Source organism: Streptomyces sp. NPDC051020 (assembly GCF_040683105.1).
Taxonomy (GTDB): Bacteria; Actinomycetota; Actinomycetes; order Streptomycetales; family Streptomycetaceae; genus Streptomyces.
In genome coordinates, this window is sequence record NZ_JBFBCG010000054.1 from 1 (window position 1) to 55,501 (window position 55,501).

Here is a 55,501-nt window from a genome sequence, read left to right on the forward strand (position 1 = left end):
ACTCACCCTCTCGGGCTTTCCTCCGGGCTTTCCCTTCGGTCTTGCGTTTCCGACTCTATCAGACTCTTTCGTGTCCGATTCCCGGTCGAAGCGGGCCCTCTGCGAAGCAGAAGATTTGTTACTGCGCTTTCCAGTTCTTCGCTTTCGCGTTTCCCTTTCCGGCGGTTCCAACCTTACCAGACTCTTTTTCGTTTCCGTTTCCGGTCCGAATTTGATTCCGGTGACCTTTGGAGTGGCCTTTGCCTTTCGGCGGATCCGACTTTATCAGAAGTTCTGAGTCGGAATTTCCGACCTGCTCGGGGCTGCCGCTGCGCACGAGTGCGCCGACTGCTTCCCGGTCAGGCGGAGCCGTAAACGTACTGGAGCGGGGCGCCCGATGCAAATCGGGGGCCCCGCTCCGGAGTTCGCGCCTGTCGGAGGGTCAGACCTCGACGACGACGGGGAGGATCATCGGGCGCCGACGGTAGGTGTCGGAGACCCACTTGCCCATCGTGCGGCGGACGAGCTGCTGCAGCTGGTGCGGCTCCATCACGCCGTCCTGGGCGGACTTGTTGATCGCTTCCTCGATCTTCGGTACGACGGCGCTGAATGCCGAGTCGTCGATACCGGAACCCCTGGCATGGATGTCGGGGCCGCCCGTGATCTTGCCGGATGTGCTGTCGACCACGATGAAGACCGAGATGATGCCTTCGTCGCCGAGGATGCGGCGGTCCTTGAGGGAGGTCTCGGTGACGTCTCCGACCGAGAGGCCGTCGACGTAGACGTAACCCGCCTGGACCTTGCCGACGATCTTGGCCTTGCCGTCGATGAGGTCGACCACGACGCCGTCCTCGGCGATGACGATGTGGTCCTTGGGAACACCGGTAAGGGCGCCCAGTTCGGCGTTGGCCCGCAGGTGGCGCCATTCACCGTGCACCGGCATCAGGTTCTTCGGCTTGCAGATGTTGTAGAAGTACAGCAGTTCGCCGGCCGAAGCGTGGCCCGAGACATGGACCTTGGCGTTGCCCTTGTGGACCACGTTGGCGCCCCAGCGGGTCAGGCCGTTGATCACGCGGTAGACCGCGTTCTCATTGCCCGGGATCAGCGACGACGCCAGGATCACCGTGTCGCCCTGGACGATCCGGATCTGGTGGTCGCGGTTGGCCATCCGGGACAGCGCGGCCATCGGCTCGCCCTGCGAGCCTGTGCAGACCAGCACGACCTCGTCGTCCGGCAGGTCGTCGAGGGTCTTGACGTCGACGACCAGGCCCGCGGGGACCTTCAGATAGCCGAGGTCGCGGGCGATGCCCATGTTGCGGACCATCGAGCGGCCGACGAAGGCGACCCTGCGGCCGTACTCGTGTGCCGCGTCCAGGATCTGCTGAATGCGGTGCACGTGGCTGGCGAAGCTCGCCACGATGATGCGCTTCTGGGCGTTCGCGAAGACCGTGCGCAGGACGTTGGAGATGTCCCGCTCGGGCGGTACGAAGCCGGGCACCTCCGCATTCGTCGAGTCGGAGAGGAGGAGGTCGATGCCTTCCTCGCTCAGCCGGGCGAAGGCGTGCAGGTCGGTGAGACGGCCGTCCAGCGGGAGCTGGTCCATCTTGAAGTCGCCGGTCGCGACGGCCATGCCCGCGGGGGTGCGGATGGCGACCGCGAGGGCATCCGGGATGGAGTGGTTGACCGCGATGAACTCGCAGTCGAAGACGCCGATGCGCTCGCGCTGGCCTTCCGCCACCTCGAGGGTGTACGGACGGATCCGGTGCTCCTGAAGCTTCGCCTCGATCAGTGCGAGGGTGAGCTTGGATCCGATGAGCGGGATGTCCGGCTTCAGGCGCAGCAGATACGGGACGCCGCCGATGTGGTCCTCGTGGCCGTGCGTGAGGACGATGCCCTCGACGTCGTCGAGGCGGTCCCGGATCGTGGAGAAGTCGGGCAGGATCAGGTCGATTCCGGGCTGCTCCTCCTCGGGGAAGAGCACTCCGCAATCGACGATGAGCAGGCGACCGCCATACTCGAAGACCGTCATGTTGCGGCCGATTTCGCCGAGGCCGCCGAGCGGGGTGACGCGGAGGCCGCCCTTGGGGAGCTTCGGCGGGGTGCCGAGTTCGGGATGCGGATGACTCAAAAGACTCTCCTTACCACGCACGCCACGTACCGCTGAGGCACGTGGCGTGCATGTCATTCGTGCACTTGCTGTTCTCTGACGTCGCTCTTGTGAGTGTTCTTCGCTTATTCAGTTGTGAAGTCTGTGGTTACAGCTGTACCCCGCCGGCGGCGAGGTCGATCTTGAGCTGGGCCGCTTCCTGTGCGGTGAGTTCCACCAGAGGGAGGCGCAGCGGGCCTGCGGGCAGACCTTGGAGCGCCAATGCGGCCTTGGTGGTGATCACACCCTGGGTGCGGAACATGCCGGTGAAGACCGGCAGGAGCTTCTGGTGGATCTCGGTGGCCTTCTGGACGTCGCCGCCGAGATACGCCTCGATGAGGGCACACAGGTCGGGGGTGACGACGTGGCCGACGACGGAGACGAAGCCGACTGCGCCGACCGAGAGCAGCGGGAGGTTCAACATGTCGTCGCCCGAGTACCAGGCGAGGCCGGACCGAGCGATGGCCCAGCTTGCGCGGCCGAGGTCGCCCTTGGCGTCCTTGTTGGCGACGATACGCGGGTGCTCGGCGAGCCGGACCAGCGTCTCTGTGTCGATCGGCACACCGCTGCGGCCGGGAATGTCGTAGAGCATCACCGGGAGACCGGTGGCGTCCGCGATCGCCGTGAAGTGGCGGAAGATGCCTTCCTGCGGCGGCTTGTTGTAGTACGGCGTGACCGCGAGAAGGCCGTGGGCGCCGGAGCGCTCGGCCGTGCGGGCGAGCTCGATGCTGTGGCGGGTGTCGTTGGTGCCGATGCCGGCAACGACATGGGCCCGGTCCCCTACAGCTTCCAAGACCGCCCGTACGAGCTGGTCTTTCTCCGCGTCACTGGTGGTCGGGGACTCGCCGGTGGTGCCGTTGATGACCAGGCCGTCATTGCCTGCGTCCACCAGGTGGGCGGCGAGCCGCTGGGCGCCGTCGAGGTCGAGTGCGCCGTCCGCCGTGAAGGGCGTGACCATGGCGGTGAGGACCCGCCCGAAGGGAGTCTGCGGAGTGGAGATCGGAGCCATGGGTAACACGCTACTCGCTGCTCAGCGCCCGGTCGTCCCTCGGGGGGACAAGGGAGAGGAGCCCGGCACTGCCTGCTCGGGGGTTCAAGCAGTGCCGGGTCCGTTTGATCAGCCTAGATGAACTTCACGAAACGTCGCAATACGGACACCGCTTACGGGGCTACGCGTCCATTCTTGTTGAAGGCTGCATGGGTGAGCGGCATGAGCCGCGCCCAGTGCTCCTCCATCTGTTCGCCGACCATTTCGATCTCACGCTGCGGGAAGGACGGGACCTTCGCCAGCTCGTGCTGGGTGCGCAGACCGAGGAAGTGCATCAGTGAGCGCGCGTTGCACGTGGCGTACATCGACGAGAACAGGCCGACCGGGAGCACGGCCCGGGCGACTTCGCGGGCGACGCCGGCGGCGAGCATCTCCTGGTACGCCTCGTACGCCTGGCGGTACGAGTCCTCCATCACGCGGCCGGTGAGCTCCTGCTGGGCCGCGGTGCCCTCGACGAACTCGTACTTGCCGGGGCGGCCCTGCTGGACGAGCTTGCGGGCCTCGCTGGGAACGTAGAAGACCGGCTCCAGCTCCCTGTAGCGGCCGGATTCCTCGTTGTACGACCAGCCGACGCGGTGGCGCATGAACTCGCGGAACACGAAGATCGGTGCGCTGATGAAGAACGTCATCGAGTTGTGCTCGAACGGGGATCCGTGACGGTCCCGCATCAGGAAGTTGATGAGTCCTTTCGAGCGCTCCGGGTCCTTGGTGACCTCTTCGAGGGACTGCTCTCCGGCCGTGGAGACACGGGCGGCGAACAGGACGTCGGAGTCGGCCGCGGAGTGCTTCACCAGCTCGACGGTCACATCGCTGCGGAAGCTGGGCTTTGCGGGCTCGGGGGTCTCGGTCACCGGCGGGGTCCTTCCAATTGCGTCGCTCGGGCGGCGCCCACTCTACGGGCCGCCGCTGACAACGTGCCTCAGAAGCTCCGTCCGAGGATTTCTTCGGCGAATTCGGCGATTCGGGGCACCGAACGGGCCCGCCGTGCGTCTGACTCAATAGCACCACCTCTATCAGAGTTCAAGGAGAGCTTCCTCATGTTCCGCCGGCGTGAAGCCGTCCCGTTCGCTTTCGTGGCCGAGGCCGACCGATTCCGCAGCAATGTCGCCCCGCCACCCCGGGAGCGCGCCACCGTCTCGCAGCTGGCGGCCCGCTCCCTCGTGGGGCTGACCGTGATCGCCGGTCTCGCCGGATCGCTGCTCCTCGGCCTTCCCGCCCTTGCCCCGGAGCAGGCTCCGTCGCACAGCCAGCAGACCGAGGCCGCCCACCGCTGACTCGTACGGACCCCTGGGGTGGTAGGGGCGGGGGCCTGCTCGGTAGCCTCACCGGGCACAGCAATCGAGCATGCTTGTGAGTGAGGATCAGTCGTGCCCCTGCCCTTTCTGACGGCCGACCGCGCATTTGACGCGAGCGCTGAGGACATTGCGCTGCCGTTCGACGACCACGACAGCTGGCGGCGCCCCTACCGCCCCGGGCCGTGGCGGGTCGCGGCGGCGGCCATCCTGTTGTTGCTCGCCTCGTTCGTGCTCATCGCGGGCATGGTCACCGCGTTTGCCGGGGCGATGCCCGGGGCGGCCCTGTGTGTCGGGCTCGCCCTTGTGGTGATCTTCTGCGCCCTGCGACTGCTGCGGGTGGGTGCCTGGGTGAGCCGGCACGGGGTGCGGCGTGTGGGCTTCCTGGTGACGACGACCGTGCCGTGGGACCGTGCCGCCACGGTCCGTACGGTGCAGCAGCCGGTGAGGTGGCTCGGATTCCCACGCACCGTGCAGGGTCAGGCTCTGATCGTCGTACGGAAGGGTGGCGAGGCCGTGCCGCCGCTGCTCACCAACTGCAATGCGGACTTCCTCGGGCGGGGCGAGGCGTTCGACCGGGCCGCCGACACGATCGAGGCGTGGGGGGACGAGTACCGCCGCGGTTGAGGGTTGTCCCGTCGTTCCCTCCGCGGGCCTCCGGTATCTGATCGCCCTCAGGCGCGGAAAGCGGCGTCGAGATCGCGAATGAACTCTCCCACGCGCCCGCCTCCGGGAGGTGCGGCGGGCAGCCGGCCAAGCACTGCGGTGACCGCTGTTGGCGCGTGTTTACGCGCCCATACAAGAGTGCTCACGGTCGCACGCCGGCCATCTGCGGATGCCAACTCTTCTGCTCATGCCGCATGCGCTGCCGCACCGAGAATGTGTTTCACCTGATGAGCGCTTGCCTTGGGATGAAGGCACGCGGCGGCGTACGTACCCGCGGGTGAGGCGCCGTGTGCGAGACACCCGTCTCGGCTGCGGCATGGACGTGGCGCACGGCGGCCGGTTCTGTTCTCGGCCTCCGTACGCGCTCGAACGATGTCCTCAGTTGTCGGACGGGACCGAGGTGGCGGCCGAGCCCGGTGCGCCCGTCGGCGTCGGGTTCATGTGCAGGGCGATGGCACGCTGCATGGCCTTGCGGGCGCGCGGGGTGTCCCGGGCGTCCTGGTAGGCGACGGCGAGGCGGAACCAGCAGCGCCAGTCGTCCGGGGAGTCCTCGGTCTCCTCGCGGCGCCGTGCGAACACCGCGTCGGCCGAGTCGCGGTCGATACGGCCTCCCGCGGTACGGACCAGTTCGTCGACCGGCAGGCCGCCCTCGGCGTCCAGCTCCGCAGCGAGGGCGTTGGCCCTGCGGACGAACTGGGTGTTCTTCCAGAGGAACCAGATACCGATCACCGGCAGGATCAGCACCGCGACCCCGAAGGTGACCGTGAGCAGCGTGCCGTTCTCGATGAGGAGCACGCCGCGGCTGCCGACCAGGACGAAGTAGAAGACCAGGACGGCAGCGGTGACGAGATAAGTGATCTTTGCGCGCATGGCGGTGGGCTCAGTCAGTTGAGGTCGAGGAAGTGTTCCAGGCCGAAGGTGAGGCCCGGGGTGGTCGCCACGCGGCGTGCGCCGAGCAGGATGCCCGGCATGAAGCTGCTGTGGTGCAGGGAGTCGTGGCGGATGGTGAGGGTCTCTCCCTCGCTCCCGAGCAGCACTTCCTGGTGGGCCAGGAGGCCGCGGAGCCGGATCGCGTGGACCGGGACCCCGTCCACGTCCGCGCCGCGGGCGCCGTCGAGCGCCGTGGCCGTGGCGTCCGGCTGCGGTGCGCAGCCGGCCTTCCGCCGGGCCTCGGCGATCAGCTGAGCGGTGCGGGTGGCGGTGCCGGACGGGGCGTCGACCTTGTTGGGGTGGTGCAGTTCGATGACCTCGACGGATTCGAAGTAGCGGGCTGCCTGCTCGGCGAACTTCATGGTGAGGACTGCGCCGATGGAGAAGTTCGGCGCGATGAGCACACCGGTCTCCGGGGAGCCGGAGAGCCAGATGTTCAGCTGCGCGAGCCGTTCGTCGGTCCAGCCGGTTGTGCCGACGACCGCGTGGATGCCATGCCGGATGCAGAAGTCGAGGTTCCCCATCACCGACCCGGGCGTGGTGAGTTCGACCACGACCTGGGCGTCGTTCTCGGCGAGGGTCTCCAGCCTGTCGCCTCGGCCGAGAGCGGCCACCAGTTCCATGTCGTCGGCGGCCTCGACGGCTCGTACGGCTTCCGATCCGATGCGGCCGTTGGCGCCGAGAACGGCCACGCGCAGCTTGCTCATTGCTCTGCTTCCTTACGGGTGGAGTTAGGAGACCGCTTCGTCGAGGCGGCCGGCCTGCTTGTCCTTGAGCGGACCGATGACGGAGAGCGACGGTCGCTGTCCGAGGATTTCGCCCGCCACCGCCCGGACGTCATCGGGCGTGACCTGCGCCATCCGGGACAGCAGGTCGTCGACCGACATCTGCTCGCCCCAGCACAGCTCGCTCTTGCCGATACGGTTCATCAGCGCACCGGTGTCCTCCAGGCCGAGGACGGTGGAGCCGGAGAGCTGGCCGATGGCGCGGCCGATCTCCTCGTCGCTCAGTCCGTCGGACGCTACCCGGTCGAGCTCGTCACGGCAGATCTTCAGGACGTCGTGGACCTGGCTGGGCCGGCAGCCCGCGTACACGCCGAAGAGTCCGCAGTCAGCGAAGCCCGAGGTGTACGAGTACACGCTGTAGGCGAGGCCGCGCTTCTCCCGTACCTCCTGGAAGAGGCGGGAGCTCATGCCGCCGCCGAGGGCGGTGTTGAGTACCCCGAGTGCCCAGCGGCGCTCGTCGGTGCGGGCCAGACCGGGCATGCCGAGGACGACGTGGGCCTGCTCGGTCTTGCGGTTCAGTACCTCGACCCGGCCTGCGGTGCGCAGGGTGCGGGATCCCTGGCGCGGTGCGACCGGGACGGCGTCGGTGCGGGTCAGCGCGCCGGCACGCTCGAAGGCCCGGCGGACCTGGCGGACGACGGTGGCGTGGTCGACATTGCCCGCCGCGGCGACGACCAGGTGGGTCGGGTCGTAGTGCTTCTTGTAGAAGCGGGCGATCTGGCCGCGGCTGAGCGCGTTGATCGTGTCGACGGTGCCGAGGACCGGGCGTCCGAGGGGGGTGTCGCCGAGCATCGTGTGCGCGAACAGGTCGTGCACGCAGTCGCCCGGGTCGTCCTCGGTCATCGCGATCTCTTCGAGGATGACGCCGCGCTCGGCGTCGACATCCTCGGGGGCGATCAGCGAGCCGGTCAGCATGTCGCAGACGACATCGATGGCCAGCGGCAGGTCGGTGTCGAGGACCCGCGCGTAATAGCAGGTGTACTCCTTCGCCGTGAAGGCGTTCATCTCGCCGCCGACCGCGTCGATCGCGGACGATATGTCGAGGGCACTGCGCCGGTCCGTGCCCTTGAAGAGAAGGTGCTCGAGGTAGTGGGTCGCGCCGTTCAGCGTGGGTGTCTCGTCGCGTGATCCGACGTTGGCCCAGATCCCGAAGGTGGCGGAACGTACGGAGGGCAGGGTTTCGGTGACGATCCGCAGACCGCCGGGGAGGATCGTCCGGCGGACGGTGCCGACGCCGTTGCTGCCCTTGAGAAGCGTTTGGGTACGGGCGACGGCCCGCGCCTCCTTCGAGGCGCGGGCCGTCGTCACGGAACTACGGGACGTCACTTGGCGGCGTCGTCCTTCTTCTCGTCCTCTTCGCCCTCGATCACGGGGATGAGGGAGAGCTTGCCGCGGGAGTCGATCTCGGCGATCTCGACCTGGACCTTGGCTCCGACCGCGACCACGTCCTCGACGTTCTCCACACGCTTGCCACCGGCGAGCTTGCGGATCTGCGAGATGTGCAGCAGGCCGTCCTTGCCCGGCATGAGGGAGACGAACGCACCGAAGGTGGTGGTCTTGACGACCGTGCCCAGGTAGCGCTCGCCGACCTCCGGCATGGTCGGGTTGGCGATCGCGTTGATCGTGGCGCGGGCGGCCTCGGCCTGCGAGCCCTGCTGGGCACCGATGTAGATGGTGCCGTCGTCCTCGATCGTGATGTCGGCGCCGGTGTCCTCCTGGATCTGGTTGATCATCTTGCCCTTGGGGCCGATGACCTCACCGATCTTGTCCACCGGGATCTTGACCGTGATGATCCGCGGGGCGTTCGGGGACATCTCGTCCGGGACGTCGATGGCCTCGTTCATCACATCGAGGATGTGGAGGCGGGCGTCACGGGCCTGCTTCAGCGCGGCGGCCAGGACCGACGCGGGGATGCCGTCGAGCTTGGTGTCGAGCTGCAGCGCGGTGACGAACTGCTTCGTGCCGGCGACCTTGAAGTCCATGTCACCGAACGCGTCCTCGGCACCGAGGATGTCGGTCAGGGCGACGTAGTGGGTCTTGCCGTCGATCTCCTGGGAGATCAGACCCATGGCGATACCGGCGACGGCGGCCTTGAGCGGCACACCGGCGTTCAGCAGCGACATGGTGGAGGCGCAGACCGAGCCCATGGACGTCGAGCCGTTGGAGCCCAGCGCCTCGGAGACCTGGCGGATCGCGTAGGGGAACTCCTCGCGCGACGGCAGCACCGGCACGATGGCGCGCTCGGCGAGTGCACCGTGGCCGATCTCGCGACGCTTGGGCGAGCCCACGCGGCCGGTCTCACCGACGGAGTACGGCGGGAAGTTGTAGTTGTGCATGTAGCGCTTGCGGGTCACCGGGGAGAGGGTGTCCAGCTGCTGCTCCATGCGGAGCATGTTGAGGGTGGTGACGCCCAGGATCTGGGTCTCCCCACGCTCGAACAGCGCCGAGCCGTGCACGCGCGGGATGGCCTCGACCTCGGCGGCGAGCGTACGGATGTCCGTGACGCCACGACCGTCGATGCGGACCTTGTCCTTGATGACGCGCTCGCGGACCAGCTTCTTGGTCAGCGCGCGGTAGGCACCGGAGATCTCCTTCTCGCGGCCCTCGAACTGCGGGAGCAGCTTCTCGCCGGCGATCTCCTTGATGCGGTCCAGCTCCGCCTCGCGCTCCTGCTTGCCGGCGATGGTGAGCGCCTTGGCGAGCTCGGTGCTGACGGCGGCGGTGAGCGCCTCCAGGACGTCGTCCTGGTAGTCGAGGAAGACCGGGAAGTCGCCGGTGGGCTTGGCGGCCTTGGCGGCGAGGTCCGACTGGGCCTTGCAGAGGACCTTGATGAACGGCTTCGCGGCCTCGAGACCGGCGGCGACGACCTCTTCGGTCGGGGCCTCGGCGCCGTCCTTGACGAGCTGGATGGTCTTCTCGGTGGCTTCGGCCTCGACCATCATGATCGCGACATCGCCGTCCTCGAGGACGCGACCGGCGACGACCATGTCGAAGACGGCGTCCTCGAGCTCGGTGTGCGTCGGGAACGCGACCCACTGGCCCTTGATCAGGGCGACACGGGTGCCACCGATCGGGCCGGAGAAGGGCAGGCCCGCCAGCTGCGTGGAGCAGGAGGCGGCGTTGATCGCGACCACGTCGTACAGGTGGTCGGGGTTGAGCGCCATGATCGTCTCGACGATCTGGATCTCGTTGCGCAGGCCCTTCTTGAAGGAGGGGCGCAGCGGCCGGTCGATCAGACGGCAGGTGAGGACGGCGTCCTCGGAGGGGCGGCCCTCGCGGCGGAAGAAGGAGCCGGGGATCTTGCCGGCGGCGTACTGCCGCTCCTCGACGTCGACCGTGAGGGGGAAGAAGTCCAGCTGGTCCTTGGGCTTCTTGGACGCGGTGGTGGCCGACAGCACCATGGTGTCGTCGTCCAGGTACGCAACGGCGGAGCCGGCGGCCTGCTTGGCCAGGCGGCCCGTCTCGAAGCGGATGGTGCGGGTGCCGAAGGTTCCGTTGTCGATAACGGCCTCGGCGTAGTGGGTCTCGTTCTCCACTAGCGTTTTCTCCGATACATATCGTCTTCTCGCCCCCACGCCCGTGTGGCGGGGGACGGTAGCGGAGAAGCCCTCCATCGGCGGGCCGGTCTTCGATCGAAGCACCCGGGTTGCTGTGTCCGGGGGCCACTACCGAGGACCGGCGGCGGGGAGGCTGCTTCTCGCTCGTCTGTAGGACGTTCTGGGACCAGGTTACTGAGAATCGGCTCAGCTTGGCATTCCGGTCGTCCGGGCGAGCCGGACACGTCCCGTGCATACAGCAAAGGGAGCGGCTCCCTCAGTCGTGGGAACCGCTCCCTTCACGGCGTCTTACTTGGCGCCGCCGGCCGCACCGCGGCGGATGCCGAGGCGGTCGACCAGGGCACGGAAGCGCTGGATGTCCTTCTTGGCCAGGTACTGCAGGAGGCGGCGGCGCTGACCGACCAGGATCAGCAGACCACGACGGGAGTGGTGGTCGTGCTTGTGGGTCTTGAGGTGCTCCGTCAGGTCCGAGATCCGGCGGGAGAGCATGGCCACCTGGACCTCGGGGGAACCGGTGTCACCCTCCTTGGTGGCGAACTCGGCCATGATCTGCTTCTTCGTAGCGGCGTCGAGCGACACGCGGTACTCCTCTTTGATGTTCGATGCGCCCACGAGTGCCCCTGGTCTTGATCTCAGGGGGTCTTCCGTTACTCGGGGGCGAAGGTCCGATGAGCGCAGCCCTCAGGATGATCCGGGGGCGCGTACACAAACGGCCGTCACACAGCGTACCAGGCCGGCGGAGCCGGTTTGCCTGGGGGCGGTGCCCCCAGGACTCCCCGGCGCCACGGTGTCCTCGATCGCCGGACGGGCTTGTTTCTGTCCGGCTGAGCCGGGTTTGGCCGAGCCGGCCCGCAGGGTCAGCTGGTGAGGGCGCGGATCGAGTGGTAAAGGTCGAAAACGGCGAGGCACAGGGGGATCAGCGTCAGGAGCACGCACGCTTCGGCGATCTCCAGGAAGCGCCCCCAGAAGGGGGTGACTCCCTTGCGGGGCACGATCAGCCCTATGGCAGTGATCAGGGCGGCGGCGCCCGCGACGGCTGCGGTGAGCCAGATCGTACGGATGTCGAGCGCGGTGCTGTCCCCCGCGACGGCCTCGCGCAGCATGTCGGTCGGCGGATTGAGTGACAGGCCGAGGCCCAGGAGTACGAGTGCGCCGAGACCCGCCGCCAGGGCGCAGCCGACCTGGGCCGTGTAGCGGAACAGGTGGGAGCGCATCAGCATGGCGACTCCGGTGGCGAGCGCCAACAGCTGGCCCCAGACGCTGTCCGAGAACCCCAGGACGGCTGCGGCGCCCACGGCCACCAGCGCGCATCCGCCGACCAGGCCGACGAGCAGTTCGTGGCCGCGCCGCGCCTGGGCGGCAATACGGTCGGCGTCGACCGGGCCCTGCGGCGCCGGTTCGGACGTCCCGTAGTCACCGACGGTGGTACGGGGCGGCTCGAAGCCGATGGGGAGGCGGGCGAAGCGGGTGGAGAGACCGGGCAGGAAGGCGAGGACACCCACGGAGAGCGGGGCACACACCGCCGCGGTCTCGACAGGCTCCATGCCGGTCATGATCGCGATGAACGTCACCAGCAAGCCGATGGCGGCGGCGAACACGAACGCGACGAAGAGACCGTCCCCGCCGGGAGCGGCGATCATGAGGATTACCGCCGTCACCAGCACGGCGGCACAGGCGAGCAGGAACTGCAGCCTGCCGATGCCTTGACCCTCGCTGAGCGGCAGCAGCCCTGCACCGGAGACCGCGGCGTTCGTGAGCGCGCCGATCCCCAGAGCCGTGGACGATCCCCGGTCGTCGTACACACGCGCGCGTACGCAGGCGAGCGCGAGAGCGAGTACGGCGATGACGGCGGCAAGGACGCCCGGCAGGCCGTGCATGTCGTGCCGGGGGGCGGAGGTCCACAGCACGAAACCGAGCAGGACCAGCAGGAGCGACCCGCCGAAGAGCCCGGCTCCGCGCATGAGGCTGTCGCCCCAGAGGGTGCGGTCCCGGGCGACGGCGGTGGCGACGGCGTCGGAGACGTCGTCGAAGACCGCGGGGGGCAGCGACTCGGAGAAGGGACGCAGGGACAGCAGTTCACCGTCGAGGATGCGTTGACCGGCCAGGGTGCGCCCGCTGTCGAGGACGGTGCCGTCGCGACGTACCAGGTGATAGCCGACCGGAGCGCCCTGGGCGGGGCTCTGTCCCGACAGCCGGAGGATCTCCGGGTACAGGTCTGCGACGGGGATGTCCTCGGGCAGCGCCACGTCGACGCGGCTGTCGGGCGCGACGACCGTGACCCGGCAGAAACCGGTTCCGTTGCCGGCCGGAACTCCGGGACCCGGCCGACCGGATCCGGTGGCTGCCGCTTGGGCCGTCATGGTCACCTGCTGCTCCCCCTCATTGTTCTCCTGAAACGAACCTCGGGATCGCGGGCCTCGCTCGCGCTCCGAATGACCGTTTCCTTACGGTAGTTAGCGGATGCTTACACGCGTCGCGACACCCTACCGCTCTCGGGTCATCCCGTACGTCAGTAGGATCCTCCCGCGGATGGAGCCCGTCGCCACGGGGGCGCCGATACGAACAGTTCTGTCCGGCAAGGGAATTGGTGAGCTGTGAGCCAGATTGTCGTCAAGCGCGCACCGCGGGCTCTGCCCTCCGAAGTTCCGGACGAGCAGGTGCAGTTGCAACCTCCGCCCGAGCTGCCTCGTGGTCAGCAGGAGGGAATGATGATGCAGCTGCTGCCGATGCTCGGCATGGGTGGTTCCGTCGTCTTCTTCTTCATGACCCCGAACCCGGTCATGCGCATCATGGGCATGATCATGATCGCGTCAACGATCGCCATGGCCATTGCGATGGTCGTCCGCCTCCGGCAGGGCACCCAGGGGCAGCTCGCGGACATGCGGCGCGACTATCTGAAGTACCTGACGCAGACAAGACGCGCGGTGCTGAAGACGGCCCGCAAGCAGCGCGACGCGCAGTTCTATCTCCACCCGTCCCCGGAGCAGTTGTGGGCGCTTGTCGCCGAGGGCAGCCGGGTGTGGGAGCGCCGCGTCGGTGACGCCGACTTCGCGCAGGTACGCATCGGCCTGGGCAGTCAGGAACTCGCCACGCCGCTCATCGCGCCCCAGACCGCGCCGGTCGATGAGCTGGAGCCGCTGACCGCGGGGGCGATGCAGCAGTTCTTGACGACCCACAGCACGCTGGACGGCCTGCCCATGGCGGTCTCGCTGCGCGCCTTCTACCACCTGACCATCAGCGGCGAAGCGGAGTCCGTCCGCTCCACGGCCCGTGCGATGGTCGGTGCGCTGGCCTCGCTGCACTCCCCCGAGGATCTGATCATCGCCGTCGCGACGGGCCAGGACGCGGTCCCGCGCTGGGAATGGGCGAAGTGGCTTCCGCACGTCCAGGCCCCGGAATTCGTCGACGGCGCCGGCAGCCGCCGCCTGATCACCACCAGCATCGCGGAGCTGGAGGAGATGCTCGCAGGCCGGCTCGACGGCCGGCCGCGCTTCCAGCCCGACGGCCAGCCGCTCATGGACCAGCCTCATGTCGTCGTCGTGCTCGACGGCCAGTCCGTATCGCCGGTGTCGACGCTCGCTGCGGCTGAGGGCCTCCAGGGCGTGACGGTCGTCGAGGTCGTACCGGGTGAGGTCCACGGGGCACGCGGCGGCCTGTCCGTCGTGGTGCACCCCCATTCGCTGCAGCTGGAGTCCGAGCACGGGCTGGTCTACGACGGCGTTCCCGACCTGCTCAGTTACGAGGCCGCCGAAGCACTGGCCCGGCAACTGGCGCCGCTCCAGGCGACCTCGGGCGGGGACGACGACGAACCGCTGCTCGCCAACCTCGAATTCACCGATCTGCTGAACCTCGGTGACGCGGCCTCGATCGACGTCAGCAGGACCTGGCGGGCCCGCTCCCAGGCGGAGCGGCTACGCGTCCCGATCGGCGTCGGCGAGGACGGCACCCCCGTGATGCTGGATCTCAAGGAAGCGGCGCAGGAGGGCATGGGGCCCCACGGCCTGTGCGTCGGCGCCACCGGTTCCGGCAAGTCCGAACTGCTGCGCACGCTCGTACTCGGCCTTGCCGTCACCCACACCTCGGAGACACTCAACTTCGTCCTCGCGGACTTCAAGGGCGGTGCCACCTTCGCCGGTATGGCACAGATGCCCCACGTCGCAGCGGTGATCACCAACCTCGCGGACGACCTGACGCTGGTGGACCGCATGGGTGACTCCATCAGCGGTGAGCTCAACCGCCGCCAGGAAATGCTGCGCGACGCGGGCAACTACGCCAACATCCACGACTACGAGAAGGCACGCGCCGCGGGCGCCCCGCTGCAGCCCATCCCCTCCCTCGTCCTGGTCATCGACGAGTTCAGCGAACTGCTGACCGCCAAGCCCGACTTCATCGAGATGTTCGTGCAGATCGGGCGCATCGGCCGTTCGCTGGGCGTCCATCTGCTGCTGGCCTCGCAGCGCCTCGAAGAGGGGCGGCTGCGCGGTCTGGAGACCTATCTGTCCTACCGGATCGGCCTGCGCACGTTCTCGGCGGGCGAGTCCCGGGCGGCGCTGGGTGTGCCCGATGCCTACCACCTGCCCAACGTCCCCGGTTCCGGCTACCTGAAGTACGGCACGGACGAGATGGTGCGCTTCAAGGCCGCGTACGTCTCCGGGGTGTACCGCTCGGGCGCCCAGTCGGCCGTATCCTCCGGCCCCCTGCCGGTGGACCGCAGGCCGGTGGTGTTCACGGCGGCTCCGGTGCCGGTGCAGTACGTACAGCCGAGCCCGCAGACCGGGGCCTCCGTACCCGACGCGCGTACACCGGAGGACGACGCCCTGGCGGACACGGTGCTCGATGTGATCGTGCGCCGGCTGGAGGGCCGGGGGGCCTCCGCGCACCAGGTGTGGCTCCCTCCGCTGGACAACCCGCCGTCGCTGGACGAGCTCCTGCCGGGGCTCTCCGCGGTCGAGGGCCGTGGGCTGACCCAGCCCGGATTCGAGGGTTCGGGCCGCCTCGTCGTCCCCCTGGGCGTGGTCGACAAGCCGTACGAGCAGCGGCGCGACACGCTCTACCGGGACTTCTCCGGGGCGGCAGGCCACATGCAGATCACCGGTGGTCCGCAGTCCGGCAAGTCCACGCTGCTGCGCACACTCATCGCGGGCTTCGCACTCACCCACACGCCCCAGGAGGTCCAGTTCTACGGACTCGACTTCGGTGGCGGGGGCATGGCCTCGGTCTCCGGCCTTCCGCACGTCGGCGGGATCGCCTCCCGGCTCGACCCGGAGCGGGTGCGGCGTACGGTCTCCGAGGTGTACGGGATCATGGCGCGGCGTGAGGAGTACTTCCGCAGCGCGGGCATCGACTCCATCGCCACCTTCCGTAGGCTGCGGGCGCGCGGCGACATCTCGGCCACGGACCAGCCGTGGGGCGACGTCTTCCTGATCATCGACGGGTGGGGCAACTTCCGTACGGACTACGAGGGCCTGGAAGCGGCAGCCGTGGACATCGCGGCGCGCGGCCTCGGCTACGGCATCCACCTGATCGTCACGGCGTCGCGTTCCATGGAGGTCCGGGCCAACCTCAAGGACCACCTGATGAACCGGCTCGAACTGCGGCTCGGCGACGTCATGGACTCCGAACTGGACCGCAAGGCCGCGGTCAACGTTCCGGCCGGCGTGCCCGGTCGCGGTCTCACACCGGAGAAGCTGCACTTCATGGCCGCGGTACCACGGATCGACGGCATCAACTCCGACAGCGACCTCTCCGAGGCAACGGCGGCCATGAACCAGGAGGTCGCCCGGCACTGGACCGCGGCGCCCGCCCCGGCAGTCCGGCTGCTGCCCCGCGAACTCCCGGTGCACGAGCTGCCGGCGGGCTACGCGCATCCGGAGCGGGGCGTCGCGTTCGGTATCGACGAGAACAACCTCGAGCCGGTCTTCCTCGACTTCGAGCGCGACCCGTTCTTCCTGGTGTTCGGCGAGAGCGAGTCCGGCAAGTCCAATCTGCTGCGGCTGCTCATCAAGCAGCTGACCGAGAGGTACGACGGGAACACCTGCAAGTTCTTCGTCATCGACAACCGGCGAACGCTCCTGGACGTCACCCCGGCGACGCACCTCGCGGAGTACGTGCCCATGTCCAACAACATGGAGCACCACATGGACGCGCTGTACGACCTGATGAAGCGCCGTACGCCGTCGCCCGACGTCACGGCGCAGGAGCTGCGCGAACGCAGCTGGTGGAGCGGCCCGACGGTGTACGTGGTCGTCGACGACTACGACCTGGTCTCCACGTCCAGCGGGAACCCGCTGGCCAAGCTCACGGAGATGCTGCCGTTCTCACGTGACGTCGGCGTCCGGTTCATCATCGCCCGTAGCACGGCGGGGGTCGGACGTGCCCTGTACGAGCCGTTCATGCAGCGCATCATGGAGCTGGGCGCGCAGGGCCTGATGCTCTCCGGCGACCCCATCGAGGGGGACGTCCTCGGCAACGTACGACCGCGCCCGATGCCCCCGGGGCGCGGGGTCTTCGTCACGCGGCGGCGGGGGAATCCGCTGGTGCAGTCCGGGCTCATGGACGGGCAGCGGTAGCTCCGCACGCGCGGCGGGCGGGGCAGCGGGGCCGGCCGGTTGTGGCTCGTCCCGCCCGCTTCGTACTCCGCGCAATTTCCACGCCGGGAATGGGGCGGCGGCTCGCCCGTCTGCCGCCCCTGGGCTGAGGTGATTCCAGCAGTGCGGCATTTCCGTCACACAGGGGGCGCAGTCCTACGACCGCATCGTCGGCCATCGGGACCACCACAGGACTGACACGGTATGAAGATCGGACGACCGCCGGGCGGGCGCTAAACTTCCGTCAAGTTCGATTATCAGATCGATTTTTCAAGTGAAAATCGAATCTTCCCATCCAGCTCGGCGGAACAGGCTGCACGGGGGAAAGGGGTCTGATGACCTGGGACGAGTGGGAGCAGCTCAAGACGGCGGCTGTCGAGAATCGCTCTGCGGCGATGCAGCTGAACCGTGTACCGGACGAGGGCGGCGCGCCCGCTCCCGGAGGTGACCTGAGGGTCAATCAGCAGGACCTCGCGGCCGTCGGTGACGCCGCGTTCAAGCTCTTCGACAATCTGGGCAAATACGGCCGTGATGCCTGGTCCATCAGCCAGACGGCCGCAAAGGATCTGAGCACCCAGGGCTTCGCGCTGGGAGGCGCGCTCGACCATGTGCAGGAGTGCTGGGAGAAGCAGCTCAAGACTTTGCTGGACGCCTGCGCGCACATTTCCAATCACATGGATTTCACCAAGGGTGCACACGCCGGTGACGAGTACTACATCTACGACGTCGTGAGCAGCATTTCGACGCTGGACGACGGATTCACGGAGAGGACGCAGCGCTGATGGACTTCGAAACGCTGCGCCAGGGCAACTTCAGCCAGCTCGGCCAGGCCATCACTGCCTGGAACGGGGTGGTGGGCAAACTCGAAACGCTGGAATCGGACGCACGGGACGACCTCAAGGCGAAGGCGGACAAGGCCGACTGGTCCGGTATGAATGCCAAGGTCTCTCGTGAGTTCATCACCAAGACGGCGGGGGAATTCTCCGACGCCCGCACCCAGGCGAAGACCATCCACGACATCCTCAAGGACACCCACGACGAGCTGGTGAGCTACAAGGAGCAGTTGGATCAGGCCTTGGAGCGGGGCCGCAAGAAGAACCTCACAGTGGCCCAGACCGGCGGTGGCGGCTTCACCGTGACGATGCTCATCCACCCGGACCGCGCCGCCAAGGGCCACGAGGTCCCGGACCACTCTCCGCAGGACGCGGAGCACCTGCGGGACGATGTGCAGCGCATCTTGAACCGGGCGACGGAGAGCGACACGACGGCGGCAACCGTCCTGCGCACCATCGTCGACCAGGCCGAGGTCGGCTTCTCAGGCGCCTCCTACGGCGACCGTGACACCGCGATCGACGCCCTGCGCAAGGCGGAGGAAGCGGCCAAACTGATCAAGGACAAGGGCGACGAGATGTCGCCCGAGGAGTTCCAGAAGCTGAACAGTCTGCTCAGCTCGTACAAGAACGACCCGTTGTTCCAGGAGAAGTTCGCCACGCAGCTGGGTCCGAAAGCGACGCTGGAGTTCTGGGCGGACCTTTCGAGCCCGGACAGCCCGAATGACCTGACCCGCACGCAGCTCAACCAACTCGGTGAGTTCCAGAAGAACCTGGGCCACGTCCTGGGCGGCGCCACCCAGTCGGACAGCCCTGCCATGCGGCAGTGGGAGAACGACATGCTGAAGCTCTCGGGCGAGCGGTACAACACCCGCCAGGGTGACATCTGGGGCTTCCAGATCATGAGCAACCTCATGCGCACGGGCGACTACGACGACCAGTTCCTCAACAAGTACGGCAACGAACTGGTCGCCAAGGAGAAGGAGATGAGGCTGCCGGACCACTACTGGAACCAGCCGCCGAAGCCGAAGCTGAACTTCATCGGTGACGAGGAGTTCGGCCGCGACCCGATGACGGGCTTCCTCGCGGCGCTCTCCAACAGCCCGGACGCCTCGACGGACTTCTTCAACGCGAAGGAGCCGCAGGACAACGCGCAGTGGGTGCTGAAGGACCGCCCGTACTTCGACGACTCGCCACTGGACGACGGTCCGAACGAGGCCAAGGACGCGGCCGGCAAGGCCATGTTCGCGGCGGTGTCGGGCGTGTCCGACCCGAAGGACCCCGACGCGGAGTTCCTGACGCACTCGCCGGAGCAGCGGGAGGCCATGAAACGCTCCCTCGGAATCCTCTCCAGCATGGGCAACGACTTCCCGTCCGAGCTGCGCGACGACATGGCGCTGGCCATGGGCAACCACGGCGACTGGGTGCACAGGGCGATGAGTGATCCGGTGTCACGGCACGAGCTCGACTCGGGGCAGCTGATGGAGGTCAGCAAGCAGATCTCGCGGAACAGAGACGCTTACGGCGAGCTCGCCAGGCAGATGCACGGATCGGTCGTGGCCGACATCTACACGGACAAGGCGCACCCGGAAGACAGCCTGGACCGCGCCGGCCGCACCATCGGCTTCCTGGAGGAGGCCCGCTACCAGGCCACCAACGACGAGAAGGGCCAGAAGCTCGCCGACGCCTCGTGGGAGAAGGCCGGGAAGTACCACGTCATCGGCGGCCTCGTCACACCGTGGCATCCGGCCGGTGACGCTGCCCAGCGTGTCGTGGATGTGGTCACATCGAAGATGCTGGAGGACGAACAGAACAAGATCAGCAGCCAGGCGACCGCGGACCACCAGGAGACGTACAGGCGGCGTACCCGGGAGCTCCAGAAGATCGCGGACATCTGGTACCAGGAGAACACGGAGTGGGCCGAAGATCCGACCCACGAGGGCTACTCAAAGGACCACGGCATCTACAAGCAGATCGGGGAAGCCGCCAACGACGGCAACAAGAAGGCCGAAGGAGTGGCGGGCGTCCAATGACCGGGAAGACATCACGGCGCATCATCGCCTCGGCCCTGGCCTGTTGCCTCGCGCTGTCCCTCGCCGCGTGCGGTGGCGGACGCGAGTACACCGTTCCGAAGGAAGCGTGCGGCATCCCGATCAGCGAGAAAGTGCTCGACCCGTTTCTGGTGGACGGGAAGGAGCTCAAGGTCCTGGGCAAGCCCCTGGCCACGGGCGAAGGCAACTGCGCCATCTGGGTCGACGATTGGCTCGTGGTCAACCTCCTGCTCGAGAAGGTCGACAAGCTCTACGACCCGATGGACGAGTCGGAGGAGTTCCGCTTCAAGAACCGGGCGAAGACGGCGGACCTGCCGTTCGACGGGCTGGGCGCGGTGGGTGACTTCAACGCCATGGTCAGCGCGCAGTGCGCGGCGCCCGACGCCAAGTACGTCATCGTGTACGTCGAGGTCAGTCTCAAGTCCACCGGCGACGTCACCCGGCGGCGCGAGAACATCGAGTCCTTCGCCCTCGACGTCGTACCGAAGGTAAAGAAAGCAATCGGCTGCACGACCTGACACCCACGCCCATAGCCGTCTCCCGGGAAACGGCTATGGGCGTGGGTCATCGTGGCAAACCCCTCCAGCCGACGGGCAGATGGGTCAACTGTCCGACGCCGGGCTCAGGATGAGGGCCGCCCAAAAGGGTCGCTACGGCCACACCCGCGCCGATGGCCCCGATGAGTTCGGCCTGGAGAAGCGCACCGAAGTACCGACCGAGGAGAGAGGAGATCGGAAGCATCCCATGACGAACGCACTTCACCGCACCACCGTCTGCGTCCTCACCGCAGGCCTCGCGCTGTGCCTCACGGCGTGCGGCGGTGGCCGCGAATACACCGTTCCGAAGGAAGCATGCGGGGTACCTCTGAACGAGAAGGTACTCGAACCGTTCCTCGTGGACGGCGAGAAGCTCGAGACCAAAGGTGGTTCCGTGGTCGAGACCGGCACGAGCACCCAGGGGGCATGCGCGATCCGGGTGGACGGCAAACTGGTGCTCCACCTTCGGGTCCACAAGGTGGACAAGATCTACGACCCGATGGACCCGTCGGAGGAGTTCCGTTTCACCAACCGGGCGAAGATGAAGGACCTGCCGTTCGCCGGACTGGGGGCACTGGGCGACGCCATCTCCATGGTCAGCACCAACTGCACCGGCCCCGAGGCCGACTACCTCATTGCGTACGTCAGTGTCGACAGTCAGGCCGGCGGTGACATCGCCGAACGCCGCAAGCACATCAAGGCCTTCACCTTCGACTTCGTACCAAAGGTGAAGAAGGCTCTTCGCTGCACGGCTTAACACCCCCTGCCCATGGCCCACTCTCCTGAGAGACGGCCATGGGCAGGGGCCTCCCACCCGCACACCCACACTGAGGTCGCCCGGTGCCCACACTCCGCGACCTCGCCCAATCCCGCGGGCAGCAGCTCACAGTGCTCGTCCCAGCGACCGCACTCTCGGCTTGGTGTTCGGGATACAGGTCAGGGTGGGCACCTCCCGTGCGTGCCCACCCTGACTGTGTTCTGTCGAGAATTACTCGAAGTTGGCCCTCGCCCGCTTGTCGCCGGCGTGGTAAGCAGTACCGGCCTCGCGCACCTTGCGAGAGATCTCGCTCAGGGCGGTGTGAATCGCCGTGGCGTCGTTGTCCCAGCCGCGCTGAGCAGTGTCATAGGCACTCTTGGCTTCGCCCACCCAGAGCTCGGACACATTGGCGATCATCCGCTTGATGGACGCAAGGTCCTCCTGGAGCTGCTTGCTCTGCCGGTCGATGGCCCCGGCGGCCAGGTCCAGGCTCGCGTAAGTGACAACCATCGTGCCGTCGTTGTTGTTCGGCATGCGGTCCTCCCGTGTTATCTAGGTTTGGTGTGACTGCCTCGTACGTGGTGCGGGCGCGGCAGGATCAGAAGTTGTTGAGGTTCGAGGTCCTGGCCTCCGCCGTCGCGTCACCCGAGTAGCCGCTGACGACGTCGACGCCCTGGAGAGCCGCCTTGATTTCGTCCTCGGTGTTGCCCGAAATGGTGCGCGCTGCCTTGATGGCCTCCTGGAAGTTGAGAAGCCGATGGGCAATGCTGACCATCCTCCGGTTGACCTCTTCCTGCTTCGTGTTGTAGGCGCCGGCGCCGATGCCCTTCCAGTGGCCTTCCAAGCTGTCGATCGTCGCCTGCAGCGTCTTCAGCTGGCCTTTCACGGAGTCGAACCGCGTGGAGAGCTCGCCCTCCAGCTTGAGGAGAGCGGCATCTGAGAGCTTTTGATCGGCCATGGTTTCGGCTTCCTTCCTGGTGCTCTTGTTCGGTCCGGCACAACTGGCCGGTGGGTACGGGTGAAGAACGTATGGCCAGTCAGGCAGTGCGGCGCTTACGGACGAGCGCGAAGGCTCCGCCGCCGAGCACGATGACCGCTGCCGCTCCGCCGATGATCAGGGCGAGTGGGGTGCCGTCGTCCTTCTCCTTGCTGGAGCCTGCCACGACGGCGCCGTCAGCCTTTTCCTTCTTCTCGGGCTGTGACGAAGCTGGTGCAGACGGGGTCGAGGAGGCCGAGGAGCCGGACGTCTTTTCCTTGGTGAGGGGGCTGATGTCCGGGGCGCCGGGGTTGCCCTTGCCCTTGAGGATGTTGACGGCCGGACGGATGATGCCGTGGCCGAGGTAGTTGCTGAGAGTGCCCTTCTCCCAGTCGCCTCGTCCAGCCGTATCAAAGAGGACGTTGAGAACCTGGTTGGCCGTCCAGTCGGGGTGGGCGGACCAGATCAGAGCGGCGGAGGCTGACGTGATGGCAGTGGCCTGGCTCGTCCCGCCCTCGGTGTCGCAGTAGCGCTGAAACTTCGCATCGCACCACGCTGGAATACCGTCTCCTGGGGCGGCGATATCTACGCTGCTCCCGTGCTGAGAGTACGTGGAAGCCTTGCCAGTACTGTCAGTTGCAGCGACGCCGACCACCTGCGAATACGAGGCGGGAAACTGTTCCTTGTTGCCCTTCTTGGCGTTGTTTCCAGCTGCGGCGAAGAAGAGCTTCCCCTTGCTTTCCGCATACTTGACTGCTTCTCGTTCTCCCCGGCCTGGGAAATCGCTCCCCATCGACATGCTGATAATACGCGCGTCGCTGTCCGCTGCCGCCCGGATAGCATCTTCGGTGTCATGAGCGTTCACCGAGTGCTTGTTCTGAAACTCCGTATCGGTGACTCGAAACGGGATGATCTTTGCGCCCGGAGCGAGGCCTTGAAGTCCCCCGCCCTTCCCTGTTCCGGCAATCAACTCCGCCATGGTTGTGCCGTGCCCGTCATAGTCATCGAACTCATCGTTGCCGGCTCCTGTGGCGTCAAATCCTTTCAGGACCTGCCCTTTCAGGGACGGTGTCGACGGATTGACACCTGAGTCGATGACTGCAACCTTGATGCCTTCACCCGTGGTGACCTTCCACATCTCCTCCGCATGCATCGGGCCGAGATACCACTGCTTGGACTGCACATCCGCCGCAACCGCAGGGGTTCCCACTCCTGCGAATCCCACGCTCCAAGCAGCAGTCACAGCCATCACGCCGAGCAGACGCCCACGCAACCCGAAGGGCATGCGGCGTTTCCAGGTCTGGCTCATTCCTGCTGTCATCCTGACTTCCGAACCTTCCCTGTATCTACTCGATCACCGGAGGTGCGACTCCACGCCGTCCGGCCTCCCACGTCTCTCTGTCCTCAGTCAGGTAGTCCGGACGCGCCGTTCCGTCGTCCTGGCCCTCACGGTCGGAATCACGTCGGCGTGCGGGCCCACGCACGAGGCCTGCTCCCCCAGCCGTGAAGCCCTTTGCGCCTGAGCCGGCCCCGGCAGCACCACGAGGCGTACCCACGACTCCGTTCGAGCTGGGAGTGCCGCGCCCACCGGAACGGGGCACGCCGCTCGCCCCGCCGGCTCCGATGACTCCCCGTTGCCCTGTGCTGCCGGCCAAGCCGCCCGCAGGTGCCGTTCCTCCGGCTCCGATGACCGTGCCACGCGGAACACCGCGAGTTCTTCCGGGCGTACTTGCGCCCGGCATACCGCGCTGAGGGGTCCCGCCTACGATGCCGTTCGTCCGTCCGGCACGCGGGCCAGAGGTTCCGGACCTAGCTGCATGGCCTCCTGCCGTGGGCCTGCCGCCCGTCACGCCGGACCGACCGGCAGCAGGAGACTGGCCCCCGCCGCCTCCACGCCCGGACGTGCCCGTGCCCGAACCCTCGCCCACGGGAGCCGGACGCCCAACCGGAGCTCCGGTGCGCCCATTCACCCCAGGATCACTGTGCGTGGAGCCGCCAGGTCTGACCACGCCGTTTCCGGGCTGGCCGATCGCTCTGGGCATGCCAGTCGACGTCGTGGGTCGTCGCGAGTTCCCTGTCACAGGGTTCAGCAAGGGACTCGCCGTGGGCTGGGTCGGACCGCCGCCCGGACCTGCAGGACTTGTGATCGAAGGGGTGGGGGACTGTCCGGAATCGGTCACTGGGACTGGCGGAGCAGCAACACTATTGATCTCAGTCGATGTGCCCTTGTCCGGGACAGGCAAGGCCGACCCGAGTTCCTCAGCGGAGGTCCTGCGCCTGGCATTGCCTGAACTGCTGACTTCATGCTTCGCGGAGGGCTCCGACACACCCCGCGTCGTGCTGTTGCCCACCGTCTCGGAGGCTGCGGAAGAGACGCCGTGTTCGCCCGTCAACCAGAGACCCTGCGGCTTCGGCATCGCAACATCAAGCTGCTTGTCGAACCGCGGCGGCTCCTGCGCCGCCAGCGTCTCGGCCGAAACCGAGTAGTACGAAGCCAGCCTGTTCGCCTGGTTGATGGCCTCCTGGCGGTCCTTCTCGACCTTCACCGCCGCGGCGTACTCCGGGTTGCCATCGATCCTCTTCGAGGCCTCGATGTCCTCGACGGACTTGCGGTGCAGGCGGGTGTCGCGCGGCGGCAGGGATTTGCGCACCGAGGCGAGGCCCGTTCCCGCGACCGTGATCTGTGTCCCGGCCGCCTCCGCGAAATCGCCCAGCTTCGTGGCGTGGGCCACCAAGCCATTACCCCAGTCGCGGAAGGCGGTTCCGGACTCGCCCTCCCAGTCGACATCCCCGATGAAGTCGCCCAGCTCCTTCGCGGCGCCCTTGATGGCTGTCCTTGCCTTCAAGAGCGCCTCACCCGCGTCTTCGAGGTGCTCCGGATTGGAGTTCTGAATCAGATCGATCATCGCGTTGAGCTCATGGCCCTCGAACGAAGTCCGTCCTGAGGAGCCCGAACGTCCGAAGCCGAATGACTCCATGACGTGCTGGACCTGCCGATTGACATCAGTGACGATCAACTGGCTCTGGACGCGTTGCTGGTCCTGCGCCTGCTGTTCCTTGGGGGTCAGTTCCGGCTGCTTGTCGTCACTCATCAGCTATCACCCAGGTCGTCGTAGGCAGAGCCGGTCTTGCTGTCGGAGCGAGGCGTCTCAGGCTTGTCGACCGTCTCGCCCTGCGCCTTCTCGTGTTCCTTGTCCAGGCGGACCTGGATCTCGTAGAACCGGCGCCGCACGTCGTCGTCCACGTTGTCGAAGCCGACGGCCGCCGCGTGCACGCCCAGACTCAAGTACTCGATCTGGTCACCGAGCGACTTGGAGAGCGAGACGAGTGCCTCGTGGACGCGGTTGTACTGCGTGTACAGCCCGTCCGCCTCTGCGAAGCACGCGTTCTGACCACTCAAGGCAGCGCGCGACACCGTCTGCGCCGCCATCTTCGACTTGCCGGCTGCCGAACCCTCGAGCTCCGCAAGCAGCGTATTGACACGCCCCCTGAACTTCTCCAGCGCGCCAACACCACGCCGGAGGTCACCCGAGCCTCCCCCGCCACCGCCTGGACCAGTCACGATCCTGCCCTCCCCGATTCCCCGTTTGCTCAGACTGGCACTCGTTGCTGTCGCACCCGCGTGAACAAGTCTGACCTCATTCCACAAACTCTAGCCACTGGCTACGAGAGGGCCAACTCTCTTGTCAATCACGTAACTTCCGCGGGCCGATTCCCTGTTGACGGCCAGGTCAAGCATTGCCCACTCTTCCCAGGCGCCTGGACCGCCGTCGGGTATCACGTACGGCCACGGCGATACCCGCTATTGCGGCGACCAGCACTGCCCCGCCCACCACCACGTACGTCGCCAGGCGTGCATTGCGTTCGTCCGCCGTTTCGCCCAGGTGAAGTTCAGCCGGTGTCGGCGCTTTGCCCTTGCTCACACCTTCGTTCGCCACCGGGCGTTCGATGGGCTTGTCGTCCTCGGTCAGGGCACGCACCGGGTCGACGACGCCCCAGCCCACCAGACGGTCGTGTCCCGCGACCGAGCGTTCCGCCGTCTGCTTGATCTGGGCGACGATCTGCTTCTGCGTCCAGTCCTGGTGCTTGGCCTTGATGAGGGCGGCGACTCCTGCGACGTACGGGGCCGAGAAGCTGGTGCCGTTGTCGGCGCAGTGCCCGCCGCCGGGCACCGTCGAGATCATGTCCACTCCGGGGGCGGCCACGCCCACGAACTCGCCGGACTGGGAGAAGGCCGCCCGTTCGTTGTTGCGGTCCGACGCGGCCACGGCCAGGACACCCTCGTACGAGGCCGGGTAGGTCTCCTTGACGTTGCCGTCCAGCCCGTCGTTGCCGGCCGAGGCGACGATCACAATGTTCTTGGCCAGGGCGGCGTCCACCGCCTGCTCCAGAGCATCCGCGGGCTTCACCGCGTTGGCCGTGTCCTGGGAGATGTTGATGACGTCCGCGTCGGCGACGTCGGCTGCGTAGCTGATGGAGGCGGCCAGCGACTCGGCCGTTCCGTGGCCCTCGGCGTCGTTCTGCTGGATCGGAATGATCGTCGCGTCCGGAGCCAAGCCGGTGAAGCCGGTGCCCTTCACCTCTCGCGCGGCAATGATTCCGGCGACCTTGGTGCCGTGACCGACCGTGTCGGTGGTGCCGTTCTCCTTGCCGCGCTCGACCTTGTTGCCGTTCTCGTCCTTGAGGTTCTTCGGCAGGAAATTACTGCCGCTCCTGGTGTCCACGGCCGCCTTGAGCTGAGGGTTCTTGACGTCCACGCCCGTGTCGATGACGGCCACCCGTACCCCCTTGCCGGTGGACTGCTTCCACAGCTCGTCCATCAGGACGCGCTGCAACGCCCAGGGGCGGCCCGCGTACTTCTTCGACGGGAAGGTGCACTGGGTGGAGTCGTCCGCGGCGGCGGGCAGTACGGGCAGTGTGACGAAGAGAACGGCGGTGGCGGCTGCGACTGTCAGCGGACGCCGGTACGGAGAGGAGTGCGTCGTCATGTGAATGCGCTCCTCAGGAACCCTGCGGCTGACGGGCCGCGCCAGTCGACAGGCGTGGTCCCGTGGGCAGGAACGAGGACCAGGCGGCCGGAATGGGCGCGGGCACGACGTCCTTGTATCCGAGCCGGTTCTGCGCTTGTTGCGCCTCCTGCTGCCGCTGCGCCCTCTCCTCCTTCGAGCCTGATTCGCCGATGCCGGAGTCGTCCTGCACGCTGTCACCGTTGGACTGCATGGCATAGCGCAGACCGGTGTCGGTGACCAGGAAGAGGGGACCGGAGTCGGCGCTGGACCCCTTGAACTGCCGGAAGAGCTGTCCGGATCCGGGGGTGACGTAGGCGCTGCTGGAGCCGGTGGGGAGCGTTGCGGGGAAGCTCGTGCCCGCCCACGTGCTCAGCGTGCTGGCCCCGTCCTTGGTGGCGACACCGCGCAGAACGTTGCACACGGTGTTACGGCTGCCGGCCGCGGCGCTCGCGGAGTTGACGGGCGTCGGCGCGCTCGTGGGCCAGTTCCTGTCCTGCCCGAAGGCCTCACCGGGCTCGAACGCTCCGGCGCTGACGGGCCTCTCCTTGCCGTCCTGGCCAAGGTTGACCAGGGCCCGGCTGCTGAGCAGGAGCTTCGCGACGAAGTCCGATACGGGGGCGACCCGGCCAGGCAGGACCACGTACTGCTGGGTCCTGGTGCCGGATGTCGCCGCGAGGACCGTGCCCACCTTGTTCGCCGCGGGCGGCAGCTTCCCCGGGATGCCTGCGTCGGCGCCGGGGGTTCCGGGGACGGTCGGGAAGTCGACCGCGTCTCCGGTGTGCAGGGTGTCCAGCCACGCGGCGGAGACCCGCTGGGGGGCGCGGCCGTCGCCGACCAGGGTGCGCAGCAGCAGTTCGTCCTTCTTCACCTTGTACGCCGTGCCCGCGGCGTCCACGATGTAGCGGGTCCTGTCCGGTCCCGGTCCTTCGACGTACATCAGCTCACCGCCGTGCAGCCGACCCGCGCCCTCGGTCTTCTTCTGCTCGCGCTCCGCGAAGACGAACGCCGCCTTCTGGATGGCCCTGCCGCCCTCGCCGGGCCGCTCGCAGACGGCCCACCGCTTCTTCGATCCGGCTTCGTCCTTGTCCGGCAGCCGGTCGGGGGCGTACGGGATGCCAAGGGTGGCGCCGTGGGGGATCGTGCCGTTGTCGAGAACCGATTCGTCGACGTTGATGACCTTGCCCTTGTCCGGGGCCAGGAGCAGCTTGGCGGAGGACATGTTCAGCACCGGGTGGAGCTGCGTCTTGCCATCGGTTTTCAACACCACATAACGCGTGGTGGATTTGCTGGCGATAATGACATTCTCGTAGGGGGTGTCCCAGTTCTGGGGTGCTACGGGCTTGAACATCCCCCAAGCCCCGAACGCCGCGAGGATGACGACGCCGACGATCGCACCGGGCACCACCGCACGCAGGGGTCGCGGTGCACCCTCCTCCGAGCCGGTCGGGCTGGGTTGCAGGAACTGTGCGATCAACCTCCGCTTCGCGAAGGTGTAGGCGTTGAGTTCGTCCCGCCGTGATGCCATCTGTCCGCTGCCCCTTTTCCCCAGTGGGCGACCAGGTTCCCACACACGCCGTGGGCCACTGTCGTCGACTGGGCCCCCTACTATGCCTGTTGGCGCTTGACCGTCACTGCTCAGGTTAGGGTGATCGCCCGGTCAACGCCCGTGAAAAGAAGCGGTAAACAGGGACACGAGGGGGCAATGCGACGATGGGTGCAGCGACGCGCGAGCGCACGGGGCGGTCTACCCATCGAACGTCCGGCTCTTCCCGAAGGCAACACGGCAACGAGCCGGCCGGCGCAGCACCCGCCCCGTCGGTGAACGCCCCTGCGGCGACGACTCTCCGGCCGATCTCGCGGAACGGTCGCATCGGTCCCGTACTGCGGCAGATGGTGCTTGTCGAGGCGGCTCTGGCGGTCGCTGCGATGGGGGCCGTGCTCGGCGGCATCTGGCTGGTGCCCGCAGTCGCGGTCGCCTGCCTGCTGGTGCTTCTCGCGGTGGTACGTCGCCGGGGCCGCGCCGTACAGGACTGGCTGTCGACGACACTCTCCCTCCGCGATCGCAGGCGGACCGCCGTGGCGCCCGCCGCTGATGCGGAGCCGCAGCTGGCGCCGGTGGCGGAAAGTGTGCCGGGATTCGCTCCGTACATCTACGTCGACCGGGACCGCCGCACGGTGGGCATGCTCGGGGACGGCACGTTCCTGACCGCTGTCGTACGCGTCGAGGCCAGCGGTGAATCGCTCCGCCAGGCGCGCGGTGCGCGGGCGCTCCCGCTGTCCCTCCTCGGCGATGCCCTCTCGGTGGACGACATCGTGCTGGAGTCCGCGCAACTCGTGCAGCAGGTACGCCCCGCTCCGGCGCAGCATCTGCCGCAGCAGTCGGCGGCGCGGCTCTCCTACGCTCCCCTTCAGGAGCAGACCGGGGCGCCCGCGGTGCGAATGACCTGGGTGGCTGTGAAACTGGATCCGGAACTGTGCCGGGAGGCGGTCGAGGCACGCGGGGGCGGAATCGGCGGAGCTCAGCGCTGTCTGGTTCGGGTCGCGGACCATGTGGCGAGCCGGATCACCGGCGCCGGATTCCGGGCCGTGGTGCTGGACCAGGAAGAGCTGCACTCCGCCGTGGCGACATCCGCGTGTGCCAATCCCATCCTGTCGGCGCGCGCCGGCCGCCAGGATGCCGCGCCGCAGCGGCGGACGATGGAGACATCGAGGGTCTGGCGGTGCGACGACCGTTGGCACACCGTCTATGCGGTGGACCGCTGGCCCGAGTTGGGCCGGGGGGCGACTCCTCTCCCACGCCTCGTATCGCTGCTGACCTTGGTCCCCGCGTATGCGACGACCTTCAGCCTGACGGTGCGACGCGGTTCACACCAGGGCGATGTGTCCGTGTCCGGTCACGTACGGATCACCGGCGGCTCCGATACCGAACTGGTCGGGGTGCGAAGGACATTGGAGCAAGCCGCACGGCACGCCAAGGTCGGGCTGGTGCGACTGGACCGCGAGCAGCTGCCGGGCGTGCTGGCGACGCTCCCGCTGGGAGGCGCACAGTGACGAATCGCACCGAGCCGAGGCGAGGGCTGCGCGGCCCTCGCCACGCGGGGCACACTCTGGCGGCGGAGCAACTGGGCGCACTGTCCTTGCCGGTCGGGGACGACGGCGTGATCATCGGCAGCGATGCCGAGGGGCGCACGCAGATGATCGGGTTCCACCGCCCGGCGCCGTACGACGTCCTGTTGATCGGCGGCCTGTGGACCGCGCAGGTGCTGGCGCTGCGCGCGGCGGCCACGGGTGCGCGGGTAGCGGTCGAGACCGGGCGCACCCAGGCCTGGACCACTCTGGCGCAAGCCGCGGGTGCCGGTCTTGAGTGCATCTCCCTCCATGACGTGGGCCGGGTTCCGCCGACCGGAGCGACCGTGGGCAGCCCGGTGGTGGTGGTGCGCGACTGCGGCATGCGTCCGCCCCGTGGCCGGGTGGTGTCCTCCCCCTGGCAGTCGGTGTTGACGCTGCTGCCCTATCTGAGTCCTGTGGCGCCCCGGTTGATGCGGGCTTCGACGCTCGTGGGTATTCAGCGGGTCTCGCCCGCCGAGGCGGACCAGATCGGCCGGATCCTGGGGCTCGCTCGGGTCGAGAGCGAGGCCCTGCCCACTCTGGCGGACGGTGTCACGCTCTGGGTGGCGGGCCGCGAGCGCCACTGGGTGATGACCAGCGCGACGGATATCGAGAACGGCCTGCTGGGCACTGCTCGCCGGATGGACTGAATACTGTTTCGTTCGCAACCCCGGGCCTGCCGCTTCCAGGGAGGATGGCCAGGGAACGACTCGGTTCGATCGAAGGGACGTCGACATGGGCACCCAGCAGGAAAAGGAAGAGCTCTACGCTCTGGACATCTCGGATGTGGAGTGGCTGAGCGCACCGGGGACCGAGAACGTCGAGGAACGGGTCGAGATCGCGCACCTGCCGAATGGTGCAGTCGCCATGCGCTCGTCGCTGGAACCGGAGACCGTGTTGCGGTACACGGAGGCCGAGTGGCGTGCCTTCGTCCTGGGCGCACGGGATGGCGAATTCGACCTCACGTAGGCAGGGGGTCAGGTGAGAGGGTGGCTGTCCGGAGACGATGGTCACCCTCTCACCGCGCCTGAGTATGTGACGAGTTGACCGCTTCGGATCGTACACGCTGCCCTACCGGGGCACTTGAGGACGGTTCGTGACCTACTGGATGGTTTCTGCCGAGCGGAACGGCTTGCCGGAGCGGGCCCGATGACGATTAGGGTGGGTCCGGGTGCGGCAGAAGACCTGCGGGCAGGCAATGCGCGCCCCGAGGGGGAGAGCCGGGCGGTTCGGAATACGGGAACGGCCGCCCCCACCCACCACGGCACAAGGGTGCTCGACCACACCAGGAGGCAAAGTGAACGGCGATCGGGACGAAATCCGAGGGGGCTGGAGCAGGCCCGTCGACGAGTCGTCCGACGCGGAGCCCGCCGAGATGACGGGTGAGTTCACCATCGACTACACCCCGCCCGCCTGGTACACACAGAACGCGTCGGGGGACTCGTCGGGCGGGGCCGGAACGCACCTGGCGCCGCCTCCGCCGCCCCATGGGGCGCCGGTGTCCACGCCCGGGCTGCCGGCCGGCGGCGGCTTCGAACCCGACTGGCCCCCGGCGCCGCCCACGCCTGCGCCCGTTCCGCCTGCGGCCCCTGGGGGCCCTGGGGTTCAGACGCCTCCTGTCGCTTCCGCCGCCGCTCCTTCGCCCGCCCCTGCTGAGGGCGCGGGGAACGGTGCGCCGGATCCGTTCGGAGGCGGTGATGTGGAGAGCGGCGCGACCATGCGGTTCTCACCTGCCGCGCTGAAGCGCGAGATCGCGGAGCGGGAGGCGGCTGCGGACGGGGGGCGGGTCGGATCCGGTGCCGGTTCCGAAGGCCCTGGCGGCAGCCCGGTCGGTACGGACGCGGGTGCGACGGCCGGAGCCGATTCCGTACCGTCGGATTCCGTTCGCTCCGAGCAGCCCGAGCAGTCCAGCCGGACCGATGCCGCACAGGCTTCCGACGCGGCGGCCGGCAACGGTACCGACTCCGTTGCCGAGGAGGCTTCGGATGACGGCGCCGATGCCCCGTCCGACGCGCCCGCCGACTCCGTGCCCGCGGCTGCCGCTCCCGCTCCGGCACCTCAGGACGCCGCTCCGGCACCGGCGCCTCAGGACGCCACGCCCCCGGCCGCACCGACGCCGTGGACCCCGGGGCCGCCCGCGCAAGGCGGTCTGCCGCCGCTGCCGCCCGCGTTCCAGCCCGCCGCTGGGCAGCCCAACGCGCCCCAGCCGGCGCCGCAGTGGCCCGCGACGGCTCCGGCTCCCGCTCCGGCGAGCGAGGCGCCCGGTGGTTACGGATTCCCGAACGCTGTCCAGACACCGCAGGCACCCCAGGCACCGCAGTTCCCGCAGCCCGCCCAACTGCCCGCACCGCAGCCACCCGCTCAGGGGACACCACCGCAGCAGGGCAGTTACGGATTCCCACAGCCGCCCCAGTCGCCGCAGGCACCCCAGTGGCCCGCACAGCAGGAGGCCCCACAGGGCGGTTACGGATTCCCGCAATCGCCCCAGCCCCACCAGGCACCCCACCCCCAGGCACCCCAGCGGCCGGTTCAGGGCGCTTCCCACCCGCCCGCGCCGGTCGCCGCGCAGCAGCCCTCCCACCAGCAGCTGCCACAGCAACAGCCCCAGCAGCAGCATCCGCCGCAGGGACCGCCCGTGGATCCGCGGACCGGGGCGGCCTGGCCGACGGCGGTCACGCATGACCAGCGCGAGCGGTCCGTACCGGGTGCTCCGCTCGGCTACACGGCTGCCGTCGAGCTCTCCTCCGACCGTCTGGTCCGGGGCAAGCAGAAGGCGAAGAGCAGTCGCGCGCCGTCCGCTGCGTCCCGCTTCAAGCTGGGCAGCAAGAAGGAAGAAGCCGAGCGGCAGCGCAAGCTCGACCTGATCCGTACACCCGTGCTGTCCTGCTACCGGATAGCGGTCATCAGCCTCAAGGGCGGCGTCGGCAAGACCACGACGACCACCGCACTGGGCGCGACCCTGGCCACCGAGCGGCAGGACAAGATCCTCGCCATCGACGCCAACCCGGACGCCGGCACGCTCGGCCGCCGGGTGCGCCGCGAGACCGGGGCGACCATCCGTGACCTGGTCCAGGCGATCCCGTACCTCAACTCGTACATGGACATCCGTCGCTTCACCTCGCAGGCACCGTCCGGCCTGGAGATCATCGCCAACGACGTGGATCCGGCGGTCTCGACGACCTTCAACGACGAGGACTACCGGCGCGCGATCGACGTCCTCGGCAGGCAGTACCCGATCATCCTCACCGACTCGGGCACCGGTCTGCTCTACAGCGCGATGCGCGGAGTGCTGGACCTCGCCGATCAGCTGATCATCATCTCGACTCCGTCGGTCGACGGTGCGTCCAGCGCCTCCACCACGCTGGACTGGCTCTCGGCGCACGGGTACGCGGATCTGGTGCAGCGGTCCATCACCGTCATCTCCGGGGTCCGCGAGACCGGCAAGATGATCAAGGTCGATGACATCGTGCAGCACTTCGAGACCCGCTGCCGGGGTGTGGTCGTCGTGCCGTTCGACGAGCATCTGTCGGCCGGTGCCGAGGTCGACCTCGACATGATGCGCCCGAAGACGCGTGAGGCGTACTTCAACCTCTCCGCGATGGTGGCCGAGGACTTCGCCCGCGCCCAGCAGCAGCAGGGGCTGTGGACCTCGGACGGCAGCAACCCGCCGCCGCAGTACGCTCCGCCGATGCCCGGACACCCGATGCCCGGTCAGCAGCAGTACGCACCGCAGCAACCGGGTCAGCCGTATCCGCCCCAGCAACCTCAGCAGCCCCAGGGCCCGGGACAGCCGTACCCGCCCCAGCAGCCGTACGGCGGGCAGCAGACCCAGCAGCCCTACCCGCCGCAATCGGGCCCCGGCGGGCAGCAGAACGGCTGGCAGCAGCTGCCGCCAGCGCCTCAGCAGTAAGGCATCAGAGGTCTCGACCAATGAGGGCTCGCATCGTTCCCACGGTGCGGGTCCTCTTCGCATTCCCGCAGCCCACACGCCATTTGGCACACCGTTGACGCGGCTTGACCACCGCTGATAAACCTTCGCTTCACCAGCTGGCGAACCAGAGATCAACCCGCCTTCTCCGTGCGAGTCATGACGCGAGGTCCCCGTCCATGGTCACAAGAGTCCCACCACCCTCCGCTCAGCCACGCTCACGTCTGCGTACCCTCCTGGCTTCCGGTGCCGCGGCCCTTGCCCTGGCCGCCGGGTCGATCGTCCCGGGGATGCCCCTCGGCACCGCGCCTCAGCAGGCACAGGCCGCCGACAACGGCAGGACGACGCTGACTGTCGCGGTCGCGCAGAGCGTCGACTCGCTGAGCCCGTTCCTCGCTCAGCGGCTCATGAGCACCAGCGTCCACCGGCTCATGTACGACTTCCTCACCAACTACGACGCCAAGGACAACCACACGATCCCCGCCCTCGCCACCAAGTGGGAGCCGTCCGCGGACAAGTTGACCTGGACGTACACCATTCGGTCCAACTCCAAGTGGTCGGACGGGCAGCAGGCCACCGCCGAGGACGCGGCGTGGACCTTCAACAAGATGATGACCGACGAGGGAGCCGCCACCGCGAACGGCAGCTTCGTCGCCAACTTCAGGAAGGTCACGGCGCCCAGCCCGGACAAGCTGGTCATCGAGCTCAAGGAACCGCAGGCCACCATGGCCGCGCTCGATGTACCGATCGTTCCCAAGCACGTCTGGGAGAAGGTCGGGGACTTCTCGAAGTTCAACAACGACACGAAGTTCCCCATCGTGGGGAACGGGCCGTTCATCCTGACCGACTACAAGGTCGACCAGTATGTGAAGCTCAAGGCCAACAAGAACTTCTGGCGCGGTGCGCCCAAGTTCGACGAGCTGGTCTTCAAGACGTACAAGGACCAGGACGCCGCGGTCGCCGCGCTGCGCAAGGGCGAGGTGTCATTCGTCGCGGGCGCCCCCGCGCTGACGCCTGCCCAGGCCGCATCCCTCAAGGGCGACAAGAACATCAAGGTCAACGAGGGGCCGGGCCGCCGCTTCTTCGCACTGGCGACCAACCCGGGCGCGCAGACCAAGGACGGCAAGAAGTTCGGCAACGGCAACAAGGCCCTGCTCGACCAGAAGGTACGCCAGGCGCTCTTCCTCTCGGTCGACCGCAAGACCATCATCGACAAGGTCTTCCAGGGGCACGCCGTCGAGGGCCAGGGGTACATTCCGCCGCGCTACGGGGACTACTTCTGGCAGCCGTCCGACAGCCAGACGCTGGCCTACGACCCGGCCCGGGCCGCCAAGCTGCTCGACCAGGCGGGCTACAAGCTCAAGGGCGACCAGCGTGTCGGCAAGGACGGCAAGCCGCTCGACCTGCGCATCCTGTGCCATGCCACGGACCCCAACGACAAGGCGATCGGCAAGTACCTCAAGGAGTGGTGGGGCAAGCTCGGCATCGGGCTGAAGGTGGACTGCCTCGACGACGTCTCCGTGCCCTGGTACGCCGGTGAGTACGACCTCGCGTTCGACGGCTGGTCCGTCAACCCGGACCCGGACTTCGTCCTCGGCATCCACACCTGCTCCGCCCTGCCCGCCAAGGCCAAGGAGAGCGCCGCCACGGACAACTTCATCTGCGACAAGACGTACGACGAGCTGTACAAGAAGCAGCTCGCCGAGTACGACCCGGCCAAGCGGGCGGACACCGTCAAGCAGATGGAGTCGTGGTTGTACGACTCCGGGTACATGAACATCATCGCGTACCCGAACGCGGTCGAGGCGTACCGGACGGACCAGATCAAGTCCATCACCACCATGCCCGAGGCGGCCGGCAACATCTACGGCCAGGATGGGTACTGGAGTTGGTGGTCGGCTGTTCCGGTGGCTGACGGCAAGAGCGCTTCGGGCAGTGACAGCGGTGGCAACTCCACCGGTGTCGTCATCGGCATCGTCGCCGCCGTGGTGGTGCTCGCCGGTGGCGGGTTCCTCTTCACGCGTCGCCGCCGGTCCACGGCGGAGGACCGCGAATAGGACCGACCGGCATTTGGGGGGTGGGTGAAGAAGCGGGGCTGGGGTGCGTGCATCGCAAGGCGGAGGATTGAGCCATGGCGGAGCCATGGTGATGGACGACAACGCTGCGAGGCGCGTGCCCCAGCCCCGTGACGCCGCCCCCCGATTGCCGGTTGGTCCAAGCACGCGGACGGGATGAGAGGGACCGGCAGAACGGGTCGCGACACCCTCCCTGCCGGTCCCTCCAAGGGCAGCACGAGTAACGAGAGTTCCCTATGACAGCTGACAGCACTCCGGCGCTCGTGCAGAACGCGGATGCGGACACCGACGGTTCGGCTCACGCCGGGCCGTCGGCCCCCGCCCGCGGCCCACGGGCGCGCAACACCAAGGCCTATCTCCAGTACGTGGCAGCCAAGATCGCGGGAGCGGTCGTCTCACTGTTCGCCGTTCTGGTCACCAGCTTCTTCCTCTTCCGGCTCATTCCCAGCGACCCTGTGAAGCAGATGACCGGCGGCCGCCGTGTCTCCGCCGAGCAACTGGATTCGCTCAGACACCAGTTCGGCCTCGACCAGCCGCTCTGGAAGCAGTTCACGAGTTACGTGGGTGACGCGCTGACCGGCGACTTCGGTACCTCGTTCCAGTTCCACGCCCCCGTCATCGACAAGATCACCGAGGCGCTCCCGGCAACGCTGCTGCTCACCGGCACGGCATACGTCCTCTACACGGCGCTCGGCATCTGGCTGGGCACCCGTACGGCCTGGCGCAACGGCTCCCGCAGCGACCGCTTCAACACCGCGTTCGCGCTCACGCTCTACTCAGTGCCGTCGTTCTGGCTCGGCCTCCTGCTCATCATCGTCTTCTCGGTGGGCATCGGCCCGATCCCCGGCATGTTCCCGACGGGGGGCCTGGAGTCGGGCGGGGAGACCGGCTTCGCGTACGTCATCGATGTCGCCCATCACCTGGTGCTTCCCGTGATCACACTGGTAGCGGTCGGCTATGCGCAGACGCTTCTCGTGATGCGTTCCTCGCTCCTCGACGAAATGGGCAGCGACTATCTGACGACGGCCCGCGCAAAGGGGCTCCGTGACGATGTCGTACGGCGCAAGCACGCCGTCCCGAACGCGATGCTGCCGACATTCACCCTGATGTTCGTGAACCTGGGGCATGTGGTGGCGGGCCAGATCCTGGTGGAGACGGTGTTCTCCTGGCCCGGTCTCGGCGGTCTCTTCTACCAGGGGCTGAGCGTTCCCGACCTTCCCCTCGTCCAAGGGCTGTTCTTCGTCTTCGCCACTGCGGTGATCCTGGCGAACACCCTCGCCGACGTGCTGTATCCGCTGCTCGATCCCCGGGTGGGCCGATGACGACCGAACCATTGCCCGTGCAGAACGAAGCGGGCGTGACCACGAACCCGCGCGCCCTGGCCCGGGCCCGTAAGCGCCAGTCCCTGGCCCGCTTCTGGCGGGAGTACCGCACACACCGGGGCGGCCTGTGGGGGCTGGGCGGGCTCATCCTGATCGCGCTGATCGCCGTGTTCGCGCCCGCGCTGGCCGGCGCCGACTCGCAGAGCGTCACCGCCGCACCGGGCGGCGCCCTCGAATCGCCCAGCGGAGAATTCCCACTCGGTACCGACCAGTTCGGACGCAGCGTCCTGGCACTCCTGGTGTGGGGTGCGCGCGTCTCGCTCACCGTGGGGCTGCTCGCCGCCTTCCTGTGCGTGGCGATCGGCACGGTTGTCGGGATCGTCGCGGGCCACTTCCACGGCTGGTACTCGACGGTTCTGATGCGCGTCACCGACTGGTTCCTGGTGATGCCGACCCTGGTTCTCGCGATCGCGCTCGCCACCGTGATGGACCGCTCCATCTGGACGATCATCATCGCGATCGGCGTCACGACCTGGCCGACCACGGCCCGGCTCGTCCGTGCCCAGACACTCGCCGTGGAGTCACGCCCGTACATCGAGCGTGCCCGCGCGCTGGGCGGCGGGCACGGGCACATCATGACCCGCCACGTGCTGCCGAACGTGATGCCCCTGGTGCTCGCGCAGACCACACTCGTGATCTCCAGCGCAATCCTCACCGAGGCCACGCTCGCCTTCCTCGGCCTCGGCGACCCGACCATCACCTCCTGGGGCGGCATGCTCCAGGACGCACGTGAGGCGGGCGCGGTGAGCGCGGGCGACTGGTGGTACCTGGCACCGCCCGGTGTCGCCATCGCCCTGGTGGCCCTGTCGTTCACTTTGTGCGGCCGCGCGATCGAGTCCGTCCTCAACCCCAGACTGGGGGTGGCCCGTTGAATACACCGAGTACACAGAAAGCGCCCCTGCTGGACGTCCGCGACCTCTCGGTCACGTACGCCGGGGGTGCCCGCGCGGTCCGCGGCGTGAACCTCACCGTCGACGCGGGCCAGAAGCTCGGCATCGCCGGGGAGTCGGGCTGCGGCAAGTCCACACTGGCGCTGGCACTGCTGCGGCTGCTGCCCGCCGGGACGAAGGTCTCCGGCCGGATCCTGCTGAACGGCGAGGACGTCCTCACCATGAAGTGGGGCCAGGTCAGGGCGGTGCGCTGGGCAGGCGCCTCGATCGTGTTCCAGGGCGCGATGCATTCGCTGAACGCCGTGCACCGCATCGGTGACCAGATCGCCGAGCCGATTCTGCTGCACAGGAAGGCCACCCCGTCCGGGGCGAAGAAGAAGGTGGGCGAACTACTGGAGCAGGTGGGACTGCCGGCCTCCCGCGCCGGCTCCTACCCGCACGAGCTCTCCGGGGGCCAGCGACAGCGCGTGATGATCGCGATGGCGCTCGCCTGCGATCCGGGCCTGATCATCGCCGACGAGCCGACGACCGCCCTCGATGTGATGATCCAGGCCCAGATCCTGCGCCTGATCGAGCAACTGGTGTCCGAACAGGACCTGGGCCTGATCATGATCAGCCATGACCTGGCCGTGCTCTCCGACACCTGTGACCGGCTCGCGGTGATGTACGCGGGCCGGGTGGTGGAGGAGGGCCCGGCGTCCCGGGTCTACGAGGACGCGCGCCATCCCTACAGCAAGGCGCTGTCGGGCGCGTTCCCGCGCATCGGGGACCCGGCGTCCCGGTTCGCGCCCCGCGGGCTGCCCGGCGATCCGCCTGACCCGTCGGCACTGCCCGCCGGCTGCACCTTCCATCCGCGCTGCCCGGTGGCGCTGGACTCCTGCGCCACGCAGGACCAGGAGCTGCGGGAGTTGGACGCCCTGCGGCGGGCCGCCTGTGTGCTGGTGGAGCCGGGGGCGGCCGGCGCCGCGCCCCGGAAGGGTGCCGAGGAAGCAAGGAGCACGACATGACCACCCCCACTCCCCTGCTCAGCGCGGAGGAACTGAAGGTAGCCTTCCCCGGCCGACGCGGAGCCGCGACAGCGCGCGCGGTGGACGGTGTCGACCTGGACATCCGGCCCGGCGAGATCGTCGCGCTGGTCGGCGAGTCCGGGTGCGGCAAGACGACGCTTGCACGTTCCCTGCTGGGGCTCGTCCCCCCGACGTCCGGCCGGGTCACGTTCGGCGGCGACCCGCTCGACTACTCGGGCCGTGCCCTGAAGGCGTACCGCAAGCGCGTCCAGCTCGTACTGCAGGACCCCAGCGGCTCGCTGAACCCACGGCACACGGTGTACGACGCGGTCGCGGAGGGACTGCGGATCCACGGGTACGCGGGTGATGAGCGGACGGCGGTCGCGGAGGCGCTGTCGCGGGCGGGGCTGCGGCCTCCCGAGCGGTTCTTCCTGCGCTATCCGCACGAGCTGTCGGGCGGGCAGCGCCAGCGCGTCGTGATCGCGGGCGCCCTCGTCCTGGAACCGGAACTCATCGTTGCCGACGAACCCGTGGCCTCGCTCGACGCCTCGGTGCGCGGTGAGATCCTGGCCCTGCTTCTGCAACTGAGGGATGAACTGGGGCTGTCCGCGCTGGTGGTCACGCACGACCTGGGGCTGGCGTGGAACATCGCCGACCGGGTCGCGGTGATGTATCTCGGCCGGATCGTGGAGACGGGCGAGGTCGAGCAGATCCTCACGGCTCCGCAGCATCCGTACACCCAGGCACTGCTGTCCGTGCTGCCTGAGGCCGAGGGCGATCCGGTGATCCTCACGGGCGAGCCGCCGGACCCGACCAAGGTGCCGTCCGGCTGCCGGTTCCATGCCCGCTGCCAGGTCCTCGCGTCGGGCGAGGCCGAGCGGGCGGGGGTGGCGGATGCCTGCCGTACCAAGGATCTTCCGGTGCTCGCCGGCAGCGGGGAGACGCAGGTGGCGTGCCACTGGGCGCGCGCGAGGGCGGGCGTGGAGGTGTAAGGCCTGCCGGCAATGGGGGGTGGGTGAAGGAGCGGGGCTGGGGTGCGTGCATCGCGAGGCGGAGGATTGAGCCATGGCGAATGGGGCCTCCCCTGCTCGAGCGAAGCCGAGAGCTCGGGGAACATGGTGAGGGACGACAACGCCGCGAGGTGCGTGCCCCAGCCCCGTGACGCCGCCCCCCAATTGCCGGTCGGTGCAAGGCCGATCACGCCCTGTACGGCTGGGGCCGGGACCGCTGCCCGCGGTTCCGGCCCGAGGCGTACCCGACGTAGGTCAGCCGCGGTCGTGCGCCGCGATCAGCTCGCCGGCCCGCTTCACATCGGCGGCCATCGCCACCAGCAGGTCCTCTATCGAGTCGAACTTCTGCATACCGCGGACGTACGCGAGGAAGTCGACAGAGACATGGAGCCCGTACAGATCAAGACCGACGCGGTCGATCGCGTACGCCTCGACCGTCCGCTCCGTGCCGTCGAACTGCGGGTTCGTGCCGACCGAGATCGCGGCGGGCATCGCCTCGTCGTCCACGTTCAGCCAGCCCGCGTACACGCCGTCGGCGGGGATCGCGGTGTGCGGCAGCGTCTCCACGTTCGCCGTCGGAAAGCCCAGTGCGCGGCCGCGCTGCGCGCCGCGGACGACGATGCCCTCGACCCGGTGCGGGCGGCCCAGGACCTCGGCGGCGCCCGCCACATCGCCCTCGGCGACGAGCCTGCGGGTGAGGGTGGAGGAGAACGGCTCGCCGCCGCCCGCCTCGCCGCTCAGAACCAGATCGATGACCTCGACGCCGTAGTCGTACGTCGCGCCGAACTCGGTGAGCAGCTGCACGTTCCCCGCGGCCCTGTGACCGAAACGGAAGTTGGGGCCCTCGATGACGAGCTGCGCATGCAACTTGTCGACCAGCACCTTCACGATGAAGTCGGCGGGCGCCAGCTTCGAGAACTCGGTGGTGAACGGCAGGATCAGCAGCGCATCCACGCCCAGTGCGGCCATCAGCTCCGCGCGCCGGTGGTGCGGGGCGAGCAGGGGCGGGTGGCTGCCGGGCCTTACGACCTCGCTGGGGTGCGGGTCGAAGGTCACGACGACCGACGGCACGCCGAGCTCGCGCGCCCGGTCGACGGCTCTGCCGATGATCAGCTGGTGTCCGCGGTGCACCCCATCGTAGGAGCCGATGGTGACGACGCTGCGCCCCCAGTCCTGGGGGATGTCCTCCAAGCCACGCCAGCGCTGCACTGTGACCGCTCCTCGCCCGAACCTGTGTACGTGGGTGTATCTCTTATGCAGGTCTAAGACTGCCATGCCCCCGACCCGCGGCCCGCATCGGCATCGGCATCGCGGTGGAGACCGCCTCCACGGTCCGCCGCGCACTGGGGCCGGAACGGAGGGGCGGTGCAGTGCGGGCGGGCAGAACCCGGGCAAGTCCGTCGACTGCTCCATGGCCGGCCACGACTGTGCCGCGGTAGTCCGCGACGAACCCGGTCCCTCGCAGCCGGCCGGCCGGATCGCAGATGCGTACCAGCGTCGACCGGTCCCCTCTTCCCATGGTCCGACGTGAGGTCGGCGATGATCGGCGCGAGAAGAACTCGGAGCAAAAGCGCCCCCAAGTGCACCCCTGAGTCACTCCGAGCGCCTGCCCATTCAGGTGATTCAGCGGGTTCCGGTGGACAGACACCAGAGGGGGGATCGTGGAGCGGGCACGGGGGCTGCCCGCTCCACGATGGGGAACCGGATCAAGGACGGGCGGAACCCGTCCCGTCAGGCGAAGACGGCGAGGCTCTTGGCCTTGCCCTTCTGCTCCTCCACGAGCACCAGGAAGGTCCCGTCGGGCCCGAAGACCGCGACCGGCCCCGGCGGGTAGGAGGGCATGTCCAGCCGCACGCCGTTCAGCAGCAGCTTGGCCCGCTTCTCGTCCACGTCCCAGCGCGGGAACGCCGCGGCGGCGGCCTCCGCGACCGGCATCACAGTCAGCTTCTCCTGATGCTGATCGAGCGTCCGCGCCGCATCGAGACCGTACGGACCGACGCGGGTGCGCCGCAGCGCGGTCAGATGCCCGCCGACGCCGAGCCCGGCACCGAGATCGCGAGCAAGAGCACGGATGTACGTACCGGAGGAGCAGACGACGGAGACGACCAGGTCGACGACCGGGGTCCCGTCCTCCGCGACCGCCTCACGGACGTCGTAGACGTTGAAGGACGAGATGGTCACCGGCCGGGCCGGGATCTCGAACTCCTCGCCGCCGCGCACCCGGGCGTACGACCGCTTGCCGTCGATCTTGATGGCGCTGACCTTGGACGGCACCTGCATGATCGCGCCGGTCAGTGCCGCGACACCCGCGTCGATGCCCTCACGCGTGACCCCCGACGCGTCGGTGGACGATGTGATCTCACCCTCCGCGTCGTCCGTGACGGTGTCCTGACCGAGGCGGATCGTGCCGAGGTACTCCTTCTCGGTCAGCGCCAGGTGACCGAGCAGCTTGGTGGCCTTCTCGACGCCGAGCACGAGAACGCCCGTCGCCATCGGGTCCAGCGTGCCGGCGTGGCCGACGCGGCGGGTGCGGGCGATGCCGCGCATCTTGGCGACGACGTCGTGCGAAGTGAAGCCGGACGGCTTGTCGACGATGACAAGGCCGCTCTCCCGTCGCCCGCCGCCCTTGCCCGAGGTCGCTTCGCTCCCGCTCCTCTGACCGGGCGTCTTGTTCTGCTGTGTCATTCGGAGGCTGAGTCCTCGTTCTCGTCGGACTCGTCGGCCGCATCCTCCGGCTTGCGGTACGGGTCCGCGTCGCCCGCGTACTTCGCACCGGTCGACACCTCGCGCACCTGCGCGTCCTTGGCCCGCGCCCTGTCGAGGAGGTCCTCGATGGTGCGTGCGTTGTCCGGCAGGGCGTCGGGGACGAAGGCCAGGGTCGGCGTGAACCGGACCCCGGTCTGCCGGCCGACCTCGGACCGGAGCACGCCCTTGGCGCTCTCCAGCGCCGCGGCGGAGGCCGCCCGCTCCTCGTCGTCGCCGTAGACCGTGTAGAAGACCGTGGCCTCCCGCAGGTCGCCGGTTACCCGGGCGTCCGTGATCGTCACGAATCCGAGCCGCGGATCCTTGATACGCCGGTCCAGGGTCTCCGCGACCACGACCTGAATGCGATCGGCCAGCTTTCGGGCCCGCGCGTTGTCGCTCACCGGTCCGTCACTCTTCCTTCTGGGGTTGCTTACAGTCCGACGCTTCCGACGTCCTGCGTTTCCGCGTCGGACGACTTCACGTCGAGCAGTTCTGACGTTGTTCAGTCTTCGTCGCTGTGCAGCCGCCGCCGAACCGACAGCAGCTCCACCTCGGGCCGGGCGGCCACCAGCCGCTCGCACCGGTCCAGTACGTCCGTGAGGTGTCCGGTGTCCCCGGAGACCACGGCAAGACCGATCTCGGCCCTGCGATGGAGATCCTGTCCACCCGTCTCCGCCGCACTCACCGCGTACTTGCGCTGGAGCTCGGCAACGATCGGACGGACGATGGAGCGTTTCTCCTTCAACGACCGTACGTCGCCGAGGAGCAGATCGAAGGACAGTGTCCCCACATACATGGATGTCCGGATGTCCCGCCGGTTCGGGTTCGCGCCCTGCCAGCGCTTGGCAGGGACACAAGAACCGTACACGGAACGGCCGGGGCCGATCGACGGGAATACGACCCGTCGACCGGCCCCGACTGTTGAGGTACGGGTCAGCCTCGCGGCTTCTCGCGCATCTCGTACGTCGCGATGACGTCGTCGATCTTGATGTCGTTGAAGTTTCCGAGGTTGATACCGCCCTCGAAGCCTTCGCGGATCTCGGTGACGTCGTCCTTGAAGCGGCGCAGACCGGAGATGTTGAGGTTCTCCGCGATGACCTTGCCATCGCGCAGCAGGCGCGCCTTGGTGTTGCGCTTGACCTCGCCGGACCGGACCAGCACACCGGCGATGTTGCCCAGCTTGGACGAGCGGAAGATCTCGCGGATCTCCGCCGTACCGAGCTCGACCTCTTCGTACTCCGGCTTCAGCATGCCCTTGAGGGCTGCTTCGATCTCTTCGATCGCCTGGTAGATGACCGAGTAGTACCGGACGTCCACACCTTCGCGCTCGGCCATCTGCTGCGCACGCCCTGCGGCGCGCACGTTGAAGCCGATCACGATGGCGTCGGAGCCGGTCGCCAGGTCGATGTCCGACTCGGTGACGGCACCCACACCGCGGTGCAGGACCCGGATGTCGACCTCGTCACCGACGTCGAGCTGGAGCAGCGAGGACTCGAGAGCCTCCACCGAACCGGACGCGTCGCCCTTGATGATGAGGTTGAGTTCCTGGACCAGACCGGCCTTGAGCGCCTCGTCGAGGTTCTCCAGGGAGAACCGGACACCCTTGCGGGCGAAATTGGCGTTGCGCTCACGAGCGGCACGCTTCTCGGCGATCTGACGGGCCGTACGGTCCTCGTCGACCACCAGGAAGTTGTCGCCGGCACCCGGGACGTTGGTGAGACCCAGCACGAGGACGGGGGTCGACGGACCCGCTTCCTCGACGTTGTTGCCGTTGTCGTCGAGCATCGCCCGGACACGGCCGTACGCGTCGCCGACCACCATCGTGTCACCGATGCGCAGCGTGCCGCGCTGGACCAGGACGGTCGAAACGGCACCGCGGCCGCGGTCGAGGTGGGACTCGATCGCAATACCCTGCGCGTCCTGCTCCGGGTTGGCCCGCAGGTCGAGCGAGGCGTCCGCGGTCAGGACCACGGCCTCCAGCAGCTGGTCGATGTGGAGACCCTGCTTGGCGGAGATGTCGACGAACATCGTGTCGCCGCCGTACTCCTCGGCCACCAGCCCGAACTCGGTGAGCTGACCGCGCACCTTGGTCGGGTCGGCACCCTCGACGTCGATCTTGTTGACCGCGACCACGATCGGCACGTCGGCCGCCTTGGCGTGGTTCAGCGCCTCGATCGTCTGGGGCATCACACCGTCGTTCGCCGCCACCACGAGGATCGCGATGTCGGTGGACTTCGCACCACGGGCACGCATGGCGGTGAACGCCTCGTGACCCGGGGTGTCGATGAAGGTGATCCTGCGGTCCTCACCGTTGACCTCGGAGGAGACCTGGTACGCACCGATGTGCTGCGTGATGCCGCCGGCCTCGCCCGCAACGACGTTCGTCTTGCGGATCGCGTCCAGCAGTCGGGTCTTACCGTGGTCGACGTGACCCATGACGGTCACGACCGGCGGACGCGAGACCAGAGCCTCTTCGCCGCCCTCGTCCTCGCCGAACTCGATGTCGAAGGACTCGAGCAGCTCGCGGTCCTCCTCCTCGGGGCTGACGATCTCGAGGACGTAGTTCATCTCCTCGGCCAGCAGCTTCAGCGTCTCGTCCGAGACCGACTGCGTGGCGGTGACCATCTCGCCGAGGTTCATCATCACGGCGACGAGCGACGCCGGGTTGGCGTTGATCTTCTCCGCGAAGTCGGTGAGGGAGGCACCGCGCGACAGACGGACAGCCTGCCCGTTGCCGCGGGGCAGCATGACGCCGCCCACCGACGGGGCCTGCATGGCCTCGTACTCCTGGCGCCTCTGCCGCTTCGACTTGCGACCACGACGTGCGGGACCGCCGGGACGGCCGAACGCGCCCTGTGTGCCACCACGACCACCGGGGCCGCCGGGACGTCCACCGAAGCCGGGACGACCGCCGAAGCCGCCGCCACCACCGGGACGGCCTGCGCCGCCACCGCCACCGCCGCCACCGGGACGACCGGCGAAGCCGCCGCCACCGCCACCGGGACCGGCCGGACGACCGGCGAAGCCGCCGCCGGGACGACCTGCACCGCCGCCGGGACGACCTGCGCCACCACCGGGACCACGGCCACCGCCGGGGCCACCACCGGGACGCGGGCCTGCAGCGGGACGCTGCGGCATCATGCCCGGGTTCGGACGGTTACCACCGGGCGCACCGCCCGGACGCGGAGCCTGTGGACGGGGCATGCCGCCCGGAGTCGGACGGGCACCGCCCTGGCCCTGCGGACGCGGGGCGCCGCCGGGGCCGCCCTGCGGACGCGGGGCGCCGGAACGCTCCTGACCGCCACCGGGGCGCGGGGCGCCACCGGGACGGGGCGCCTGCGGACGGGCCATGCCCGTCGAGCCACCGGAGGTGAAGGGGTTGTTGCCCGGACGGGGACCGGCCGGACGGGCGCCGCCGGGGCGCGGGGCACCCTGGCCTGCGGGACGGGCCGGACGGTCGCCGCCACGCTCGCCACCACGGCCGCCGTCACGCTGACCGCCGGCCGGGGCCGGACGGGCGGGGCGAGGACCGGGGGTGGCACCCGCGGGGCGCGGGGCCTGCTGCGGCGCGGCCGGCTGGGCCGGGGCCGGGGCGGAGAACTCTGCCGCGGGCACCGGGGTGACCGGAGCGGGCTTCGGCGCGGGCTTCGGGCCCGGACGCGGGCCCGCCGACGGCGCGGAAGGCGCGACAGCGGAAGGGGTGCTGCTGGGGGCCTGGGCTGCGACCGGCTTGGGGGCCGGGGCACCGGGCTTCGGGGCAGCGGGACGTGCCGCAGCGGCCGGGGAGGGCGCTGCGGGCTTTGCGGGCGCGGCCTTGCGGGGCGCGCCAGGCTTCGCAGCGGACTTGCCGGCGTTACCGCCGGGCCCCTGCAGTGCGTCAGTCAACTTGCGTACAACCGGCGCCTCGATCGTCGAGGACGCCGAACGGACGAATTCACCGAGTTCTTGGAGCTTGGCCATGACGACCTTGCTCTCGACGCCGAACTCCTTGGCGAGTTCGTATACCCGGACCTTAGCCACTTCGCTCCTTATAGGTCCGGGTTACCGCCGGACCGTCGCTACTTCATGGGCGTACTCATCGCGTACTCATCGAGTGCTCATCGCAATCTCGACCTACTTCCAACTCGCGAGGTACCTGACCGCACGGGGTCCCGTGCCGTTCTCGTTTCTTACGGTGTCACCCGTTCGACATACCGCTGCAGTGCCGCGGAATCGAACGGCCCCTTGGCCTTGAAGGCCCGGGGGAATGCCCGACGGCGAACCGCCAGGTCGAGACAGACAGTGACGGGGTGCACATACGCACCCCGGCCGGGCAGCGTACCGCGAGGATCGGGGACGCATGCGTCCTCATCCACCACGATGCGCAGCAGCTCGCTCTTGGCCGCTCGCTCCCGGCATCCCACACAGGTTCGCTCAGGGCAAGCGCGGGCGTGCGTCCGGCCAGACACGGTTAAGTCTACCTCCCCGCACCGACCTCACCCCTTTGGGGCAAAAATCGAACGGACGTTGTCGTGATCTCAGCGGCATTCCGCCTGGATTTATTCCCCGGGACCGGCATCGGCCCCGTACTCCGGACCCGGGCCCAGCCGGTCTCCGGACCGTTGTGGTCCATCGTCCGGACGGGCGCCGGGTCCACTCCTCGGACGGGAGCCGGTCCCGTACCGGTTCAGCCGCGCTCGGACCGGTCCCGGGCCCGCTCGGCCCGCTCACGGTCGGCGATGTCCCGCTCGGCGTCGGTCTCGGTGTCCGGACGGATGTCGATGCGCCAGCCGGTGAGGCGGGCGGCGAGGCGGGCGTTCTGGCCCTCCTTGCCGATGGCGAGCGAGAGCTGGTAGTCGGGGACCGTGACCCGGGCGGACCGCGCTCCGAGGTCCACGACCTCGACCTTGCTCACCCGGGCGGGCGACAGCGCGTTGGCAACCATCTCGGCCGGGTCGTCCGACCAGTCCACGATGTCGATCTTCTCGCCGTGCAGCTCGGCCATGACATTACGTACCCGGCCGCCCATCGGGCCGATGCAGGCGCCCTTGGCGTTCAGGCCCGAGCGGGTCGAACGGACCGCGATCTTGGTGCGGTGGCCGGCCTCGCGGGCGATCGCGCAGATCTCGACGGAACCGTCGGCGATCTCCGGGACCTCCAGCGCGAAGAGCTTCTTGACCAGGTTGGGGTGCGTCCGCGAGAGGGTCACGGACGGACCGCGGACGCCCTTGGCGACCCGCACGACGTACGTACGCAGCCGCAGCCCGTGGGTGTACTCCTCGCCCGGCACCTGCTCCTGCACCGGCAGGATCGCTTCGAGCTTTCCGATGTCGACCAGGACGTTCTTCGGGTCCTTGCCCTGCTGGACGACACCGGTGACGACATCGCCCTCGTGGCCCGCGTATTCGCCGAACGTCTTGTCGTCCTCGGCGTCGCGCAGCCGCTGCAGGATGACCTGCTTGGCGGTGGTCGCGGCGATCCGTCCGAAGCCGGACGGGGTGTCGTCGAACTCCTTCGGCACCTGGCCCTCTTCGAGGTCGGCCGGGTCCTCCTTCGCCCACACCGTCACATGGCCGCGCTCGTTGAGCTCCACGCGCGCACGGCGGTAGCTCCCGTCGGTGCGGTGGTAGGCGATGAGGAGGGCCGACTCGATCGCCCCGACGAGCACGTCGAAGGGGATCTCCTTGTCCTGTGCCAAGCCCTTCAAGAGCTTCACATCGATGTCCACGGCTACGCCTCCTCTTCCTTCTTGTCCTTGCGGTTGAATTCGATCTCCACGCGCGCCTTGGCGATCCCGTCGAAGGGGATCCGGCGGGACGTGGGCTTGCGGCCCTTGACGCCCGGCACTTCGAGGTCGAGCCCCTCGTCGTCGACAGCGATGATGCGGGCGACCAGCTCGCCGCCCTCACGCAGCTGCAGCTTGGCCAGGCGACCGGTGGCGCGTACGTAGTGGCGGTGCTCCGTGAGCGGACGGTCGGCACCGGGAGAGCTCACTTCGAGGACGTACTCGTCCTCACCCATCGCGTCGGTCTCGTCGAGCTTCTCGGAGATCGCGCGGCTCAGCTCCGCGCAGGCGTCGAGCTCCACGCCCTCGTCGGAATCCACGACGATGCGCAGCACACGTCTGCGGCCGGCCCGGGACACCTCGATCTCTTCAAGATCCAGCTGCTTGGCGCTGACGAGCGGTTCGAGCAGCCCGCGCAGCCTTTCGCTCTGGGTGGTGCTCATCCGGGTGACTCCTCGGCCGCGTGTGCTGTTGTGTGGTTCGTCGCGTGTCAGGTCAAAGCGTATCCGGTCCCGAGGGGTGTTGCCGTCCGCCGACCGCTCAGCCGCAGGTACGCTCGCCTGCGGTGATCACTTCAGGACAGATCCAGTCAGGACAGATCAACGCCCGAAGGAGAACAGGTGCGGCGCACGGGGACGACGCGCAGGGGTGCGCTCACCGTAACGGGGGCGATCGCCCTGGGGGCGGCGCTGGCCGGCTGCGGGGACGGCGACAGCGGCGCGGGCCGAAAGGGTTCTGCGCCGGCCGGTGCGCGGGACGCGGCGGCCAAGGCGGAGAACACGCTGCGGATGACGGCCGCGCGGACGAGCGGCACCCTGCTCGCCCAGTACGAGCAGGTCGTCACGGCCCATCCGGCGACCGCGGCAGGGCTCGCACCGCTGCGGGACGCCGTACGGGCCCATACGGAGGCGCTGTCACCCGGGGCGGACAGGACGGTGCGGCCGGGCGCCGGCGAAACCGCGGGCACGACCGGGATGCGCGGCGCGGACCGGGCACCGGCCGTTTCGGGTCGACCCGCCCCCTCGGGTTCGCCCACCGTTCCGGGTTCGCCCGCCGCCGACGCCAAGACCGCTGTCAAGGAACTGGCGGCGGCGGAACGCCGCACCGCTGACGCCCACACGGCGACGCTCCTGACAGCCCCACCCGAGCTGGCCCGGCTGCTCGCGTCGATCGCGGCCGCCGGCGCAGCCCACGCCTATCTGCTGACCGAACTGGCCAAGGAGACCTCGTCATGAGTGCGCAGACGCTGCAGGCGGCGCAGGCGTCGCTCGCCGCCGAGCATGCGGCGGTGTACGGATACGGGGTGATCGGCGGCCGGGTCACCGGCGGCCGCCGGGCGGAGGCGACGGCCGCCTACCGCCTGCACCGGGCCCGGCGCGACGCACTGGTGCGGACCGTACGCGACCTGGGCGGTGAGCCGGTGGCGGCGGAGTCCGCGTACGCTCTGCCGTTCGCGGTGCCGGATTCGGCAGCAGCGGTGAAGCTCGCCGCCCTGCTGGAGGACCGGATCGCGGGCGTCTACTCCGATCTCGTACGGGCTGCCGGGGGGCAGCTCAGGCGAGAAGCCGCGGACGCACTGCGGGAGGCCGCGGTGCGTGCGGTCCGCTGGCGGGGCAGCGGCGTAACCTTTCCCGGACTCACCGAGCGGTCCGCCGACGGCCCCGCCTGAGCGGGCGGGCCCGCAGGGCTGATGCGACGGGCAGGACCGGAGCGAGCCCGGGACCGGTCCGACGGACGTGACCGCCGCGAAGACCGGGACCGGTCCGACGCACTCAAGAAGGCTCTGAAAGGGAACACAGCACGTATGGGTTTCGAACCGCCGCAGCGTCTGGTGCGAGCGCTCGGCGAGGTGCACGGGGAGACGGCCGCCGCCGACTGGCTCGCGCGGCTCCCCGAGCTGATCGACGAGTCGCTGTCCGCCAACGGGCCGGAGCTGGCTGTCGAGCGTGTGGCTGCCCCGGGTGGGCGCAGCAGCCTGGTTCTGCTGGTGCGCCGCGCCGACGGCACTCCGGCCGTGCTCAAGATCGCTCCCGCCGGTGCGGCGCCCGATCTGGAGCGGGCGGCGCTGGCGCACTGGAACGGCTGGGGAGCGGCCCGGCTTCTCGGCTCCGGCGGCGGCGCGCTGCTGCTGGAACGGCTGCATCCCGAGGTGTCGCTGCGATCGCTGCCGGAGGCGAAGGCACTCCTGGAGGCGGCGGGTACGGTACGACGGCTGTGGGTCGAGCCGCCCAGCGGGCACTCCTTCGAGACGGTCGCCGAGCGGACCGGCCGGTGCACGGACCCGATGCGGGCCGCCGCCGCGGCCGACCCGGCGCTCGAACCGCTTGTCTCCGCGGCCCTGGCCGCGCGGGAGGAGCTCGTCGCCCACTCCCCCGAAGTCCTGCTGCTGCACGGCAATTTCCGCCAGAGCAAGGTGCTGGCGGGGGAACGGGCGCCCTGGCTGACGGTCGGCCCTGAACCGCTGGTCGGCGAGCGTGCCTACGACCTGGCGCGGCTGGTACGGGACCGGGTGGAGGACCTCATCGCCTCCCCGGGCGGCCCCGTGACGGCCCGTCGCCGGATCAACAAGCTCGCGGATTCACTGGACGTGGACCGGGAACGGCTCCACGGCTGGACGTTGTTCCGTGCGGTGGAGTCGGGCACCCGCGCGCTGACCGTCGGCCGCCGTCAGGAAGGCGAACTGTCGCTGGAATTCGCGGGCTGGCTGTAGGGCCCCGGCCCCGCAGAACAGCCGAAGGCCGCCGTGCTGTCGGACAGCACGGCGGCCTTCGGTGTTTCCGGGTGTCAGCCCTGGGCCACGAGACGGGCGATCGCCTCGTCGACCGTGAGCTCCTCGCGCTCGCCCGTACGGCGGTCCTTGAGCTCCAGGACGCCCTCGGCCGAGCGGCGGCCCGCGACCAGGATCTTCGGGACACCGATCAGCTCAGCGTCGGTGAACTTCACACCGGGCGAGACGCCCGCACGGTCGTCGACCAGGACCCGCACGCCCGCGGCGCCGAGCTTCTCGGCGACGTCGAGGGCCAGCTCGGTCTGGAGCGCCTTGCCCGCAGCGACCAGGTGGACGTCGGCCGGGGCGATCTCACGGGGCCAGCAGAGACCCTGCTCGTCGGCGGTCTGCTCGGCGAGAGCGGCAACGGCGCGGGAGACGCCGATGCCGTACGAGCCCATGGTGACCCGGACCGGCTTGCCGTTCTGGCCGAGCACATCGAGCTGGAACGCGTCCGCGAACTTGCGGCCCAGCTGGAAGATGTGGCCGATCTCGATGGCACGGTCCAGCTTGAGGCCGGTGCCGCACTTGGGGCACGGGTCGCCCTCCTCGACCACGACGACATCGAGGTAGTCGTCGACCTCGAAGTCGCGGCCGCAGACGACGTTCTTCGCGTGGGTGCCGGGCTTGTTGGCGCCGGTGATCCAGGCGGTGCCGGGGGCGATGCGCGGGTCGGCGATGTAGCGAACCTTCTCCAGACCCTGCGGGCCGACATAGCCACGTACCAGGTCGGGACGGCCCTCGAAGTCCTCTGCGGTGACCAGTTCGACCACGGCGGGGGCGAGGTGCTCGCCGAGCTTGCCGAGGTCGACCTCGCGGTCGCCGGGCACGCCCACGGCGACGATTTCGCCGTCGACCTTGACCAGGAGGTTCTTCAGCGTCGCGGAGGCCGGGACATCGAGGTGCGCCGCGAGCGTCTCGATGGTCGGGGTGTCGGGGGTGTCCAGCTCCTCGACAAGGCCGTGCGCCGAGCCGTCCACGGGGGTGGCCTTGAAGGTCACGGCCTCCGTGTTGGCCGCGTAGTCGCAGGCGGGGCAGTCGACGAAGGTGTCCTCACCGGCCGGGGCGGGAGCCAGGAACTCCTCGGACGCCGAGCCGCCCATCGCACCGGAGACCGCCGAGACGATGCGGTGGTCGAGACCGAGCCGCTCGAAGATGCGGATGTAGGCGGCGCGGTGCAGCTGGTAGGCCTCGATGAGACCCTCGTCGGTGGTGTCGAAGGAGTACGAGTCCTTCATCTGGAACTCGCGGCCGCGCAGCACACCGGCGCGGGGGCGCGCCTCGTCGCGGTACTTGGTCTGGATCTGGTACAGGATCACGGGCAGGTCCTTGTAGGACGTGATCTGATCCTTGACGACCTGGGTGAAGATCTCTTCGTGGGTGGGGCCGAGGAGGTACTCGGCGCCCTTGCGGTCCTTGAGCCGGAAGAGCAGGTCGCCGTACTCGTCGTAGCGGCCGCTCGCGTCGTACGACTCCTTGGGCAGCAGTGCGGGCAGCAGTACTTCCTGGCCGCCGATGGCGTCCATCTCCTCGCGCACGACGCGGGTGATGTTCTCCAGGACCTTCTTGCCCAGGGGCAGCCAGGTCCAGATGCCGGCCGCGGTGCGACGTACGTAACCGGCCCGGACGAGCAGCTTGTGGTTGAGCGTCTCGGCGTCCGCCGGGTCGTCGCGCAGTGTCTTGATCATCAATCGGGACATGCGCTGGACCTGGGCCATGATGAACTCCTGCTTGGAAGGGTGATGTGCAGGAGGTTAGCCGGGTGGCGGGGGCGGGCGGAAATCGATTGGTTCAGCCCCGGTCCCGGCGGCGCAGCGGAAGAGGCGCTCCCATCACCGCATACGGCTTGGGAGCGCTGGGAAACAGCACCTGCCGGGCCAGGTCCCGGTAGCCGAGGGTGCGATACAGACCACGTGCCGGACTCTCCGTGTCGATGGCGGAGAGGATGGAGCGCGGCTGATCGACGGCGTCCGTGATGGTGGTGATCAGGGCGCGGCCGATGCCCCGGTTCTGGAACTCCGGATGGACATGCAGTTCGGTGATCACGAAGGAGTCGTCGAGCCAGTCCTCGGAGCCGGTGGCCCGCAGATAGGGCTCGACGACGGTGGACCACCAGTGGCCGCGTTCGTTGGGCATGCCGTAGACGAACCCGACGAGCCGGCCGGTCGCGGTGGTGGCACCGAGGGCTCGGGCGCAGGGGTGCTCGAGGTGCCTGAGGACGATATGGCGACGTACCTGGACCTCGCCGGGACCGAGGCCGAAGGCGACGGCCTGCACGGCAAGCGCCTCGTCCACCCGCGCGGCGAGATCGATCGGCCCGACCAGAACACCGGGAGTGCGGGCGCCGCCCCCTGAATCAGCTGCCATGCGCCGAACCCTACTGTCCGCGCCGGGCTGTGGCACACGTGTCGGGAGTGCTCGCCGTTACGGGGAGGAGCGCTGCCGACGGCGGCGTCGAACGGGCACTCCGGCGAGGCCATGCCGCTCCTGGCCGCTTCGTCCCGATCAGAAGAGCACGCTCATGAACGCGCCGACCTCACGGAAACCGACCCGGGTGTATGCCCTGCGGGCCGCAGTGTTGTAGTCGTTCACGTACAGGCTGACGACCGGTGCGACATCGGCCAGTGCGTAGCGCAGGACCGCTGCCATCCCGGTCTCGGAGAGGCCGCGGCCGCGGTGTTCGGGGGCGACCCAGACGCCCTGGATCTGGCAGGCCCGCGGGGTGGCCGCGCCGATCTCCGCCTTGAAGACGACCTTGCCGTCCTCGATACGGGCGAAGGAGCGGCCGGTGCCGATGAGTTCGGCGACGCGTGCCTGGTAGAGGAGTCCGCCGTCACCGGCCAGCGGCGAAACGCCCACCTCCTCGGTGAACATCGCCACGCAGGCCGGCATCAGGACATCTATCTCGTCCTTGCGGATGCGGCGTACCAGCGGGTCGGGCGTCACACCGACGGCGGGGCTCTCGGTGACCATGAGCGGCTGGTTGGCCCTGACCTCGCGGGCGGGACCCCAGCCCGGTTCGAGCAGCCGCCAGAGCAAGGCGGTGGGCTCGGCGGGACCCACGATCGAGGAACAGCGGCGGCCGGCCCGACGGGCCCGGTCGGAGAACGCCCTGACGGCCTCGGGGGTGGCACAGATGGGTACGAGATTGGCACCGGAGTAGCAGAGCGAACGCAGTCTGCCGTCCGCGTACCAACCCCACATCTCACCGCCGAGGCGCCAGGGATCGAGCCCTGCGATCTGGACCCGGGACGTCACGAAGGCGTTGGCGACGGGGTCGCTCTCCAGGATGGCGAGCGCGGCGCCGAGGTCGCTGGGTTCGAGGACCCGGGTGGTGGTCTGCGTCAACACAAGGGGGCCTCACCATGCAGTCTGCTGATTTCCGCACTGTACCCAAAGAGGCTGGGAGGCGCCGCCCCATGGCGGTCAACAACCTCCCGGGCCCGCCGTGAGGTCTCTCACGGCTGTGCCCCGCCTGACGAGGTGTTCGTCGGACGGGGCACGGCTGCGAGTGCAGGCCTTCGGCCTCAGCTGACGGAGACCTCGGGTTCGCCGGAGGGGATGCCGTCCTTCTCCATCTGCTCGGCGATCTTCAGGGCTTCCTCGATGAGGGTCTCGACGATCTTCGACTCCGGAACCGTCTTGATGACCTCGCCCTTGACGAAGATCTGCCCCT

At 68.6% G+C, this 55,501-nt stretch carries 47 protein-coding genes and 1 pseudogene; 20 read left to right on the plus strand and 28 right to left on the minus strand.

Going from position 1 to position 55,501, the window contains the following annotated elements; all coding sequences use genetic code 11:
- On the plus strand, positions 1 to 277 hold a 277-nt coding region (locus AB0N06_RS26065), incomplete at its 5' end, for a hypothetical protein (protein WP_366137091.1).
- A gap of 144 nt (positions 278 to 421) precedes the next feature.
- Here the strand turns inward: AB0N06_RS26065 and AB0N06_RS26070 are convergent.
- From AB0N06_RS26070 to thyX, 3 genes are all read right to left on the minus strand, one after another.
- The gene (locus tag AB0N06_RS26070; protein WP_366137092.1) at positions 422 to 2,107 is read right to left on the minus strand and encodes a ribonuclease J; all 1,686 of its coding nucleotides are present in this window, start codon (positions 2,105 to 2,107) and stop codon (positions 422 to 424) included.
- A 127-nt stretch (positions 2,108 to 2,234) separates the two neighbouring features.
- Positions 2,235 to 3,134: a 4-hydroxy-tetrahydrodipicolinate synthase gene (gene dapA, locus AB0N06_RS26075; protein WP_366137093.1), complete on the minus strand. Its 900-nt coding sequence runs from the start codon at positions 3,132 to 3,134 to the stop codon at positions 2,235 to 2,237.
- Positions 3,135 to 3,286: 152 nt separating this feature from the next.
- The gene (thyX, locus tag AB0N06_RS26080) at positions 3,287 to 4,024 is read right to left on the minus strand and encodes an FAD-dependent thymidylate synthase (RefSeq protein ID WP_366137094.1); all 738 of its coding nucleotides are present in this window, start codon (positions 4,022 to 4,024) and stop codon (positions 3,287 to 3,289) included.
- Positions 4,025 to 4,210: 186 nt separating this feature from the next.
- Between thyX and AB0N06_RS26085 the strand changes: the two genes are divergently transcribed.
- Positions 4,211 to 4,447, plus strand: a complete 237-nt coding sequence (locus tag AB0N06_RS26085; RefSeq protein ID WP_366137095.1) for a hypothetical protein — start codon at positions 4,211 to 4,213, stop codon at positions 4,445 to 4,447.
- 93 nt (positions 4,448 to 4,540) lie between these two features.
- Positions 4,541 to 5,092: a hypothetical protein gene (locus AB0N06_RS26090; protein ID WP_366137096.1), complete on the plus strand. Its 552-nt coding sequence runs from the start codon at positions 4,541 to 4,543 to the stop codon at positions 5,090 to 5,092.
- Positions 5,093 to 5,509: 417 nt separating this feature from the next.
- On the opposite strand, the gene AB0N06_RS26095 is transcribed toward AB0N06_RS26090, so the two are convergent.
- The 6 genes from AB0N06_RS26095 to eccD form a co-directional block, all read right to left on the minus strand.
- Positions 5,510 to 6,001 carry a tetratricopeptide repeat protein gene (locus AB0N06_RS26095; protein WP_366137097.1) on the minus strand — a complete coding sequence of 164 codons (492 nt, stop codon included), beginning with the start codon at positions 5,999 to 6,001 and terminating at the stop codon, positions 5,510 to 5,512.
- 14 nt (positions 6,002 to 6,015) lie between these two features.
- Positions 6,016 to 6,768: a 4-hydroxy-tetrahydrodipicolinate reductase gene (dapB, locus tag AB0N06_RS26100; protein ID WP_366137098.1), complete on the minus strand. Its 753-nt coding sequence runs from the start codon at positions 6,766 to 6,768 to the stop codon at positions 6,016 to 6,018.
- 24 nt (positions 6,769 to 6,792) lie between these two features.
- Positions 6,793 to 8,172, minus strand: a complete 1,380-nt coding sequence (locus AB0N06_RS26105) for a pitrilysin family protein (RefSeq protein ID WP_366137099.1) — start codon at positions 8,170 to 8,172, stop codon at positions 6,793 to 6,795.
- Positions 8,169 to 10,382, minus strand: a complete 2,214-nt coding sequence (locus tag AB0N06_RS26110) for a polyribonucleotide nucleotidyltransferase (RefSeq protein WP_366137100.1) — start codon at positions 10,380 to 10,382, stop codon at positions 8,169 to 8,171. Before AB0N06_RS26110 ends, AB0N06_RS26105 begins: the two co-directional genes overlap by 4 nt.
- Before the next feature lie 309 nt (positions 10,383 to 10,691).
- Positions 10,692 to 10,982: a 30S ribosomal protein S15 gene (rpsO, locus tag AB0N06_RS26115; protein WP_189546018.1), complete on the minus strand. Its 291-nt coding sequence runs from the start codon at positions 10,980 to 10,982 to the stop codon at positions 10,692 to 10,694.
- Positions 10,983 to 11,260: 278 nt separating this feature from the next.
- Positions 11,261 to 12,763: a type VII secretion integral membrane protein EccD gene (gene eccD / locus AB0N06_RS26120; RefSeq protein WP_366137131.1), complete on the minus strand. Its 1,503-nt coding sequence runs from the start codon at positions 12,761 to 12,763 to the stop codon at positions 11,261 to 11,263.
- Between the two features lie 234 nt (positions 12,764 to 12,997).
- On the opposite strand from eccD, the gene eccCa reads away from it, so the two are divergent.
- The 5 genes from eccCa (at position 12,998) to AB0N06_RS26145 (ending at position 21,164) form a co-directional block, all read left to right on the plus strand.
- The gene (eccCa, locus tag AB0N06_RS26125) at positions 12,998 to 16,972 is read left to right on the plus strand and encodes a type VII secretion protein EccCa (protein ID WP_366137101.1); all 3,975 of its coding nucleotides are present in this window, start codon (positions 12,998 to 13,000) and stop codon (positions 16,970 to 16,972) included.
- Positions 16,973 to 17,325: 353 nt separating this feature from the next.
- Positions 17,326 to 17,772 carry a hypothetical protein gene (locus AB0N06_RS26130; protein ID WP_366137102.1) on the plus strand — a complete coding sequence of 149 codons (447 nt, stop codon included), beginning with the start codon at positions 17,326 to 17,328 and terminating at the stop codon, positions 17,770 to 17,772.
- Positions 17,772 to 19,853, plus strand: a complete 2,082-nt coding sequence (locus AB0N06_RS26135) for a hypothetical protein (RefSeq protein ID WP_366137103.1) — start codon at positions 17,772 to 17,774, stop codon at positions 19,851 to 19,853. Before AB0N06_RS26130 ends, AB0N06_RS26135 begins: the two co-directional genes overlap by 1 nt.
- Positions 19,850 to 20,389, plus strand: a complete 540-nt coding sequence (locus tag AB0N06_RS26140) for a hypothetical protein (RefSeq protein ID WP_366137104.1) — start codon at positions 19,850 to 19,852, stop codon at positions 20,387 to 20,389. Before AB0N06_RS26135 ends, AB0N06_RS26140 begins: the two co-directional genes overlap by 4 nt.
- A gap of 226 nt (positions 20,390 to 20,615) precedes the next feature.
- Positions 20,616 to 21,164 (plus strand): hypothetical protein, encoded by a 549-nt coding sequence (locus tag AB0N06_RS26145; protein ID WP_366137105.1) that lies wholly within the window; start codon positions 20,616 to 20,618, stop codon positions 21,162 to 21,164.
- Between the two features lie 231 nt (positions 21,165 to 21,395).
- On the opposite strand, the gene AB0N06_RS26150 is transcribed toward AB0N06_RS26145, so the two are convergent.
- The 7 genes from AB0N06_RS26150 to eccB all read right to left on the minus strand — a co-directional run bounded on the left by AB0N06_RS26150 (position 21,396) and on the right by eccB (position 28,674).
- On the minus strand, positions 21,396 to 21,698 hold the full coding sequence (locus tag AB0N06_RS26150; protein ID WP_358860047.1) for a WXG100 family type VII secretion target: 303 nt from the start codon (positions 21,696 to 21,698) through the stop codon (positions 21,396 to 21,398).
- A 64-nt stretch (positions 21,699 to 21,762) separates the two neighbouring features.
- Complete coding sequence (locus AB0N06_RS26155; protein WP_366137106.1) at positions 21,763 to 22,122, minus strand: WXG100 family type VII secretion target; 360 nt, start codon at positions 22,120 to 22,122, stop codon at positions 21,763 to 21,765.
- A gap of 79 nt (positions 22,123 to 22,201) precedes the next feature.
- The gene (locus AB0N06_RS26160) at positions 22,202 to 23,461 is read right to left on the minus strand and encodes a S8 family serine peptidase (RefSeq protein WP_366137107.1); all 1,260 of its coding nucleotides are present in this window, start codon (positions 23,459 to 23,461) and stop codon (positions 22,202 to 22,204) included.
- A 25-nt stretch (positions 23,462 to 23,486) separates the two neighbouring features.
- Entirely contained in the window at positions 23,487 to 25,232 is a 1,746-nt protein-coding gene (locus tag AB0N06_RS26165) for a hypothetical protein (RefSeq protein ID WP_366137108.1), read from the minus strand.
- Positions 25,232 to 25,570: a hypothetical protein gene (locus AB0N06_RS26170; RefSeq protein WP_366137132.1), complete on the minus strand. Its 339-nt coding sequence runs from the start codon at positions 25,568 to 25,570 to the stop codon at positions 25,232 to 25,234. The genes AB0N06_RS26165 and AB0N06_RS26170 overlap by 1 nt, the downstream gene beginning before the upstream one ends.
- Before the next feature lie 301 nt (positions 25,571 to 25,871).
- Positions 25,872 to 27,128: a type VII secretion-associated serine protease mycosin gene (gene mycP / locus AB0N06_RS26175; protein WP_366137109.1), complete on the minus strand. Its 1,257-nt coding sequence runs from the start codon at positions 27,126 to 27,128 to the stop codon at positions 25,872 to 25,874.
- A gap of 13 nt (positions 27,129 to 27,141) precedes the next feature.
- Positions 27,142 to 28,674, minus strand: coding sequence for a type VII secretion protein EccB (eccB, locus tag AB0N06_RS26180; RefSeq protein ID WP_366137110.1), 1,533 nt, complete (start codon positions 28,672 to 28,674; stop codon positions 27,142 to 27,144).
- Positions 28,675 to 28,859: 185 nt separating this feature from the next.
- On the opposite strand from eccB, the gene eccE reads away from it, so the two are divergent.
- The 9 genes from eccE to AB0N06_RS26225 all read left to right on the plus strand — a co-directional run bounded on the left by eccE (position 28,860) and on the right by AB0N06_RS26225 (position 40,531).
- Positions 28,860 to 30,200, plus strand: a complete 1,341-nt coding sequence (gene eccE / locus AB0N06_RS26185; protein ID WP_366137111.1) for a type VII secretion protein EccE — start codon at positions 28,860 to 28,862, stop codon at positions 30,198 to 30,200.
- Positions 30,197 to 30,907: a hypothetical protein gene (locus AB0N06_RS26190; protein ID WP_366137112.1), complete on the plus strand. Its 711-nt coding sequence runs from the start codon at positions 30,197 to 30,199 to the stop codon at positions 30,905 to 30,907. The genes eccE and AB0N06_RS26190 overlap by 4 nt, the downstream gene beginning before the upstream one ends.
- An 85-nt stretch (positions 30,908 to 30,992) precedes the next feature.
- Positions 30,993 to 31,226: a DUF397 domain-containing protein gene (locus tag AB0N06_RS26195; RefSeq protein WP_358860056.1), complete on the plus strand. Its 234-nt coding sequence runs from the start codon at positions 30,993 to 30,995 to the stop codon at positions 31,224 to 31,226.
- A gap of 328 nt (positions 31,227 to 31,554) precedes the next feature.
- On the plus strand, positions 31,555 to 34,167 hold the full coding sequence (locus AB0N06_RS26200; protein WP_366137113.1) for an SCO5717 family growth-regulating ATPase: 2,613 nt from the start codon (positions 31,555 to 31,557) through the stop codon (positions 34,165 to 34,167).
- Positions 34,168 to 34,364: 197 nt separating this feature from the next.
- Positions 34,365 to 36,242, plus strand: a complete 1,878-nt coding sequence (locus AB0N06_RS26205) for an ABC transporter substrate-binding protein (protein ID WP_366137114.1) — start codon at positions 34,365 to 34,367, stop codon at positions 36,240 to 36,242.
- A gap of 254 nt (positions 36,243 to 36,496) precedes the next feature.
- Entirely contained in the window at positions 36,497 to 37,582 is a 1,086-nt protein-coding gene (locus AB0N06_RS26210) for an ABC transporter permease (protein ID WP_366137115.1), read from the plus strand.
- A complete protein-coding gene (locus AB0N06_RS26215) occupies positions 37,579 to 38,514 on the plus strand; it encodes an ABC transporter permease (RefSeq protein WP_366137116.1) in 936 nt (311 codons plus the stop codon). The genes AB0N06_RS26210 and AB0N06_RS26215 overlap by 4 nt, the downstream gene beginning before the upstream one ends.
- Complete coding sequence (locus AB0N06_RS26220) at positions 38,511 to 39,539, plus strand: ABC transporter ATP-binding protein (RefSeq protein WP_366137117.1); 1,029 nt, start codon at positions 38,511 to 38,513, stop codon at positions 39,537 to 39,539. Before AB0N06_RS26215 ends, AB0N06_RS26220 begins: the two co-directional genes overlap by 4 nt.
- Positions 39,536 to 40,531, plus strand: a complete 996-nt coding sequence (locus AB0N06_RS26225) for an ABC transporter ATP-binding protein (protein WP_366137118.1) — start codon at positions 39,536 to 39,538, stop codon at positions 40,529 to 40,531. The genes AB0N06_RS26220 and AB0N06_RS26225 overlap by 4 nt, the downstream gene beginning before the upstream one ends.
- A 273-nt stretch (positions 40,532 to 40,804) precedes the next feature.
- On the opposite strand, the gene AB0N06_RS26230 is transcribed toward AB0N06_RS26225, so the two are convergent.
- The 8 genes from AB0N06_RS26230 to rimP form a co-directional block, all read right to left on the minus strand.
- A complete protein-coding gene (locus AB0N06_RS26230; RefSeq protein ID WP_366137119.1) occupies positions 40,805 to 41,758 on the minus strand; it encodes a bifunctional riboflavin kinase/FAD synthetase in 954 nt (317 codons plus the stop codon).
- A 522-nt stretch (positions 41,759 to 42,280) separates the two neighbouring features.
- Positions 42,281 to 43,234, minus strand: coding sequence for a tRNA pseudouridine(55) synthase TruB (gene truB, locus AB0N06_RS26235; RefSeq protein WP_366137120.1), 954 nt, complete (start codon positions 43,232 to 43,234; stop codon positions 42,281 to 42,283).
- Positions 43,231 to 43,695, minus strand: a complete 465-nt coding sequence (gene rbfA / locus AB0N06_RS26240) for a 30S ribosome-binding factor RbfA (protein WP_366137121.1) — start codon at positions 43,693 to 43,695, stop codon at positions 43,231 to 43,233. Before rbfA ends, truB begins: the two co-directional genes overlap by 4 nt.
- Positions 43,696 to 43,796: 101 nt before the next feature.
- Entirely contained in the window at positions 43,797 to 44,090 is a 294-nt protein-coding gene (locus AB0N06_RS26245; RefSeq protein ID WP_030933278.1) for a DUF503 domain-containing protein, read from the minus strand.
- Positions 44,091 to 44,227: 137 nt separating this feature from the next.
- Complete coding sequence (gene infB / locus AB0N06_RS26250) at positions 44,228 to 47,314, minus strand: translation initiation factor IF-2 (RefSeq protein WP_366137122.1); 3,087 nt, start codon at positions 47,312 to 47,314, stop codon at positions 44,228 to 44,230.
- 149 nt (positions 47,315 to 47,463) lie between these two features.
- Positions 47,464 to 47,742 (minus strand): YlxR family protein, encoded by a 279-nt coding sequence (locus AB0N06_RS26255; protein ID WP_266980910.1) that lies wholly within the window; start codon positions 47,740 to 47,742, stop codon positions 47,464 to 47,466.
- A 218-nt stretch (positions 47,743 to 47,960) separates the two neighbouring features.
- A complete protein-coding gene (nusA, locus tag AB0N06_RS26260; protein ID WP_366137123.1) occupies positions 47,961 to 49,001 on the minus strand; it encodes a transcription termination factor NusA in 1,041 nt (346 codons plus the stop codon).
- A gap of 2 nt (positions 49,002 to 49,003) precedes the next feature.
- Positions 49,004 to 49,501: a ribosome maturation factor RimP gene (gene rimP / locus AB0N06_RS26265; RefSeq protein WP_366137124.1), complete on the minus strand. Its 498-nt coding sequence runs from the start codon at positions 49,499 to 49,501 to the stop codon at positions 49,004 to 49,006.
- Positions 49,502 to 49,678: 177 nt separating this feature from the next.
- Here rimP and AB0N06_RS26270 point away from each other — a divergent pair, with 177 nt between their 5' ends.
- From AB0N06_RS26270 to AB0N06_RS26280, 3 genes are all read left to right on the plus strand, one after another.
- On the plus strand, positions 49,679 to 50,293 hold the full coding sequence (locus AB0N06_RS26270) for a hypothetical protein (RefSeq protein ID WP_366137125.1): 615 nt from the start codon (positions 49,679 to 49,681) through the stop codon (positions 50,291 to 50,293).
- Positions 50,290 to 50,727 (plus strand): ferritin-like domain-containing protein, encoded by a 438-nt coding sequence (locus AB0N06_RS26275; RefSeq protein ID WP_366137126.1) that lies wholly within the window; start codon positions 50,290 to 50,292, stop codon positions 50,725 to 50,727. Before AB0N06_RS26270 ends, AB0N06_RS26275 begins: the two co-directional genes overlap by 4 nt.
- A gap of 135 nt (positions 50,728 to 50,862) precedes the next feature.
- The gene (locus AB0N06_RS26280; RefSeq protein ID WP_366137127.1) at positions 50,863 to 51,768 is read left to right on the plus strand and encodes an aminoglycoside phosphotransferase family protein; all 906 of its coding nucleotides are present in this window, start codon (positions 50,863 to 50,865) and stop codon (positions 51,766 to 51,768) included.
- Positions 51,769 to 51,842: 74 nt separating this feature from the next.
- Here AB0N06_RS26280 and AB0N06_RS26285 read toward each other — a convergent pair whose 3' ends face one another.
- The 4 genes and pseudogenes from AB0N06_RS26285 to AB0N06_RS26300 form a co-directional block, all read right to left on the minus strand.
- Positions 51,843 to 53,543, minus strand: coding sequence for a proline--tRNA ligase (locus AB0N06_RS26285; protein WP_366137128.1), 1,701 nt, complete (start codon positions 53,541 to 53,543; stop codon positions 51,843 to 51,845).
- A 73-nt stretch (positions 53,544 to 53,616) separates the two neighbouring features.
- Entirely contained in the window at positions 53,617 to 54,192 is a 576-nt protein-coding gene (locus AB0N06_RS26290) for a GNAT family N-acetyltransferase (RefSeq protein WP_366137129.1), read from the minus strand.
- A gap of 138 nt (positions 54,193 to 54,330) precedes the next feature.
- Entirely contained in the window at positions 54,331 to 55,176 is an 846-nt protein-coding gene (locus tag AB0N06_RS26295; protein WP_366137130.1) for a GNAT family N-acetyltransferase, read from the minus strand.
- A 176-nt stretch (positions 55,177 to 55,352) separates the two neighbouring features.
- Positions 55,353 to 55,501: pseudogene (locus AB0N06_RS26300) on the minus strand (4-hydroxy-3-methylbut-2-en-1-yl diphosphate synthase); the annotation flags it as partial.

Excerpts from the sequence above, each read along its gene's own strand:
- AB0N06_RS26210 (WP_366137115.1), top strand. The coding sequence starts at position 36,497 with ATGACAGCTGACAGCACTCCGGCGCTCGTGCAGAACGCGGATGCGGAC.
- AB0N06_RS26170 (WP_366137132.1), bottom strand. The coding sequence starts at position 25,570 with ATGGCGGCGCAGACGGTGTCGCGCGCTGCCTTGAGTGGTCAGAACGCG.
- eccE (WP_366137111.1), top strand. The coding sequence starts at position 28,860 with ATGGGTGCAGCGACGCGCGAGCGCACGGGGCGGTCTACCCATCGAACG.
- AB0N06_RS26145 (WP_366137105.1), top strand. The coding sequence starts at position 20,616 with ATGACGAACGCACTTCACCGCACCACCGTCTGCGTCCTCACCGCAGGC.
- AB0N06_RS26285 (WP_366137128.1), bottom strand. The coding sequence starts at position 53,543 with ATGGCCCAGGTCCAGCGCATGTCCCGATTGATGATCAAGACACTGCGC.
- AB0N06_RS26215 (WP_366137116.1), top strand. The coding sequence starts at position 37,579 with ATGACGACCGAACCATTGCCCGTGCAGAACGAAGCGGGCGTGACCACG.
- dapA (WP_366137093.1), bottom strand. The coding sequence starts at position 3,134 with ATGGCTCCGATCTCCACTCCGCAGACTCCCTTCGGGCGGGTCCTCACC.
- AB0N06_RS26280 (WP_366137127.1), top strand. The coding sequence starts at position 50,863 with ATGGGTTTCGAACCGCCGCAGCGTCTGGTGCGAGCGCTCGGCGAGGTG.
- mycP (WP_366137109.1), bottom strand. The coding sequence starts at position 27,128 with ATGACGACGCACTCCTCTCCGTACCGGCGTCCGCTGACAGTCGCAGCC.
- AB0N06_RS26135 (WP_366137103.1), top strand. The coding sequence starts at position 17,772 with ATGGACTTCGAAACGCTGCGCCAGGGCAACTTCAGCCAGCTCGGCCAG.
- AB0N06_RS26160 (WP_366137107.1), bottom strand. The coding sequence starts at position 23,461 with ATGACAGCAGGAATGAGCCAGACCTGGAAACGCCGCATGCCCTTCGGG.
- AB0N06_RS26245 (WP_030933278.1), bottom strand. The coding sequence starts at position 44,090 with ATGTATGTGGGGACACTGTCCTTCGATCTGCTCCTCGGCGACGTACGG.
- rimP (WP_366137124.1), bottom strand. The coding sequence starts at position 49,501 with ATGAGCACCACCCAGAGCGAAAGGCTGCGCGGGCTGCTCGAACCGCTC.
- AB0N06_RS26085 (WP_366137095.1), top strand. The coding sequence starts at position 4,211 with ATGTTCCGCCGGCGTGAAGCCGTCCCGTTCGCTTTCGTGGCCGAGGCC.
- AB0N06_RS26095 (WP_366137097.1), bottom strand. The coding sequence starts at position 6,001 with ATGCGCGCAAAGATCACTTATCTCGTCACCGCTGCCGTCCTGGTCTTC.
- truB (WP_366137120.1), bottom strand. The coding sequence starts at position 43,234 with ATGACACAGCAGAACAAGACGCCCGGTCAGAGGAGCGGGAGCGAAGCG.
- AB0N06_RS26130 (WP_366137102.1), top strand. The coding sequence starts at position 17,326 with ATGACCTGGGACGAGTGGGAGCAGCTCAAGACGGCGGCTGTCGAGAAT.
- eccB (WP_366137110.1), bottom strand. The coding sequence starts at position 28,674 with ATGGCATCACGGCGGGACGAACTCAACGCCTACACCTTCGCGAAGCGG.
- AB0N06_RS26150 (WP_358860047.1), bottom strand. The coding sequence starts at position 21,698 with ATGCCGAACAACAACGACGGCACGATGGTTGTCACTTACGCGAGCCTG.
- AB0N06_RS26290 (WP_366137129.1), bottom strand. The coding sequence starts at position 54,192 with ATGGCAGCTGATTCAGGGGGCGGCGCCCGCACTCCCGGTGTTCTGGTC.
- AB0N06_RS26165 (WP_366137108.1), bottom strand. The coding sequence starts at position 25,232 with ATGAGTGACGACAAGCAGCCGGAACTGACCCCCAAGGAACAGCAGGCG.
- AB0N06_RS26195 (WP_358860056.1), top strand. The coding sequence starts at position 30,993 with ATGGGCACCCAGCAGGAAAAGGAAGAGCTCTACGCTCTGGACATCTCG.
- AB0N06_RS26140 (WP_366137104.1), top strand. The coding sequence starts at position 19,850 with ATGACCGGGAAGACATCACGGCGCATCATCGCCTCGGCCCTGGCCTGT.
- AB0N06_RS26225 (WP_366137118.1), top strand. The coding sequence starts at position 39,536 with ATGACCACCCCCACTCCCCTGCTCAGCGCGGAGGAACTGAAGGTAGCC.
- AB0N06_RS26275 (WP_366137126.1), top strand. The coding sequence starts at position 50,290 with ATGAGTGCGCAGACGCTGCAGGCGGCGCAGGCGTCGCTCGCCGCCGAG.
- eccD (WP_366137131.1), bottom strand. The coding sequence starts at position 12,763 with ATGACGGCCCAAGCGGCAGCCACCGGATCCGGTCGGCCGGGTCCCGGA.
- dapB (WP_366137098.1), bottom strand. The coding sequence starts at position 6,768 with ATGAGCAAGCTGCGCGTGGCCGTTCTCGGCGCCAACGGCCGCATCGGA.
- AB0N06_RS26155 (WP_366137106.1), bottom strand. The coding sequence starts at position 22,122 with ATGGCCGATCAAAAGCTCTCAGATGCCGCTCTCCTCAAGCTGGAGGGC.
- AB0N06_RS26205 (WP_366137114.1), top strand. The coding sequence starts at position 34,365 with ATGGTCACAAGAGTCCCACCACCCTCCGCTCAGCCACGCTCACGTCTG.